Raw genomic sequence first — 57671 nt, forward strand, 5'->3', positions numbered from 1 at the left:
TTCTTTTTTCATCATTTAGTTTTTATTGAGTTCAGATAATCCTGTAATATTCTCTTCCCTAAAATCAGTCGAGTTATACGAGTTATTATTCTAAAACCTGCTCTATCATTATGTTTTTGCAAAATTAAATCTTATACAAAATCATAAAAGCGATAGTAAAATCATATTGAAAAAATGATTGAAACATATATACACTCCTGAATATTAATTTTTTAACCCAATCATTTTATGAATATGATTAATTATGTTTTTTCTGAAGATTATCAAAACAGTCTGTAATAAAAATTTAATTTGAATGTTTGCTTTGTATAAAAAAATTTAGAGACTATATTTGCCGCTTCTAAATCATGAATAAAAGCTGAAGGCCTGCTGCGATGAGAATTACTCAATATTACAATAACAGAATACATTCGTTAAAAAAGCAGCTTATTGAAACTTATTTAGTCATTCTAGCTGTCTTCCATATTGTTTCTATTTATATCTATCTGTTCTGGTTAAAAAATACTTTTCCTCTTTATTACTTTGCAGGTGCATTAGTATTTTATATTTATTCATATATACTTATCAGGAGAAATTTTAATATATCCAGAATTGTTAATGCTTATCTTCATTTCAGTTCTCTATATATTTCTGTCATCATCTTAAACTTTATTGATGATTCCCTTGTAGGATTTATCTGGTTAATCCCGATGCCAGTGTGTGCCTATGTTTTTTTAAAAAGGAAGATGGTTATCTATTACATGTTTTACACAATTATATTGATGCTGCTCATTATGCTGTATGCTAAATACTTTGACCATCATTTTTATGAATACGACAAAAAATATCTCCGTCCAACTAATGCAGCAACGGTGTTGGCTAACTTTTCTCTCATCTGTTTATTTATATATTACAAAATCAAAATAAGCCATTTAGAATTTAAGGCTTTTGGATACAGGATTAAAAGCAAGATGAGGGAAAAACATATACACAAAGCGAAAATGCTTTCAAAAGAACCCCATTATATTATAGAATTATCCTCTAAGCATAAAAGTGATATAACAATAGATCACCACAAACTGGAAAATTTATTTTTGGAATTGGATAAGTACATGCGATACAATAATTACTTTACCAATCCTTCTATTAAACTATCCGGATTATGCTCAGAATTAAAAACAAATATAAACTACCTGTCAAGAGCTATTGATTATAAGGGCTATAAGAACTTCAATCAATATCTCAATTCATTAAGAATCAATTACGTAAAAAACCTCATTGAAAAATCGGATTTAACCAAGGTTACCCTGATGTACATTTATACAGGCGCCGGTTTTACAAGTCAGGCAACCTTCAACAGAGTATTTAAACAATTCGAGGGCATCACTCCAAGTGAATACATAACTCAGCTTTTGCCTACTGACAGTAAATTATCTTCTGTTGATTCATAATAATCAAATACTAATTTTATATAACTTTACCAGGATGATATAAAATACTCAAGTACTGTAAGATGAAATCCCTAACTTCATTAAAATCATATCCATATCCGAAGTCTGAATCCTTCACAGAAATTCTTCTATCTTCTATAGGAGCCGGGGTCACAGTATATCTTTTTCTGATCATTTTTCAGCCATTTGGAACAGAAAACTTTCATCATCCTTACAAATACCTTCTTCTTTTTCCTTATACTATCATTTTTGGAACTGTATTTTTCATTTCAAGCCTTTGTACCTTCAGGTTCAATCATTGGAATATTGTATCAGAGTTATTAAAAATTTTTGTAGTTCTCTTGCTGGGTTCTGTCCTTTCTTATTTTTATAATTCACTATTCATAAGCCACGTATCGCTAAGTTTTGAAAACTATGTTTATATGTTCCTCTATTCCATGGCAATAGGAATACCCATTTCTGCTATTTATATTCTGTCAAGGTATATTTATTTAAAAACGATCCATGAAAACACAGCCAAGAATATTTCACAGCATCTATCCCATAAAACAGAGCATATTCCTAGCAAACTTCTTACTATTTCAACAAATAATATAACGCTAACACTTTCTGAGCATGATCTTATTTGTGCACAGTCTATGGAAAATTATTGTACTTTATATTTTTCTGAAAATAGTTCGGTAAAAAAAGTGTTGCTCAGAATAAGTTTATCAGGACTTTTAAAACAAAGTGAAACAAACACAATCCAAAAGTGTCATCGTTCGTATATTGTTAATTTAGATAAAGTAGAAAGCCTTAGAGGAAATGCACAGGGATATAAACTTATCATCCCAGAAATAGATTTCGAAATTCCGGTTTCCAGAAGTTTCATTCCACAGATTATCCCACAATTGCAACGATAGAAAGGCTAAGTTTGTCATTGGTCACTATTTCTTGTCATTCATCACTTTACATTGATTCACTTTCCGAAAAGCTTCATTTTTGCTCAAAAATATTCAATATGAGTAAAAACATCCGCTTTATTTTAATCTTTATTCTGGGATTCACAGCCTACTATTTTTTGGATCTTATTTGTTTTAAATCGATTCAGTCTTATTCGAAAGATCTGTTTCATAATAAGGCTATAGCCCATGTTATTGCCTATACAATTACATTAATTCCATTAATGATCACGGCAAAGATCTTATTTCCTGAAAAAAATATTCCCTACGTATTTTCTTTGGACCAATCTATTAGCAAGGGTTTTATCTTCTCTTTTATGGGAACACTGCCCATGCTTATAGGATATATTGTTCATTTCAATATGACCCACACCATCCATTACCAGTCTCTATTCATTAACACGATCTCTTCAGCCTTCTTTGAAGAAATTATTTTCAGGGCATTTCTTATTGGAATTTTATTCAGATTTACAAAACTGGGATTTTTATCTTCCATACTCCTGGGATCATTATTGTTTGCCCAGGTACACTTATATCAAAGCCAGGAAACGGTAGAACTGATGGAAATTTTTGCCATTACATTTCTTGGTTCTGTTTTCTTTTCATGGGTTTATTTTGAACATACATTCAATCTTTGGGTGGCCATATTCCTTCATTTTTTCATGAATCTGTATTGGGAACTCTTTAATGTATCAGAAAATGTTTCCGGAAATGTATATGGCAACTTTTATAAAATTATTTCTATTGTACTGGTTGTAGCACTTACAATTGTTCACAAAAGAAGAAGCCGCCAACCATTTCAGGTGACATGGAAAAGCCTTTTTCTAAAATCGAAAGAAGTTCAATCATAAATTTTGCATAATTTTGCGGAATGTTGATAGAAAGTTTTCAAAACGATAAAATAAAAAACATCACTAAACTTCTTAGTGATAACAGATTTCGAAAAAAATCAAATGTTTTTGTAGTAGAAGGACAACAGGAAAATGAAAGAGCTATACAATATAATTTTGAGCCTGTAGAATTCTTTATAAGTGAAAATATCTTCAAAGGAAAGCTTCCTGAGGGGAAAATTCATTTTGTAAGCGATAAAGTATATGAAAAAATAGCGTATAGAGGAAGCTCAGAAGGAATCATTGGGATATACAGATCCAAAGAAACCCCACTTTCCTCTTATGTTCCGAAGGATAATTCTACTATTATCATCGTTGAAGGGGTAGAAAAGCCTGGGAATTTAGGAGCTATCCTGAGAAGTTGTGAAGCTTTTGGTATTGATGCCCTTATTGTTGCTGATGGAAAAACCGATTTTTATAATCCAAATGTGATCAGATCTAGTGTGGGCTGTCTTTTCGGAATGGAAGTTTACCAGGCTGAAAACGAAGAAACACTTGAATTTCTTCAGAAAAACAGTTTCAATATTTACACAACATTGATGGACGAAACGGCTGAAGATCTTTATAAAAGAGATTTCACACAGCGTTCTGCTGTATTATTCGGGACTGAACACTCGGGGTTAAGTGATTTCTGGATCGGAAAAGGAAAGAATACATTGATTCCTATGGCTGGCAGTATTGATTCTTTGAATCTGAGTAATGCAGTAGCCATCACCTGCTATGAATCTTTAAAACAAAAGAAAGGATAAAATACTATTGGGGTACAGTTTGGCGATTGTCAGGCAGATCAATATTGTTATATTATCCTATAATGAGATTGCTTCATCTCCAATTCAGAATGACAGGCTAAGGGAAGAGACCCTATATAAGCATAAAAAAACCGTTTCACTGGGAAACGGTTCTTTTATTTTTAAGCTTAAGCTAAAATTATTTCTTAGCAGCATCTTTAGCAGCATCAGCAGCTCCTTTAGCAGCATCAGCAGCACCTTTAGCAGCGTCAGCAGCACCTTTAGCAGCATCTTTAGCAACTTCAGCTCCAGCAGCAGTAGTAGCAGCAGCAGCATCTTTAGTAGCTTCTACAGCAGTAGTTGCAGCAGAATCAACAACTTTAGCAGCAGAATCAGTTACAGTAGCAGCAGAATCAGCAACAGTAGCAGCAGCAGAATCAGTAGTACCTTCAGTAGCTGTAGCGTCAGTTTTTTTACAAGCAACTAGAGAGATTGCAGCGATAGCAGCTACGAATAATGACTTTTTCATAATAAATTAAATTTAATTTTGTTAATATTGTTTTATAAAATTTTCTTCTGTTCTGTTATTTGAACAAGACAAAGGTATAGCAGTTAGAAAGTTTGTTTATGAAAAATAATTGTAATACCTTTGTAAAATAGTTTTACAAAAAAAGACAACTGATAATCAACAATTTAATCATTTTTAAAAAAATTGACAGATTTAGATCTATTACACTTTGAACAGCTAAAAAAGGATGTCCAAGGTCAATATTTAAAAGAATACACCCCTTCACAGGATGACATATCCAAGTGGAAGGGTATAGATATCATATATTTTCAGGAAGACCTGCGCAAAAAAGCCAAAGGTAACATCAGTGAAAAGTCATTTTATACCTATTTCAAAAATTCACCAGTCACTAAATTACCAAGGATAGACATGCTTAATTTATTGAGTATTTATGCAGGTTACGACTCATGGTATGAATTCAAAAAACAGCATCTTTTTGCCGGGGAACTGCTTCAGGAAAACGAAAATCTTGAGGAAGATGAGATCAATGAACTGGAAGAAACAGTTTCTACAGCCCCAGACCTTCCAAAAACTGAAATTCAACCTAAAAAAACTGAGTTACAGCCTCAAGAAAACACTGATTTACAAAAAACAAATACTGAAAGCCAACAAGTTAACAAAAAACACTCTCATCAAAACGAAGTTGAAATTTTAACAGCTCCTGTCAAGAAAAATTTCTTAAAAAAGAATGCCTGGGCTCTTATTACTTCCGTTTTAATTGCAATAACCGGTTTATTGGGATTCAAAGATGTTCTTTTTTCAAAAACATATACGTATTGTTTTATTGATAAAGACAGAGGAGTTTCTGTTATCAACACCTTAGATATAATGGTTATCAAGGAAAATGAATCTCCTTTGATGTATAAAATAAAACCTGGAGAATGTTTTTCTTATTCAACCAAAGATAAAATTCTGAAAATGAAGATCAGCGCCGCTTTTTATGAGCCACTTGATGTAAACAGAAATCTTGAAAATGCTCCCGAAGAAGAAAAAATTGAGCTTAAACCGGATGATTACAAAATGGCAGCTTATTATTTCTCAAGAAAAGATATTACAGGAAATTCTGAAGAACAGGTAGCCCTTATTAAACAGAAAAGAAACCAGCTGGAAAACCTTATCAGTAATAATGCTGTGATCTATCAGGTATATGATAATAACACCTATGGTATCGAAAGATTAGACAAACAAAAGTATATCACCCTCGTTACAACCCCTACTACATCTCTAAAAAACCTGAATGTAATAGAAATGAAAAAAGACAACGGTAAGATCGTATCCATTAAATTCAAAATTGCGACTACAGATGAAAAGAATTAATAATTTTTTACTCCTCATTATACTTCTGACTTTATTTGTTGCCTGTAATAAAAAAACAGAAGCCAGTGACCTGGATAAACTACGAAACAGTAACAACACAAAAAGCTATCCGGCTGTACAAATGGATAGCATGCAGGCTATCAATTCTATAACAAAGCAGAAGGTTCAGGAGCTTCTTGATCTATCTACTCTGTATGTCAGTGGCAATAGAAATACTGAAGTTGACAGTTTTATTTATTCCCAAATGGAAAGCTATTTCCACAAACCCGATTCTCTGACTTTCAAAAGAATGTTTAAGGAGCTGGATAGCATGAAAGTAAAAGCAGCAAAAGTAAACTCACTTAATGTTTATAAAGAATTTTATAAAAAAGACACACTGGATTACGCCAAATTCAATGTGGAATATTTTGATGACAAGAATAAATCTTTAGGAAGTTTTGAAAAGAATGCACAGTATATCTTGTTATCAACTTCCAAGCTGAAAAAAGAGTTTAAATTTTACTTTTTAGATTTTTATTCCAAACCGCTTAAAAAAGACAGTACCTCTGTAGCCGTAACCAAATAGTCAAGAGGAATATCATTTTCCCAGACATCATCGATACATTCATCGGGGTCAAAGTAATTGACTCCGATTTTTTTGGTCTCAGCAGAGATATTTTGGAAAAGTCTGTCATAGAAACCTTTCCCATATCCTATCCTATTCCCTTTCCGGTCGCAATATAAAAGCGGAGTAATCACATAGTGAAAATCTTTCTCTCCGGAATCCTCATTGGAAATTGGTTCTGAAATTCCCCAATGGTTTGTTTCAAATACAGTATCCTTGAAAATTTCAATAGCAATCAGTTGATCGTCTACAATTTTAGGTACATAAACACGGATATTTTGCGCTAAAAAATAATCAATGAAGATTTGAGTATCAATCTCATTAAACTTCTCAATCGGAACAAAAATATGGACCTTTTCCTCAGACTGAGGTTTAAAGTAAGTAATGAAATTCTGAAAAATCTTTTCAGATAACAAGAAAGCCTCATCACGAGACAAGGCTTTTCTTTTTTGCATATATTGTTTTCTAAGCTCAGCTTTCAACATACCAGTTACATTATTTTTACTGAACAGCTTCTTTATACTTTATGCGTTTTCAGAAGGTTCAAGAATTTTATACAGTTTGTCTGATAAACGAACTCTAAACGGAATTTCAAAAGTGATCTGATCTCCCTGTTTTGCTGTTTCGCAAGGACCTCCATTAGCATAAATCTGAGTAATTGTGAGTTCCTGTTCACCTGTTGTAGGTCCGGAAACCAACACTCTATCTCCTACTGAAAGTTCTTTGTTTTCAATTAAAAACTGCCCGATTTTTGATTTTGAGAAATAATGTTCTGCTTTTCCAACCAAAACTTTTTTAACAGATATTTTCTGGCGGATATTCTTGGTTTCCGCCTTCGCTAAAGGTGCTTTAGGCAGATCTCCTGAATTTTTAAACTTCAGGGCATCAGATTTTCCTTTTCTGAATACTTTATTTCCAACCTGCAATCCTTTTCTTAGCTTCAATTGTTCTTCCCAAGGCAAATGGATGGTATCCAGACATTCTGTTGAACAGCAGTTTTCCATTGCGGCTTTACATTCATCACACTGGATAAATAACAGGTGACAGGCATCATTGGCACAATTGGTATGATTGTCACAAGGTTTTCCACATTGGTGACACTGAGAAATAATGTCATCGGTAATTCTTTCACCTAAACGGTGGTCGAATACAAAATTTTTACCAATGAATTTACTTTCTATTCCCTCTTCTTTGATCTGTCGCGTATATTCAATGATTCCTCCTTCCAGCTGGAACACATTTTTAAACCCCTGATGTTTGAAGTAGGCACTCGCTTTTTCACAACGGATACCACCGGTACAATACATCAACAGATTTTTATCTTCTTTAAAATCCTGTAGTTGTTCATTGATGATCGGCAAACTTTCTCTGAAGTTTTCCACATCAGGAGTAATAGCTCCTTCAAAATGTCCTACTTCACTTTCATAGTGATTTCTAAAATCCACTACAATGGTGTTTGGATCATCAAGCATATTATTAAATTCCTGGGCCTTTAAATGAACTCCTTTATTGGTTACATCAAAAGTTTCATCATTCAGACCATCAGCAACAATTTTATGTCTTACTTTAATGGTCAGTTTTAAAAAGGAATGATTGTCTTGTTCTACCGCTACATTCAAACGGATTCCTTTCATAAAGTCGTACACTTCTAATGCATTGCGGAAAGCCTCAAATTGTTCTGCAGGAATACTCATCTGAGCATTAATTCCTTCATGGGCAACATAAATACGGCCAAGCGCATCAAGGGCATTCCAGGCTATGAATAAGTCGTCACGAAATTTTTTGGGATCTTCAATTTTAGCGTACGCATAGAAAGATAAAGTAAGACGTTCCTTACCAGCTTCATCAATAAGTCTAGCTCTTTCTTCTGCGCTTAAGGTGTTATACAGTTGCATGCTATAAACGTTTTAAGTGAGAAAAATATTTTTGCAAAGATAGGCATTTTCAAATTAACTACTTTTCCTAGACTCAATGATAATTGACAGCTACCTATCATGAATAATGATAATGAGTAATGAAAGTAACTTTTTACATTGGTATTTTATGCAACATTCTGTCACATTTTGTTTAATATTTTTTTAATTTTTGTTAACTCTGGCCTTAACAATTATGACATAATGCATAAAATGATATAATAGCCGTTAAATTTTAGTTAAAATTGAAACATAGCATACTAATTGCTTACTTATTTAACATTAAATTTGTTTACTCAAAAACAAAAAAAGGAAATTAATTAATAAACAAGAAAGATATACAATGAAGAGTACTTTAAAAAAACTATTACCATTTGCAGTAGTTGGAGTTATTTCCGGAGCTACTACCGTTGGAGCTATACAATATTTCGGACACGGTTCCACTAACGGAGATCAATCATTTTTCACTACATCCGCACCTAACACATCATTCGCAGGAATGAATACGGGAGCTGTAGGCGATGACTTTGTAAAAGCAGCGAAAACAACTGTTCCGGCTGTAGTTACTATTAAAAATTATCAAAGCAGAACAGCAAGCAGAGCTACTGAACAGGATCTGTTCGATTATTTCTTTGGTGATCCATTCGGAGGAAGAGGCCAACAAAGGCAAAAGCAACAGCAGGTTCCGGACAACATGCCTTCAGGGATGGGTTCCGGAGTAATTATTTCTCCTGACGGTTATATCATCTCAAACAACCACGTTGTAGCAGGTGCTAATAAACTGGAAGTTGTACTGAGCAACAAAAAATCATATATAGCTACTTTAGTGGGAACTGACCCTAACACGGACATCTCTTTATTAAAGATTGAAGAAAAAGGCCTTCCTTACCTAAACTTTGCTAACTCAGACAATATTGACGTTGGGCAATGGGTACTTGCAGTAGGAAATCCACTGGGGTTAAATTCCACTGTAACAGCAGGTATTGTTTCTGCTAAAGGAAGAGGAATCGGTATTTTAGGAAGCCAGGGGAAAGCAAGTAACCCAATTGAAAGTTTTATTCAGACGGATGCTGCCATCAACCCGGGAAATTCTGGAGGTGCTTTGGTAAATACCAATGGTGAACTTATTGGAATTAACTCTGCGATTCAGTCTACAACAGGATATTATCAGGGATACGGATTTGCTGTTCCAGCTAACTTAGCAAGAAAAATTGTTGAGGATATCAAGAAATTCGGTATCGTACAAAGAGGGTTCTTAGGAGTTTCATCATTAGATCTTTCAAATGACCAACAAGTTGCAGCTTATAATAAACAATTCAAAACAAACATTAAGTCTGGTTCTGGAGTATATGTAACAGGGTTTGGTGATAATAGCGGTGCAGAAGATGCAGGTCTGAAAAAAGGTGATATCATTACCAAAATAGACAGCTATGACATCTCCGACTTTGCTGACCTATCCATGTCAATCGGAAGTAAGCGTCCTGGTGATAAAGTTCAGGTAACCTATTCTAGAAATGGTAAAGAAGCGACAACAAACGTAACTTTAAGAGACCAGAAAGGAGGTACTTCTACCAGAACGAAAGCAGATCTTAGTGTAACTGAAAAAATCGGTGCTGAGTTTGATCCTCTTACTGAAAGATTCAAAACTGAATATGGGCTGAATAGCGGTGTAGTTACTAAAAATGTATCTGAAGGTGGCGAAATGGCTAAGATCGGAATCGTAGATAATTACATTATCATCGAGATCAATGGTAAGCCGGTAAATTCACAAAAAGACATCGAAAGCATACTGAATAAATACCAGGGGAATGTACAGGTGAAATTTGTAGATGACTATGGAAGAATGTACACGAAAGGATTTAAAATGCCTTAATCAATAACTGAACAATAGTTATTTTCATATCAAAAGAAAAACGCTGCAAAGATTTTGCAGCGTTTTTTATTTATTTGGATTTATTCATTTTCTCAGCGATTCTTTTCTTCTTGTTCCTCTCGTAAATCACTTCTACAATCTTACCCCCAATCCATGAAAACGGGAAAAAGGTAAGAAAGATGGAGATCTTATAAAAGGTAGGATGATAAGGAAATATAATTACATCCAGCATCGCTATGAAAAGCATGATAAAACCGATTAGAATAGCATAAGCTACTTTAGCGTATTTAACGATGATTGCCGTTGCTACTCCACCAATGGTAGTTCCTAGTCCGGAAATAAACAAAAGAAAGCCAAAAAAGGCTTTATCGTCTTTCATACTGAAAAGAAATCTCTGCCAATGCTCAAATGGAGCAAAAGCTTCGAAAGTAACCCATTGCGGGAAAACCCTTATACCAAGAGTAATAATAAGCCCTGCTATGCCAAGACCGATCAATACCGCAAATGTATTTCTTATAAAGTTCATTAATCCTGATGTGCGATCATAGAAATTTCAATATCCACATTTTTAGGCAAACAAGAAACCTGTACTGTTTCACGTGCCGGATAGCTTTCTGCATCTAAGTAAGAAGCATAAATATCATTCATTACTGCAAAATCATCCATGCTCTTAAGGAAGATTGTTGCTTTTACAACATTTTTAAAAGTCATCCCAGCTTCAGTAAGGATCGCCTCAAGATTTTTCATAACCTGATGAGTTTCCTTTTCAATTCCTTCTACCAATTTACCAGTTGCAGGATCTACAGGGATCTGACCGGAGATGTATAATACTCCGTTTGCCATATTTGCTTGCGAATATGGGCCGATAGCTGCAGGCGCATTAACTGTGTTGATTATTTGTTTCATATACGGATATTTATTTTTTTATAAAATCATCTTTCATTGCCAACGATAAGTTAAGCAATTTCATGATCATTTCGTTAGATTTATTTGGTTGCAAATATAAAATTTATATTGGCAAATGCCAATCTGATGTTAGAAAGGTGAATTTGGCTGTGTAAAACTTCTGTCTTTATACTTCAATGCATCGCTTAAGATATTGGCTTTGATCCCGATAAAAAAGTCATACACTTTATACTGTCCGAATGGCACCCAGTTAAAATTAATGGTAAAACTTCGCTGATCTCTTGAAAAACCAATTCTTGTATAGGCCAATTCTTTAGTCACCAAGTCATAGTGTGTACTTCCGGTAACATTCCAATAAGGAGTAAGCTTAATACTTCCATCAAGACCTACAGAAGCAATTTTACTACCAATTCTGCTGGTTCCTCTTGAATAGGCATAGTTGGCATTAACGTTCAATGTCCAGCTTTGATCAAAACGCGAGTAATTGTCATCATCAAAATAATAGTTTTCATTTCGGACTTCACCTTTTGAAGCATATTTTTTCGCATAATCTGTTTTTTCTCCAAAGATTTCACTGCTTAAAGGATAAGATACCTGAACATTGAATCCTTGTACCCCGAAAGCTCCAAACTTTTCTGTTCTGATCCCCTGATCCTGTCCCGGAATGAATTCAATTTTATAAGGATCAAGAGAAAGACTGGTATCAACGGTAAGTTTATTATTAAAGAAAGAAGACTGCCCATTGATACTGAAAATAGACCAAGGGTGATCTTTTGCGGCAAAATTATAGCTTCCTGTAAGGTTTAAAGATTCAAAAATCTTCACTTTCTTTACCCCGGTAGAATCACTTTTAGATTTCACCTTCATTTCAATATTGTTTCCTATACTGAAACCTAATGCACCCACCAGACTATTTGACGGGCTTCCAATAATTCCTTTTTCAAAGATGGAATAAGGCGTAAGTGCTCCGGTTGCATTGTAATAGTTCTTGTAATATCCAAAACCTGGACTTGAAAAATCCGGAGAGTAAGTAAAGCCAATACTCGGAATTACCATGTGTCTCACTGCTTCTACAATAGATCCTTTTTTAAACTTCATCATCCCATACAATGTTGTCTGAAGACTGGCAGTAGTAGAGAATGAAGAATATCCCGCAAAATTTTTATTGATTTCATCTACGGTCACATTCTTTATAGGATCATAATATCTGTTTAAAGTTTTTGTGGTTAAAGCATTATCAATATTAGCACTTAAACTGAATGTAAAATATTTAGCCAGAGTAGTATTGGTGGCTAATGCAATATTATTCTTAAGCCCTGTCTGCATTTTATCCCACATCTCTTTTTTGAACAACTCATTTTCCTGAGTGTTGACAAAATTTGTCAGGTTAAAACCTGTATTTACCGTAATATTTTCAATAAGCCCCTGTCTTACTCCGGATTTTGATTTAAACAGATAAAATTGATTGACCGCTACGTTCATCTGCGGAAGACGAAGATCTGAAAATCCTGTAGCAAAATTCTGTGAATAAGATGCCGTTCCTGTAATGGTTACCGGAAGCTTCAGAAATCTTTTGGTAAGAGTTACCGTTGAATTCTGGCTGGTATTCAATACATTTTGATTGAATATATAATTGTTGTTTAGCGGATTATTATAGAACTTTGTACTTACCATATCCACTTGCGCACTGAAGGTAAGGAAAGGATTAGCCTTGGAATCCTGAGAATGCGACCAGCTGATCCTGTACGTACTGTTTTTAGTATAATCATCCAACCCTTTGATCCCTCTTATGACAGTTCCTATGTCTGCATTGAAAGACCCCGAATAGCGGTATTTTTTCTGATAATTCATTTGTGGACGCAAGTTCCAGCTTCCTTTGGTATAGATATCAGCAAGCACTTTAAGATCAAAATGTTCACCAATCGGCTGATAATATCCAATTCCGTTCAGGAAAAATCCTACATCTTCCCTTTCTCCAAAACTTGGGATCAAAATACCGGCTGCTCTTTTATCCGAAAATGGTAAAATGGCAAAAGGCATAATCAGTGGTGTAGGAACCTGTTCTATATACATTTGAATAGGTCCCGTAACAATCTGAGATTTATTTTTTGATTTTATCAGCTTGATATTCGAAGCTCTCATGAAATAATCTGCCGCCGTATCTTTTTTCTTTACAAAATATTCATCGGTAGTATAATCTGCTCTTCTCATGGCAAATACCGAATCGTTATATTTTTTTGTTTTCTGAGCTATAATTACGCCTTCACTTTCCTCTGTTCTAGCATTGAAAGCGATAGCCTGTTTAGTCTTTGTATTATAGCTAAACTCGTTGGTTTCGTATTTCTTTCCGGCTTGTGTAGTAACTACGGGCTCTATGATCTTTCCTAAAGAATCCAGTTTTCCTCTGGCATAAATCAGGTTTTTATTATCATCAATGGAAATATAATCTGCATCAATCTGCATATCCTGATATTTTACCTGGGCATTCTTATTAAGGAATGTCATTTTTTTAGGAATATCTCTTCGCTGATCATCTGCTTTTGTGTGAAGTACATCATCTAAAGCTTCTTTTTTCGCAACAATGGTATCCTTTTTGGAAATAGTATCATTAACCACATTTTTAGGCAATTTTTCAGGGGTTTTCTGTGCTAAAAAATTGTTAAAAATTAGGATAATTAAAATTTGTAATATATTTTTGAGGACGGTTTTGGCCAATTTTATTCTATATAATTAAGGCCCAAAATTAATATAATTTTTATAACTGTAAGATGCACAAACAAAATTTTAAAATAATTTTATCATTTCTCCTTCTCTTAATCAGCAACTTTGTTTTCTCTCAAAAGAAGTTTACACTAGTTCTAGATGCGGGACACGGAGGAAGTGATCATGGAGCCAATAGGACCTATTCAGACATTGGAAGAATTGCAGAAAAAGACATTACTCTTGCTATCACCTTAAAAGTGGGGGCCATGCTTGAAAAAAACAGGGATTTCAAAGTAATCTATACCAGAAAGATTGATGAATACCCTTCTCTATCTGACAGAACCAATCTTGCTAACAGAAGCAAGGCAGATTTATTTGTGTCCATCCACTGTAATTCTTCTGCAAGACCTACCGCTTATGGTACAGAGACTTATGTACAGGGACCTAACCAGAACAATGAAAACCTTGAGGTTGCTAAAAGAGAGAATGATGTAATCTTTCTGGATGAAAAAGATAAGCAGACCTTCGGATCTTATAATCCTGATTCTCCGGAATCTTTAATTGCATTAAAACTACAACAAAGTAAATATCTTGAGTCCAGTCTCCTTTTAGGCGGATTGGTAGAAGATAACTTTGTGAATAAAGATAAAAGATCTTCAAGAGGAGTTTTTCAGAAGAACCTTCACGTTCTCCGTATGAATGCCATGCCTTCTGTTCTGATTGAAACAGGTTTCATCAACCATCCTGAAGAAAGCCATTATATTGCTTCAGAAAAGGGTCAGGAGGAAATTGCAGAAAGTATCTATAACGCCATCATTGATTATAAAAAAGCGATTGACAGGAAAACCGGCGGATCTTTTACTACGAAAAAGCAAGAACCTGAAAAACCGGCAGAAGTTCCGTTGAAAAATGATTTCAGAATATTATTGATGAGTTCTCCTACTAAATACAACGAGAATGACCCTGCATTGAAAGGACTGAACTATATTCTTACGCTCAAAGAAAACGGACAATACAAATACTATTATGCGGTAACCAATATGGCTTCAGTGAAGGACATTAATCTTAAAACAGCTAAAGATGCCGGATTCAGAAATGCTTTTGCGGTAGGATTCATGCCTAATCAGAGAATAAGTATGGGATATTACACGCTGGAAGTGTACACAGGTGAGAAACTGAACGGAAATTCATATATCCTTCAGAACCTTAAAGATGTGGAAAGAGAGAAAGACAGTGGTGTTTTCTATTATACTTATGGAAAGGTTTATACTTTGGAGGATGCTGTAAAATTACAGAAAGAGGTTGAGGCCAAAGGAATTAAAAATACCGTGATTCAAAAAGTTTATAAATAACTAAAAAATAATTTTGAAGTTAAAAAAGGTTTTTCTACTTTTGCAACCTCAAAATTTGGCCTATTCGTCTAGTGGTCAGGACTCAAGATTTTCATTCTTGCAACAGGGGTTCGATTCCCCTATAGGCTACAAAAAAGGAGAAATGATACGTATCATTTCTCCTTTTTTATTTTAACCGGTTAGATATTAATTCCATTCTCAGCGTTTAACATTTCCAAATTTCTCAGTAAAAACGAACCGATTGATTTTATTTTTAATTCTACTTCGCAGATTAAAGAAAATATTCTTCTGTTGGTAAGTTCACTATAAATACAATATATTTTTTTCAATTCCTGTTGGAATTTATCCATTCATTTTACAACAGAAATAAAAAATGGTTTTATAGGATGCTGGTACACTGAACTTTATTATTATCCAGATAAAAATATCAGTGATTTTCTTTTAAAAAAGAATGATATTTACATTATATCTCACAAAAGCCTTATATTTGCAAAAATTTTTTAATAAATTTAACCATAATTGTCAGACAAATATGGTGACACTGATGAAAATTATTATTGATAACCCCCTGTCTGTAGTTTTCTACAGACTATCAAATTTTATATCATGCCGGATTTAAAAATACAAGAAGCAAAGTTGCTTTTTAAGAAAATCCACTCTAACCCAAAAAGTTACGATTTACAAATCAATGAAGACGGGATTACAGGCAGAGATGATAAAATCAGTTTCAGACTTTACAGGACTGGAGAAAGGGTTGCTTTTGAAGTAACAATAGATGCACTCACTTTCACCAATACCACTGGAGAATGGAATAACGCACTGATCATGCTAGGGAATACGATCAAAAAAATAGAAAAAGAACAAGAAAATTTAAAAATAGAACAGGCAATAGATAAGCTTAGAAAGTACCTTTCAGAAGAAAATTAAAATTTTTCAAATTTAATTTGGTAGTTTAAAAAAAAGTTTATAGTTTTGCACTCACATTTGAACGATATGGCAAATCATAAATCAGCATTAAAGAGAATCAGACAGAACGAAACTAGAAGACTTCGTAATAGATATTATCACAAGACTGCTAGAACAGCATTGAAAGCCTTAAGAAATGAGGAAAACAAAGCTACTGCAACAGAGCAACTGCCAAAAGTTATCGCTTTATTGGATAAATTAGCTAAGAAAAATATTATCCACAAAAACAAAGCAGCTAACTTAAAAAGCAAATTAACAAAGCACGTTAATAAATTAGCGTAAAAGTATAGCGGCCCGTTCGTCTATCGGTTAGGACCTCAGATTTTCATTCTGGTAAGAGGGGTTCGATTCCCCTACGGGCTACTTAATTTTTAAAAACCACTGAGTTTTTACAGTGGTTTTTAAAACAAAGTAGAAAGCTATTACTTAAACAATCTAACCGGCCCGTTCGTCTATCGGTTAGGACCTCAGATTTTCATTCTGGTAAGAGGGGTTCGATTCCCCTACGGGCTACAAATTAAGAGTTGATACTTATAAAAACAAAAAACTAACACACTATTTCGGTAGTAGAAGATAGAGGGCCCGTTCGTCTATCGGTTAGGACCTCAGATTTTCATTCTGGTAAGAGGGGTTCGATTCCCCTACGGGCTACCAAAGAAGGACTTTTTCGAAAGTCCTTCTTTTTTGTTTCTATACAACTCTCCCCTCCTCCTCTCTATCAGGATCTATTTATTATCTCAAAATCTTTAACACCCTCCTTATAAGATACAGCTCTCAAGCTTAATTATACTGAGCTATATTAAATTTTATTAAAAATATCACCAAAAAAGGAAATATTATTTTTTGCTTCTTCTTTTAATCCTTAAATTTGACTAAAACTATTCATCTAAAAATTAATAATATGAAATTTAATTTACTTTTGAGAAATAAATTCTCTTTTCAAGGTGCCTTAATGGTGTTATGTTTATTCTCAGCCCAATTTTCATTTGCTCAGAATAGAATTTATGCTCACGCACAAAGTTCTGGTGTATTTGGTGTAGCATGCTTAGGATGTCGTGTAGATAATCCAATGAATGCTGTAGGAGGCAATGAAGATGATTATTCCACAATGATATTAGGAACTGCATTGCTAGGAGGAATCCAGCAAACATTAATCTTCCCGGATCTTAGAGCCGACACAAGACTTGTTGTAGGAATCGGAACAGATAATATTCCTTTATCCGTACAGCTATTAAGCGGTGTAACCCTTGAAACCATGAATGGGGGAACTTCTAATGAAGACCGCAGAACCATTGACATAAGCCTTCTAAAACTGGGAGCTACGCCTAACAGAGGTACGATAGAATTTAAGCCGGCAAAACCTTATGACGGAATAAGAATTGGTTTAACGGGAGGGGTACTCAGTCTTGGTGGAGGTTTTAGAATTTACTACGCTTACCAGGATCCATTAATACAACTAATGGCCCATAGCCAAAGCGGGCAGGTTACCTTAAGTGGTAATGTTATTGTAGAAGGTTCTGAAGTTGCATTAACCAATACTTCAGGAAAAGAAGTTTACCGCTCAAAGCTTAAAGGCAATACATTTGACTCTAATCAGCCCGGAGGAGTTTACATTATGACTCTTCAAACTCAAGAAGGAAAAACATATTCTAAGAAAATCATTATTAAATAAATGATGAATCACAAACGGCAGTCTTTAAAAGGGCTGTCGTTTTTTTATGAATCAAGAAAATTAAATGTTATTATTTTATAATTAAAAAAAACAGATTATAAAAAGTGATTTATAACTACATCACAAAAAAATGAAATAAAATAATTAACATAATCATTTTATTTATAAATTTACACAAAACTAAAAAATCAAAATTTTTAATATATGAAAACTAATTTATTATTGAGTCCACGCAGTATTAAGACTGTCGTTTTTGCTTCTTTATTGTTTCTGGCAAGCAACCTGTCATTTGCTCAAATTGTAAAATATTATGCAAATGCTCAAAACAATCAGGTATATGGAGTATGTATAGGCTGTGGAGTCCTAAACCCTCTGAATGCCATTGGTCCTAATGAAAATGATTATTCTGTTCTACAGGTATCCATCGGTTTGCTGGCACGCACCGAACAAACATTGATTTTCCCTAACAGTACTTATACGAATAAATTGGTTATTGGTATTGGTTCTAACGGAACTCCTCTAAGTGCACAGGTATTGGGAGGGGTATCTATTGAGACATTCAATGGAGATGTTTCCAACAATGATTATCAAAACCTAAACAATGACATTTTAATACTTGGGGGAACAGATCCAAGCAAAGGGGAAATTGAACTTACGATGAACAAGCCTTATGATCGTATCAAGATCAATGTAAATGGAGGATTACTTAGTTTAGGAGGAGAGCTTAGGGTATATTATGGATACCAGTATAGAGATCCTTTCATCAGCTTTATGGCTCATGGTGAAAACGGACAGGTAACTCTGGATAAAAATTTAAAAGTAGAAGGTTCCGAGGTTACTCTTATCAACACTTCCGGAAAAGAGGTATTCCGTACTAAATTAAATTCAAATACATTTGAAACCAACCAACCTGAAGGACTTTATATTATAAAACTTCAGACTAAGGATGGGAAAACGCATTCAAGTAAGGTTTTACTTAAATAAACAATTAAACATTGCCAAAAAACGGCAGGCTTTTCCAAGCCTGCCGTTTTATTTTATATCTATTCTTAAAATTATCAATTAAATTTTGATGAATACCCCCATATGAATAAGAATAGAAGTCTTTGATTTTCTATTTACTGCATCATCCAAGCCACTGCATTGGCATACAAAATACTGTTATAAACTATAGATGAAGCAGAAGTTCCAGTACCAAAATTATTTTTGGGGATGGGTTTACCGGATGCATCTACCCCAGCCGGATATGATACTGTAGAAGTATTATCGGCTAAGCCAAGAGGAAATCCACCATCACCCCAGAAGAACAGCTTGTATGTTTTATGAACAAAACCAACTACCTGGCCATTGTTTGTAGATAAAATATCTACATTAGAACTGTTAATATTAGCATTGGTATAAGAGCTAGAGTCATCATTGTCATCTCCTACGAGTTTTCCTCTCGCATCCCCAAATGGGCCATTAAGAATAGGATGGCTAAAATTAGCAATGGATTTAACAAGACCAGTTCCTGTAGCAGCATTATTAGAGGTTGTACCTCCGTATATCTGGTTTAGTAGTTGATTAGGCTGTGCCTGTTGCAGGAAAATCATCGCTCGACCTCCTTTGTCAAGATAATTTTTCAGCGCAACAGCATCTGCAGCATTGGAAGTATAATCCCAGGTGAAAATAATCATATATGGATTGTAAGTTGCAAGATTAGTCGCAAGATTTCCCTGTGCTGTGCCTACAGATTTAATATCAAACCCTTGGGATTGAACGGTTCCCGTAGGGCCAAAGTTGGCTAATGACTGTAATATTGATGTAGGTGCTGTGGTATTCCCGGATTGGGGGTATACATTCCTCCTCCTAAGGATAAGATCATTCTCTTGGGAATCACTCCAGCGCTTACATTCACAGAAAAACTATAGGATTGGCCTGCAATATTGATGGTAAATAATGCCGTTCCTGATGTAGAGGGGTTTCCTGTTATGTTGAGAGAAATGTTTCCACTTCCATTGACCAGGGTTCCAGCATTCGCTGAAGCTGTAAGGCCTGAAACTCCTGACGAAGCAGCAGATATTGCAGCATAGGCTTGTCCTGTAGCGTTGGTATAATTAATTATTTTTGTCCCATTTGCCTGAGTCCCTGCTGTGAAAGTTCCACTAAGGGAGCCACTGGAACAATCTAAAGCAAAAGTGGGTCCGGGTGTAGGTCCACATTGGTCACAAAGACAATTGGACCATCCTGTAGTTTTGAATACTCTTACACAACTTAATGTGGAATCGTACATAATTGTTCCTATAGCAACATCACCACCTTTAGGATTAATCATGTTTTTAGGATCTGCATTGGTAGGAAGAACCAACCCCATATTATTGGTGGTTTCTTTATTGATGTCTAACGCACCCCTGGGGTTGGCCGTGCCTATACCTACCTGAGAGAATAAAATATTCACGAAGAATATCAAGGGTAATAAATAATTTTTCCTGTTTTTCATTTGGTTTGATTTTGAGGCAAAAGTATATTTCCACTCCCCCAACCTCCAAAAATACACCTACGCCTTAGATACAACAGTTGTAATATCCATCGTACTCCAGACACTCTACATGCATTCTACAACCTCAATAACTGAAAGGATACAAGCATTATATCTTTATAGCAAATTCTCAATGAGTTTTTTTAAAAAAAATTAAAAACCATTGTTTGAACAAGTAAATTTTTTTTTTGCAAAACAGTTAAAATTAAAAAACTGCTCCAATCTTGTGAAGCAGTTTGCAATATTCAACAAATTCAATTGAATTATTTATGAATTTTTATGAAAGATTTAATTAAACTATTCTTTTAAAGTAGCTACTATAATAAATGAGAAATAGTCTTCAGAGATAAATCCTAAATCATTGTTCCAAACATTGGACAGCCCTTCAAAACAAATTTCTTTTTCATCCATTAGTTTTTCTTTGATCAGATTAATTTCATTAGGCGAAAAACCTGCAATATCTTTCAATTTGGGTAATTCGATATTTAACCATTTATTTTTTAGATCCAAAATATCTAACGAATTATATTGGGATACATAGGTACCTCCTTTATAATCTACTATTATTGTATACAATCTTTCCATTAATTACTTCCTTTTGCTTTTTGTGAATGATTCTCTCCTGTTTCATCAGCTTTCTTTTTCCAATGATTCTTCTGATTCTCAGCCTTTTTAAGATCTTTTTTGTCTTGTGGTGTTTTATTAGGTTTACTTTTCAAACGGTTATATTCACCAAGAGCTTGTTCATATTCTTGCTCTGCACTTTGTTTGGCTTTTTGATTTTTATGTTGTCCATTTTTACCACCACCTTTTCTTTCCTGAGGAACATCCTCTCCATTTACATCTTTATTATCTCCTGTGTCTGATTCAGAATTCATTGTTGAGGAAGAATGCATCATCGGATCAATTTGTATCCCTTGATAAATAGGCATTGCTACTTTATCAATGAGAATCCAAGCAGCTATAGCTGCAAAAATAGCCTCCCCTATTCCAATTTCAGATGTTGCTACACCAGCAGCTAACCATGGAGCATATTTTGACCCAGTAAGCCCAATATCATCTATGTCTGTAAATCTTCCCCCTCCTTCTGTAAGATATACTGTAGCTCCATCAATTCTGTAATGCCCTGTTTTTCCAACATAGCTCCATCCATCAGGAGTATTTCCTGGACCAGTCACATTTGGATCCCATTTGTAATTTCCATTTCCATCTTTAATCCAATCTGACAATTCGCCTATCATCCCAGTTGGGTCTGCAAACGACAACGGGTTGTTCCATACATAGCTATAGGCTTCATGAGTATATTGGCTTCTTGGATCTATAACACCCCATCTTCCCAGATCAGGCATATAAAGCCTTGCACCAAAATCATACGTTCCATCTTCCTGAAGCTCTTTTCCTCCAAATTTATACTGATAGTTTGGATTTCCTAGAGCAAGATCATTATATCCTTTGTGCTTTAGTCCAAAAGGATAATAATTATTCATTTCAAGAACTTTTAAAGACCCATCTGCTTCCTTTTGGTAGCTTAATCTTACATTTCCTAAATAATCTTCATAATTGTAAACATAGTTAAACGTATTCCCGTTATTTACATTAACATATCCTTTAGCTGTTGGAAAAAACTGCAATACATTATTTTTATACTGAAAACCATCAAGATATAAAGTCTCAGAAACGTTATTTCCTTCAATAACTTTCTTACTTATCTTCATACCATCCGCATCATAGCTATAAATTACCTTTTTGGTAGTATTCCAAACAACTTCTGAAGGTAAATTTAAATAATTATAAATAATTTTTGTAATTCCTTTATTAAGATCCTTAGTAAGGTTTCCGTCATCATCATAGTCATAATCATCACCAGTATTAGTTCGATCCGAAAACCCTCCTGATTGATTACTTTCATCTATAACTTTTAATAGCTTATTTGAATTAGGCTTATATACATAAGTTAGATCATCAATTAAATTCACATTTTTAACTTCATAATCTCCTGTCCTAATAATACCTGTAATATTTCCATTTTTATCATAATCTTTTATCTGTTCATTATAAGCATGATTAAAACCAAATGAAAGATTAAAAGAAATTGCATCTCTTAGACGGTTAATGTTATCATATTCATACATATAACCTCTCATAATGTTGTCATTTGAAAACCTCCAAACTGTAGATGCTACATTCCCATTATAATGATTTGTACCATATCCATCCTTATTATACATTAATTTGTAAGAAAACAAATCTTCATAAAGACTGCCTCCGGAATTTCCGTCATCAATATTATTAACACCAGAGAGCCACCCTCTGATATTATAGCTATACTTAACTCTCTGAAGTGGTTGTGGAAGAGAATTACCAACTTGGTCTTCAGATAAACGTCCTAATGCATCATACTTTTTACGAACTAAATATTCTTTCGGATTATTATTAATCTGATGAGTATGTTCTATAAGTCTTTCATAGTGATCGTATGTAAATTTTTCATTGATAATAATCTCCGTATCCGAATTATTTTTTTTATGCTTTGTAATAACATAATTTGCTTTCCCCTTAAAGTCAAGCTTTGTATCAATCATTGTATATCCTCCCAACGTATTCAAATCATAATCACGAATAGGAAGAAATCTTTTATTATGATAAAAAATATGTTTAAACTTAAAATTGGAAGTTCCAATTTCTCTTATCATACTTTGGGTAAGAAAGTCTTTAAGTGTATTTCCTGAAGCCACTCCTTGCTGTTGAATATCGGTAGGAATTCCCCCTGGAACAGTAAGTGGATAATCATCATAATAATTAGCAGATACAACAGAACCTTCTCCTCCAAAACCATTGGAGGTGTAATAAATTTTAACATTGTCCTGAGTGTATCCTATATCAGATCGCTCAACATTATTACTACCCATATTGGATATTTCGGATTGCACAACGGATCTTGAACCTCCGTTTGTTATAATTCCTTTGATGACAGCCCGTCCATATTTGTCGTACTTAGTAAAAAGCCATTGCTGATTAATACGAAGCTTATTATTCTGCACTCCTACCACACGGTCTTGATTATCGTAAACAGTACATTCCCAATCTTTTCCTGGTATCCTTTTTTCAACAAGCCTATTTTTACTGTCATATTTATATTGATAACCGAGCTCATTCATACTTTCAATAAGTAAGGCTTGATTCTCTGCTATTTCTGATAGTTTAGGTGGCAAAACATAAGTTAGATTTCCATATATATCATAGATATAATATGTATCATAACTCATACCTTCTGAAATTTTTCGTTTTAAAATAAGCTTCCCTTCTTTATCTTTAAAATCATAACTTATTTTATTATCTTCATCTGTTACAGAGGTTTTATACAATGTATTAGCCTCATAAAAACTGGCTCCATTGTAATTATTAATTAATGAAGGTTCATATATTTTAGTGGCTGAAGTATATTGTGTAGTCACTTTAAACATTCTCACTTCATTGGCCGCATTAGCATCATATTTATATTTTACTTCATGTCCGCTTCCTAATTTCCAGTCATCTCCCGGAGCTGCTTTTAAAAGAAGTCTATTTAAAGGGGAACTTTCCAGCTTGTTTTCATAGTAGGTAAAATTTTCAGGATAAATTGTATAATCTACCGCTGTTGGCAAATTAGCTCCTGTGCCTACTATTCCCGGTAAATGTGTCTTGAATGGTCTTCCAAAAGCATCCAATTCAAATTTTGTAGCTAAACTCTGATTGGGGGTGCTCCCTCCACCAATAAGTACAGATGCTTTTTGATTTCCTAAGGCATCATAATACATGATGCTTTCTTTTTTTTGGTCACAATCTTCGGTAAGACATTCTGTGGTTTTTATATAGTTTTCAGTATTTGTTTGTGCTGATAGGTACGTTATCCCTGATAGATAAACAGCAAAACAGATGGGTGTTTTATAGATATTTTTCATAACATTCAGAGATTAATTTTTATAGTTATACTTAAAATTTTTAAGTAATTCTGCGTTGTTATTAAATATATTGACTAATCGGTTTGCTTTATCATATTCATACGTCTTAACTGTACCATTAGGTTCAATCACGCTTGTTACTCCAGCTAAATAGTCATAAGTAAATCCCGTTATTCTAAACTGTTTCAAAGAAGGTTTATTGGGCATTCCTTTTAAATCATCTACCAACATTTTGTGATATTGAGGATGATAAACTTTTGCCAACTCATTTGATATAATAAGAGAACTTTCTACCCAGTCTTTAACCTGTTCATAGGTAGCTCCTTCAATTTTCATAATAGGATGAACTTTATTATATCCCCAAATTACTGTAATAGGTAATCCATACTCGCTTTCTCTGTATTGAACAATATTCCCCTTATTATCATATAAATCAATAAAAGCTTTATCACTCACAACATTATTCTTATCGAAATAATGAATCTCTTTTGGAAGCAACAGGTTATTGGTAGATTCGTCTTTACCATAGATAACTTCGTGCTTATAAGTTAACTGATTATCTTTTTTTGTTTCCTGTACCAAAGGAATTTTAATCATATTGTTATCGATCATAGCCTGGTTATTCTGATCAACAGCATATTTATAATCTGTAGAAACTTCACCTGTATTAGTCTCCTGTTTTGTAGACATTAAGTTATTTGGATAGTTTGGACTATAAGTATATGTTTTCTTTGTGGAGACACTTTTATCGTTTTCGAAATAATTTATCTCATTCTCTTCTCCTAATAAATATTTATAATTATATCCTTTATAAAACCCACCTAAAAGAAAGGTTTGAAAAGCCATCCATTCATTCTCCTGCCCCCTTGTATCGGATGTTCTAAAAAGCGCGAACTGTTTAGTATAAGAGTCTCCAATTTTTTTGTATCTATAATTATTTTCCTTCAAAAGCTCTCCATTACTATTGTATACCTTCCTTTCAAGTAGTTTTCCTCTTTGAATCTGGTTCGAAGTGATTGGATTATAGTAACTGTCATTTTTCCTTCCAAAAGATTCACGAAGAGGTGTATCTGGGTGATATGAAGTATTAAGTATTCCTATTGCAAGTTCATCTATATGTGATTCCCCCCATCTATCAAAATCATAATTTGAAAACTGCAACTGGGTGTACCCCATATTTTCACCATTTACACTTTCATCAACTTCATATACTTTAGAATAAAGTACATAATTTCCATTAGTATTTGAGCCTTGATGAAGGCCATTTGAAGTAAATATACTTAGGGGAGCATTGTAATATTGAGTTTTAACAATATCTGTCAGCTTTAAATCTTCATAATATCGAGGTAAGGAAGACATAATTCCAGAACTAAGGTAATTGGGATAATCCTTACTGTAAAATTTTTGATATTTTAAGCTTTTTTTCTTAATAAATATATCATTATCATAGTAAGAAATACTTTTAAGCCTAAATCCTCCCGGATTAGAATAAGCAATGGGGGAATTTGGGTGTATTCCACCACCTAATGCTATGGTATGGGATACCGAATGAGGTTCATATTCGTATTTTGTAACCTCACCATTAGGATATTTTACAGAAGTCAGTAATTCTGCATATAAAAATTCACCTGTTGTATCTGGCGCTCTTGATGTTTCATAAATACTTGCAGCTTCTGAGACAGACCTATTGATTAAAATATTGTTTGAAAATACAAAATTATAGCTTTTACCATTATTATACCCCAAATGATCTCCATGCCCATCCCAGTATTCTGGAAGTAACTTAGAATTATATGCTAATGTATAGTTCTCATCTTTTACAGCTATATTTTGAGAGGATGAATTATATTTTTTTGTGATGCCAAGAAGTTTTAATCTTTCATTCAGATTATTAGTATAATTAAATATATAATCAATTTTTAATGGCTGAATAGTTATCTTATCCAACTGATTCCATTTAATATCATCATAAGAGTTAATTAAAAACCAAGTTTTCCATTCGTAGTTTCTTAAATTCATTTTGGATAGATCTGCCCAAGGATATCCTTCAGGAAAATTAGGAATAACAGAGTCCCAATATTTTTTCTGAACAGAATTTTTATAATAAAAAGAGACTAATTCAATATTATTCTTTTTTATGCTATTTATATAAGTAGGATATGCAACAGATACATTAGAAAACCAAGGAATTGCTTTTTTATGATACTTAGAAAGATATTCAAAAATAATGTTTATCTTAAGTTGTGGATCAGTTCTTTTATAATTAAAATCTATTATATTCCCGTCTGGAAATTTAATTTGTGTTAAGTACCATTTTGTTGCTGAAACTGGAAAACCAAGTGGTTCTCGAACACTATTATTGGCAATATAATCTATAGAAGACTGATCCCCTCCAAAAATAAAAACAGTTCCGTCCGCTGCGGTTAATTTAAATCTTGTTAATGTATCATAATTTCCTAAGTCATTAAAAAGGGGTAAATTTTGAAATTTATCAACAACATGTTCAATCTTAAAATCTGAATCTGATGTTACATTCCATTTTCCGTTTTCGTCGATCATAAAAGATCCACTGTATCCTAGAAAATTAAAATGAAAAATATCCGGAGATTCCCAAGCATCATGAACCCCCCACCTATATGCCGTTACCTCCGACCCCCAAGCGCCTTGGCCAGAAGTAAAAAACGGTCCGCGACGAAAGAAACCTCCATAATGTCCTGATCCACTAGGAAGTTTAACATATATTTCATCAACCATAAGTTTTTGCTCCCGGACAATGGCCCCTCCTGCAATTAAATTCCAGCCAAGACCAGTTTCTGTAGGATGTTCATTAGGCTTAACTATAGATGGACTATATGCCAAGGATATTCCGATTTTTTCATCTATACTATAAATCGGGATATTCAAATTAAAACTTCCAAACGCGTGATTAATAGAGCTCTCTCCTTTAGATTTAATAAACCCTGAAATATTCGCATTATTAATTACCGTATTATTCCATGGCATATTTCTTAAATCGTTGGTTTTCCCCCAATAAGCCTGACCATCTATCTTTAAACTAATTAATATAGATATAATAAAAATATATAACTTGAGTTTCATTGTTATTTTTTAAATATTTTAATAGAATGTTGAGTTTCATCAACCTGTAGTGTTATAATATAGATTCCTGTAGGATAGTTTTTCAAATCTACTGGAGTAGTGCGATATGGAACAGGAAATTCTTTTACCAGCTGTCCTGCCATATTAATTACCTTTCCACTTGCTTTTTTAAAGTCAGCATTTACTACTATATTAACAAAATCAGTAGTAGGATTCGGATAGGCCTCAATGAAAACTTTAGGTGTGCTTCCTTCTTTTCTGCCTAATTTAATAACCCAATAATCCTGTTGCCCATAAGCTTTTGCTTTTTTATCACCTTGGGCATCCGAATTTGAGTTACCCACTAATACTACAGATCCGTCTCTGGTTTCAAGTGCAGTCTGCAGATAACTGAAATAATCTGTTTTCAGTTCTTTTTCCCACTTCATTTCTCCTTTACGATCAATAATCATCGTCTGATAATTGGAAACAGATCTTTGATTTGAATGTCTGTCCTTTACATTTTTTAATTCACTACCTGCCAATAAATATTCCTGCTCCCGGGTAAAGATTAAGTGATTGATATCCTGATTTTGGCTAAGCTCTTTTTTAAGGGTAGAGATCGTATTCAAATCTTTGTCTACTTGTAATACAATGAGTTCTTTTTTTCGAATATTTTGGGAAATAACCGCTAAATGAAAAACCTGATTTCTAGCATCAAAATAAGCTGAACTTAGAAGCGTTGTTTCATTTTCTCCGAAACGGAAGGATTTTTCTACATCACCTTTTTTATTAAGCTTTAATATTTCAGCTTCAAAACCTTTAATGTTACCATTTGTACCAGGAGAATTGGAATGTCCCAGAATAAAATAATTTTGCTCTGTCTCAACAATAGATTTTAAAACCTCGGTTTTGCTCCCTCCAAATGTTTTATCCCAACTTATTTCTCCTTTGGAATCCAGTTTAAGCAGCCAATAGTCTTTTCCGCCTTTGTTTTCAGAGGTTTTATTTCCAGATTTTCCAGAATCAGAGATTCCAGCAACCAAATATCCTCCATCTTTTGTCTGAATAATAGAGGTAAGCTCTTCACTTCCTTCTCCCCCCAGTGTTTTCTGCCATTCGATAGTTCCTTCTGCATTAATTTTAAGAATCCAATAATCTGCAAGTCCAAATCCTGATTCTTTTTTATCTCCTGATAAAGAAGAATAAGAAAATCCACCTAAAATGTACCCTCCATCTTTTGTTAATGCTCCGGAAGTCAGAAAATCATTTTTATCACCACCAAAACGCTGCTTCCATTCTTCGGTACCATTTTCATTGAGTTTTGAAATGAAAAAATCCAGATCTCCCTGAGTTGTTTTTTGATCTCCGTTTACTTTATCAGAAGCAGAGCTTCCCAGTAATAAAAATCCATAATCCGGAGTAGCAATAGCATTGTACAGATACTCGGACTGTTTTCCTCCCATACTTTTTTCCCACAAAACATCCTTATAAGGATAGGTTTGTGCATGAAAAAAATTAACAAAAGGAAAAAGAAGTAAAATTCTTTTTACCATATTATAATTTATTTATGTTCTAAGTTTCTTTAGATACAGATGCAACAGGAAGGGATAGAAAATATGTATAACTATAAAAATACATCAAGAACAAATGACATAAAAATTTTTATAGTATCCAGATGACTAAAGGCTTCAAATCGCGAAAGCATCGTCAATTCAGAATAGGCAGGTCTCCTGGCTTGTAACAATTTTCATCATCCTTCCCGCTTTGTGCAGTGGATATACTGAGGACAAAAATCTATATGTTACTTACAGTTGCGCGACAGCTCGTGATTTCAACACGATTCCCTATTAATTTACATTATGTAAAACCTGTTCTGCTTGATAAAGAGTAAGATTATATTAAAGAACTATTTATTTAAGGCAAAGATAAGTATTTAAGCAGGCGTATATGTTATAAAATCTACATTTTAGCCTGTGTTATTATATGATAAATTCCCATAATTACTCGATTTTTTTTAATAAAAAACCCAGCCAAATACTGGCCGGGTCAGAGTGAAACAAAAATTAGCTATGCTAAAATTAATTTTTAATCAGTTTTTGCTGGTAGACAGCTTTATCAGTTGTTGCTTTTAGAATGTATATTCCTTTTGGTAACATGTTCACATTTACTTGTCCCTTATTAAACTGAGTATTGATAAACTTACCTGAAGCATCATAAATAGAAACATTTATCACTTTTTCCTGAGTTTTAATATAAACTACATCCGTAGCCGGGTTTGGATAAATACCAAAATTTAATTTCTGAACTTCTGAAGTTGCTAAGGTAGCTCCCTGGCTAGTAATTGTAATTGTCTTCTCCACAACTTTACCGTTTGAATTGAAGCTGATTACAACATCTGCAGTTCCTGTTCCAAGAGCTTTTAATATCAGCTCATCATCAGCATTAATCACAGCTGAAACCACAGAGGAATTGCTGTTTGATTTGATTGCCTTTACAATAGCAGCATTAAAATTATCTCCATCAGAAACTACTGTTTTCAAATCAATTGTAGTAGTACCTGTAACAGTAACTTGTGATGGCAAAGTATTATTTACAACAGGAGCTGTATTATCCGGGAATACCGTTAATGCAGGGAACCAGTAGTAATCAATCAATGTTTTCGTATTAGTAAGATTACCATTTGCATCATAAATATGCACCCAGTTCTTTTGATAATGACCTCCTGTTTCTGTAGTGTTTACAATAAGTTCTCCCGTTACTGGGTTTACACGTAATGCCGCACCATAAGGAGTCTGCTTATAAGTTTCTGTTTGCTGTGGAATCGTAATAAAGGATTCATTAAAAGTTTTGGTAGTGACATCAAATTTAACAATCTGACTTCCTAATCCCCACATTGCTCCTGCTTTGAACCAATACAATGTATTTTCTGTGTTGCTCGCAGCAAAGCTACCTGCATTCCAGGCCCCCCAAGAATCAGCATAAGTTGAAGTTGGAATACTGTAAGATTGAGTCGTAAATGTTTTAGGATTAATATTTACAAGAGCATTTGTCTGAACTGCCCAGATACTCCCATCCCTAGCCTGTACTATTGACTGAAAATCCCCAGAAATAGTATTGATTACAGTATCTGTATTAGGATCAATCACAAGAATCCCAACTTGCTGCTTCAGAGCAAAAACATGCTTTGAAGTACGGATCATGTTTCCGATCTGTTCACTATAAAGGTTAGCACCTTCAGTTCCTGGTATTACATTACCTACTGTTAAATTATCAATATTAAATAAATAGATACCATTAGAAGCACCAATGTATCCTTTATGTTCATTCACTCCGATAAATGATCTTCCATCACCGCCACCAATATTATCAAACGATTCTATTTTTTGCATTGTCTGTGCATTAGCCACAACAAGTCTTCCTCCTGGAATATATTGGGTATCTCCTCCATCAGCTTCCTGCTTTGAAACAAAATAGAATTTATCTCCATAAATAGTCCCATATTGAGTAGTTGCCCCAAAAGCATGATTATTATTAGCATTGCTGTATACTCTATAATCGATCGAACCGTTATTGTCAATAAAATTTACAGATCCGTTGGTATGCCCGAACCATTCTTCATTCACAATAAAGAATCCGTTGGTGTAGTTCCCTACTGTATTTACAGTCTTCATATTTGCCAAACCTGTCAAAGCCACAGATGAAACATAAGGAGTAACAGGTGTCATTGTTGAAGAAACCGGAACCGTATTGAATGAAGGATTAAAATTCCATACATCCCATGATCCATTTTTCAATACACGGGAAGTAGAACCTACGCTTGAGTATCCAAAATTAGCATTTGCAGGATCTTTAATCCAATAAGACCAGTAACCGTTAGTCATCCATCCGGACTGCCAGTGGTCATTAGCATCTACTGCATTATAAGCATCAAAGTTATAAGCTGTAGTGTTTACGATTCCATTTACCGGAAGAAGCGGTGTGGATGTATTTCCGTTATAATACAAAGCCGCAAGATTCTGCCCATCAAGATCAAAACCAAATCCTCCCACTGCCATTCCTTGAGGTGTGCCCTGATAAAGCAATGTAAAGAATCTCTGATCTGCTTTAGCAATTGCTTTAATCATATCTGCTCCTGTAGCGGTTCCGTTCCATCGGAATCCCCAAACTAAAGCATCCGGATTTTTACTATCATTCCATTGTACAACAAAGGCTGCCTCGTTTGTGCCTGTACCTACCCAATACTTGATATCAGAAAAGCTGATTGATGGGGCAGCTGCCACTTTCAGTTGATTTGCTGACTTTCCCGGAATATCATTCCTAAGAACTCCCTGTACTTTTACCTGTGCATTTGTGAAAAATGCGAACAGAAAAAGCAAGGTAAAAAGATAAAACTTTTTCATTTTTATTAATTTATAGTTGATTGAATTTTAATTAAAATGTAAATCATAAGCACCGGAAACTTCTGTTGAAACCTCTCCAATTCTGCCTGCCTCCTGATTGATTCCTGTATAGACTTTCACAAAATCAATACCTGGGAGTTTTACGTATTTGCCATTTCTGTCAACTGCCCAGGAAATATCTATATTAGAGGCCTCGTCTTTATTTGGAGCATTATCTGCATATCCATACTCATATGATTTTCCTACCCAATAAGATCCGTTTCCACTTTGGTCGTAATAATTATCTTTAAGTTTGGTTCCGGTAAAAGTATAAGAACCATCCGAAATCCACAGAGGATAATAGCTTTGCAAATGGAACATGTTTTTTGTCTTAAACCCGGTATTCCCCAGGTTATCCTTCCATTTGATATATTCTACATCAATATCCCAGCCTAGATTCCCAGGAACAGGAGTTTTATTTTCATCAGGTTTGAAATAGGTAATACTGTAATCTTTAACAGTTGTATTTTTAAAATATTCGCTTCCGGCAATTTCATACCATTCGTTATCATCTGGTTTTCCGTTTTTATTCCTATCATAAGCAACCATAATAATTCCGGGTTCACATGAGCCTGAACGAGGGTCAATAGCAGCATTTCCAAAAAATGCATTCCCAAGTATTTTAAAGTCTCTTCCTTCCAGATTTGGGATGGTATGATCAAAGCCAAAAACAACATAACCTCCAAATCCGCCAAGAGTTATTTCAGACGAATTAGGACCAATCAGAGATTTTTTTGCCTTCTCAAGCATATCATTAGCCGTATTTCCTGATAGATATTCAGGTATGTCATGTACAAATTGTCCTACAGCAGGACGATACTCTAAAACTTTTGAAATATATCCGGTATAGGTTGCTGTTTCTTTTTCTACTATTATTTTTGAATGATATGTATTTACTTTTCCGTTATTTTTTATGGTAAGAGTCAATGGATAAGTACCAACAGTAGGACTGATAAATTCAAGCTCCGAACTTTGTGAAATAACAACATCATTGATACTCCAAGTAATATTTCCAGAAATATTGACTGGAATATTTAATACTTCAAAACGTTCTATGGTATAGGAATCAACCAAACCATTAAAGGCTGTATTCTCTTCATCATCATGTTTACAAGCAGCTAAACCTATAACAGCCAGTGATAATACTCCTTTTTTCAAATAATTTACAATATGTTTATTCATGTTACTCAGTTTTATTATTTATATAAAAAAGCAAAATGGGCAGGAATATTTCCACCTTCAGTTTTCCATTTAAAGTGTCCGTTTTTATCAAAGCAATACACGAATCCCATTGATACATAGTTTCGTGCATCTGTAATGTAAATATCTTCTGTAATAGGGTTTACAGTAATACCGTAAGGCGTTTTAATTGCGTTTACATATTCCTGATCAAAAATTTTATTGGAAATGATCTGCTCTGTTTTCACATCAATAATTCCAAATGTTTTTTGGGAAGTATGGGTATTATAATTAAATTCGTTACCATAATAATATAGCTTATCATTAACAATCGTCATTTCACTTACAGCAATGTGAAAATTCTTTTTCACTAATCCTGTAGTAGCATCTAATAGATATAAACTTGATGGTACTTCATAATAATTTCCACGTGAACTGACATATAGATCTCCATAATTATCTTTTTTAAGACGATGGAGGTTGATTGCAACATCTAGTTTCTTTATCTCTTCGAATGTAGTAAGGTCTATTACTGATACGGTTCTATCATAGTTTGGATCCATATACCCTCCTGAATTAGCAACAAACAGCTGATTTCCTATAATTTCCATTTCTTCAGGCTGATATCCTACTGTCGCCTGACGCTGTATGGAAAGAGAGGTGGTATCAATCTCCACAACTTTTCCTTTCGGAGCATTGGGATTAATATCTATGGGCCCGGCATAACTGCTTGCGTAGGCCTTATCTCCTTTAAAAGTCAGATATCTGCAATTTTGCAACGGAATTGACTTGATACGCTTAGCTGTTCTAGCATCTAAAACCTCTATTTTATTGGAAGCATTTACAATAATATAAAGTTTACTTCCATAGATCTTAATATCATTTCCCACATCTCCTAGCTCTTTAACAACGTTTGGATTAATTTCTGCGTAGATATTTCGGTAGTAGTTTCCTTTTGTATAATCGAAGAAGTCCAGGGTACATTTATTACTTCCCATATTTCCTTCATTCAAAATATAAAATCCTTTTATAGCTGTGTTTTCTGGCTGAGATATTCCCTCTACCACTTCCTGGCGAACAATAATATCATCAGTACGGCAGGAAACAAGAAAAACCAATACAAAAAGTAGCACACAAAAATTTAGTTTTCTCATAAAGTAAAATTTAAAATGAGTTTAAAATTTCTTCCTGGCATTGGATAATTAAGAACTACATCATAATATTGATTGAAAATATTATTCATTTCAAGACCTACCTTAAACTGATGCCCCACCATATTAATTTTTTTCTGAACAGATAAATCATGAGTATACCAAGGTTGAACATAGTTATACTGAATATTATCCTGTTGACCATCATATCGCTCACCTACATAGATCATACTGTAATTGAAACTCCAGCTTTTATAATCGGCCATCATGCTCAAAGAACCGCTATGCCATGGTGTATAAGGGATCTGATTTCCATAAAAAGTATCTCTGGGTTCAATATCATTTCCTGGATTACTAATATCCCTTGCACGCTGATAGGTATAAGTAAGCTGTGGACGGAGTTTCAAGCTTCCAAGCATCATTTCTGCCTGTAGATTAACATCTGTTCCTATGATTTCAACCACTCCAAGATTCATCATCATCCAACGGAACATATCCTGAGTGGGAACTGCAACAATTTTATCTTCTACTCTATTATAATACCCATCTGCTTTAACATAAAAAGCCTTTAAAAAAGAATTGGTAATTTTTTTCTGGTAGGTAAAACCTACATTATACTGATGGGTAAACTCTGGTTTCAAATACGTATTTCCAAGACGGGTATAGTACAAATCATTGAAAGTAGGAAGTCTGAATACTTTTTTGTAAAAAGCTCTGAAAGTAAGCTCCGGAATTTTAACAGGTTGATAGCTTATAAACAGCGCAGGGGTCCATTCGCTCCTGTCATCAGGTCTTTTATTCTTTCTTACCTCTTCAAATGTAAAAGTTCCAAGAAGACTCCCCATAAATTTGAATCTGTTCCACTGATAGGTTGTGGCCAATGCAACCATCGATGTATAACGTGTAGGGTAAGAAAAATTCCGAAGATCTGCATTCAGAGTGTTATACTGAAAATCCCCACTTAGATTAACATCCCAATTGGAATTGATTGAATATAAATTGGAGGAAGAAAGATAAGCTTCCTTCTGTATATAGGTATTCTCTGCATATTTGATATATTCGGAACGGACTGTATCAGCAAAATAAGTATAATCATAAGCAAATTTTGCTTTAAGTTGCGTTTCAAATTTTGGGAATATTTTTTTCCTGAAATTAGCCTGTACAAAGTAGTTTTCGTCACTCATTCTTGCTCCTCTGGCACCAAAACGTCCATTAACAATAGGAGCAGGAATACCTCTGTTTGAAATATAACCATACCCGCGTACATTCCAGCTTCCGTTATTTAAAGTTCCATTGATAGATGTTTCAAAACGTTTTGCATGAATATCAGAATCCTGTCTTTTAGCAATTGTATCGTAAGCCTGTTGTCCATCAGGAAATTTTTTAGCGTAACGATATTTATAAATTCCATCACTCTGGAGAAACTCTGCACTAAAACTTGCTGAAATTCTTTTGGAAATCTTTTGTTCTAAACGGAATGAAGGATTAAATAAATCAATGGAAGCACTTTTTGCCCTGATCAGAAGATTGGTTTTCTTACCGCCGGTGAATGTTGGTGTTTTGGGTTGTAAATAAATAGATCCCGATGACCCGAAATCTTTGGCAGGCTGGAAAATTTCACTTTTCTGACCGTTGTACAATGAGATTTCTTCAAGATCATCCAAAGAATATCTTCCTAAGTCTACCAATCCGTTCTGAGCATTACCTAATTGGATTCCATCATAGAAAACACCTACATGCTGACTTCCCATACTTCGGATATTGACCGTCTTCAAACCACCCATTCCGCCATAATCTTTAATCTGAACTCCGGCAAAATATCTCAGTGCATCAGCAACAGAATGACTGTTGAGCCGTTCAAGCTCTTCGCCTTGTAAGACCTGAGCAGGAATGATTTCTTTAAAATTCTTTTTGTAAATATTGACAGTCTTTATAGCTTCTCCTTTAATACTGTCTTTTTTATGAGTCTGAGAAAACAGGAATTGTGAAGTTAACACGAATGCCGTGAAAACAATTTTATGGAATTGAAATGTAGTTAGTTTTGCTATCATTAGCTCATTCATGGGTCATGATGACGCTAATGGATATAAGAAAAGCAACGACAAAGCACAGCTGTCACTGCACAGAATCATTGTTGTCCTAAGCTTTATTCCACGAAAGCGTCAAACGTTTATTATTTCTGGCAGGTCTTCTGACTTACTCCGTTTTTGAAATCCTTCCCATTCCTAAAAACAGTGGATCTATTTTTCAAAAACTTTGGTGTGGAGCTTACAGCAGCGGGTCTGTTCCGGATTTTCACCGGATTCCCTTTTAAGAGCTTATTATGGCTCACCAAATTCCGCCAAAGATATAAAATTCTCTCCAGATACGATGGCATGCAGAATAAAATGATTATCAATGCATAAACATGAAAAATCCCGTTAGGTTTTAACGGGATTTATACTCAATTTAAACAATTAATCCATGTTGAATCTCTCTATTCTACTTAATGAGTATTGTTCACAAATTCACAATCGCTCAATGTTTTCATAAATAAGATAAGATTGATTTTCTCCTGTTCTGTGAGAGGAATTCTGTTTCCATTATTTTTAAAGGCAGGATCAAGATTATCAGCACCCAAAACTCCTTTATCAAAATAATCAAGCACTGCTCTCAAAGTCGGGAACTGTCCAAAACTTCCATAAGGCGCAGTATACTCTACATTTCGTAAAGAAGGAACCCGGAAACTCATATAATCTGTCGGAATACCGGTCACTCTTCCACGTCCAGCTTCATTGGTATCCGGATTTACAGGAAACCCGATATTTCTAAAGCTCTGATCGGTAAAAAGCTCTGTACTATGGCAACTTGCACATTTCTCCTGAAAAGTTTGGTACCCTTGCGCTTCATTTTCTGTAAAATTATCTTCTTTCCGTTTTACCTTATCATACTTACTATTGGCAGAAATCAAGGTATATTCATACTGTGCTATACTTTTATAAATTCTTTCTGCAGTAATAGTTTCGTCGCCAAATGTTTTTCGGAATAAATCTTTATATGCCAGATCATCTTTTATCTTTCCTATCACTTCCAGAATAGAAGACCCCATCTCTTCATGGGTTATAATAGGAACCAGCGGTTGCTTTTCCAATTCAAGAATATTACCATCCCAATTGTAAAATTTCATAAACAGCATATTCTGAATGGCAGGAACATTTCGTAGTCCTACTCTATTCTTAATCCCTACTCCCTGGGCATTATTGTCTGCAAAGGCATTCCCCTGAATATGACAACTCGAACAGGAAATTGTATTATCTGCACTGAACCTTTTCTCATGAAATAATTTTTCACCCAGCTCTACTCCATATTGAGTAGGCTTATTAGAATTGGTCGAACCATTTAGTTCTGGGAATCCAGGTGGAATATTGAATGGAATTTGTGGATTATCATAAGCAATAGGCTCATAATAATCATTATTACAAGAGATTAACAGAATGATAATGGCTAAAATGCATAATGATTTTTTCATTACTACAGAGAACAGCCTAGTTTTCAACACCACTCACTGAAAACATTCCAGAAATATCACTCGAACCGTTTCCTCCCAGGTTATCAACAAATTTTATCATTTGATTAGCGGTATGAATATTCGGGGTTGCATTACCATCTGATCCTGTTCCTGTAACTAATAGAATCGTATTAATTTTTCCTGTCAACAGCTTATCAAAATCAGCTTGAATAGTAATTTTAGGAGCTTTGTTGTCCACAATGGCATTGTTGGGAAGATTTAAAGTAACTTCTCTGTAAGCATCTACTCCCTGGGTAAAATTGCCTTCTGATCCTTTTATAGTGCTTCCGGTATGAATGGACATCTGTTTATTATCTGTTCCATAAAAGCCTTCAATTTTGGTGAACCGATACCCTGCTCCCCATTCCCACATCATTTGGGTATCATTGGCTCCTGCTGTTGCATAGAACTTTGGAAATTTCACCTGATCCAGTACATTCAATTCTCTTTTTACTCCTAATCCGAATTTGATCCTTTTATATTCTCCCGCGGGTATATTACTCAGTAAATAACGAAGGGTTTCCGGTTTTGACTGGTCAATTACCGTAGCTCCCTGATCCAGATCGTTAACTTTATAAGGAATTTCATTGCCATCTGCTTTTACCAGACGAATATTGCTTATCACATACTTCAATTCTGAAAAATGATGAACCTGTCCTTCTGCTGAAGTATTGGTAGTAGCTGTTACGGAAGTAGCATCACCAAGAACAATGGTTCTGTTTTTAAAGGTATTATTGAATTCAAGTGTTACATTATTGGCAACAGGGTTATCATCACTATTCTGACATGAAATGACTCCTAATGAAAAAGCTGATAATAGTAGATATTGTTTTAAGCTTTGCATTTTAAAAATTTTAAGTTGTTGTTTTAATTAAAGTTTTTATGATCCTTAAAAATTGAATTTTAAAGATGTGAAGATGTTACGCCCCATTCTTGGGATATTTCCCCAATCTGCATAGGTGCTGTAATATTTGTTCAGCAGGTTTTCGGCTCCTACCTGAAAAACCGTTTTAAGTTTTTTAATTTTGAAAGTATAATCCATGGAAAAATTCCAGACAGCGTAAGCTGGTGTTTGATCTTCTCCATATTCCGGGCTGTAATTAAGCTGGATACAATCTCCATGTACAGAAGTCTGAATTCCAAAATTACGATGGGTATAATGTAAAGAGGTCAGATAGCTCAAAGGGCGGATGAAAGGTAAGTTTTTTCCTTTATCATCTCTTCCTCTTGCATACGTCAGTGTTCCTTTCCAATGTAGATCAGGGATAATGCTATAGCTTGTATTCAGAGACACATTAAAAAGTGTTGCATGATCCAGGGAAGTATAGGCCTTCACTCCTACCGATTGATAATTCATAGGGCTTCCCAGACTTAAAATTTTCCCAATGATGTAATTCTGAATATAGAAGTAATTTACCTTAGCTTCAATACTCAATTTTTCATTTTTAAAACCTGCACTGGCATTGGTTTCATAAGAAATTTCATTTTTCAGATCAGGATTTCCAATGTAATCATAGCGATCAAAGCTGTTGTAGATATAATAACCATATCCTTCTGAAACGGAAGGTGCTCTATGCCCATAGCCTGTACCTACAGAAAAGCTAAAGTGATTCTCTGTAAATTGATACGCTGCATGTAAGCTAGGAAGAACTCTTGTTTTTTGTTGAGATGCTCCCGGATGAAAAATCCAGTTGAATTCTGCATATTTGGACTCATTATAGTTCAGTCCTAAGGATCCGCCGAAACTCAAAAGGCTTTTATCAGATATATCCCATTTATTATTCATCGAGAAACTGGCAAAACGGGTGGTAACCCAAGGCCAGCTATAGGCAAACATTGTTCTGTTCTTACGATCCTGCGGATACATGCGCATTTCTGCAATGGATACATTATTGTATGCATTAAGCTCTATGTCTGAGGTATACCGTTCTTTTTTAAGATTTACCGAAGAAACCAATCCATACGTAGTACTCCATCCCGGCATATCCATGTGAACAAGATTTTCAGGACGTTTTGTATCATCCATATAATGCTCTATGGTATTGAAATAGATTTTTGTATCCCAGGATTTAATCAACCCTTCTTTAAACAATTGCTTATAGGAAGCTGATGTAATCATCGCCCTGGAAAGCCATAAATCCATTGTTAATGCAGGGAATCCAACATTTTTTGCCATATCGAAAATGGCATCCACTCTCACTGAAGATAAGGGACTTGTCTTGTAAGCGATTCCAATTCCGGTATTGAACTTATTATATTGAGAGTGATTCACTTCAGCATCATTCCCGTCATAATAATTACCTGCTTTCCGAAAGGAGATATTTCCATCCACTACAAGCTTTTTCCCGGAATAAGATATATTTCCAAGATTGAAAACCTGTTTATTGTTGAACTCAAAGCCTGTCTGATAAGCCCCACTCCACTTCTTTTCAAGACCAAAAGGTGTACTTTTTCTTTTCAGGTCAATACTTCCGGCGACTGTTGCCCCATGAGAACTCCCTTCCTGACCTGATTTTATATCTATCGCTGAAAGCGTATTGCTTTCCAGATAGGAAGTAACCGGATCCATTTTATCGGTGCATGCCCCAAAAATGCGCATCCCATCAAGAGTAATCACAGATCTTTCCGTACTCATATTATTGAGTAAGGGCTCCCAAGCATATGCTCCGCGTTTTATAAAGCTTATTTTGTCAGAAGATGCTAGAAATTCATCTACTGAAACGGCCATTTTTATATCCGTTTCAATCTTCTTTTTATTGCTTTTTACTTTTACCTCAGCTAAATGAGCAATACTATCTTTTCGTACTTTTCTGTTTTGGGCATTGATAATAACTCCCAAAAAGATTAATATAATTCCAAACTGCTTCATGAAATTAGAATAAAGTATCAATAAAAAGTTCACTTTTAACGCCCGGAACACCCGGTGTAAAATCAGTAGAAACCTTAGTTCCTTTGATGATTTTGCCATTTTGGTTCAGCATGATAAAATTTAAGGTCCAGTTTCCTGTCATGGTATAATTGACAATACCGTGATACAATCCGTCATTCCCTTGTATTAAATCCCGATTATTGGGAGATGAATGATTTCCCATGGAAGGTTCCGGCATTCTTGGATCCAATTGCAGAGTATAGTCCTTCACTTCCGAATAGGAAAACTGTATAGGATCGGGAAAATTCCCTGTAGATACAGCAGGCTTATTGTATTTATAGATTCCTGCTATCAAGCTGTTTTCTGCAACTTTCGGTTTTTGAGGTGCAATAAGTGCAATACAATATTGTTCACCGTCATTTCCCGTAAAAGAAGTCATATTAAGGTTCTTATTCCCCTGTTCATTCACCGCGATATCTTTATTGATGGCATATGTCTTCTGGTTGACCGTGAAACTCAAATAAAGCTTCCAATTTGCCAGGGCATTGCTTTTATCCATAAATACGGAATACCCCAAATAGTACTCACCATCTGGCTTATAGTTCAGCATGTATTGATAGGGACATGAAGTTTTGCTTCCATCACCTTTCGTCATGATGGGTAAAAAAGTAACTTCCGAAGCATTGATATTTTCATTCGTCTGAGTATTGATGACCTTTACTCTGATTTCATTATATCCTTTATAAAATGTTCCGTTTAAAGTTTCAATACTTATTTTATAATTATCTTTATTTACAGCTGTTGCTTCTTTAAATTCATAGAGTTCCGGAACAGCTGTATTGGTTTCATTTTCGTAATCTGTTTTGTCGAGGGTGCAGGAAACAACCATCAACAGTGCACTCATTACAAAAAGTTGATACATTTTCATTGTTGATTTTTTTAGTTGATAATACAATAGAAATACTTTGAATGTTAAAACATCCTCTTTTACCACAAAAGACACAAAGATTATATAACACTTAAGTTATTTAAGAGGTATAAATGAATTGTTGAGAAATACACTTAGGCTTTATGAAAATCAAATATTTTCAAGTTTTATGAACTGTATAAGCATAAGATTCCAAGCCTATTTACAATCTGCTAAATAAACTTTGGTAACTTCTGTGGTTAATTTCTATAAGTGAATAGTTGAATCCTAAAAAACAGGTGGTTTGAAAATGTGTTTCAGAAACAGAAAAGAATAATCTGTTTCGTAGAGAAAATTGAAATTGGAAACAATAATTTTTCCGGTGATAGCAACTTCTACAATCTCAGGCAGCGTGTACATATCAAGAATTTTCTGTCCTGAATTCTTTGCTTTGTTGAAAGGAGTAGATTCCGTATCAGCAGTGGTTTTTGCCAGCTCTTTGCTTAAGTAGCATTTTCCGTTACAGTGAACTTCCGGTTTGCTTTTATTGACACAAAGCGTGTTGACAATATAATTATAATTTACAGCATACTCAACCAAAGGGATCAGAGGTCTGAACACCATATAGCCAATAAAGAGTATGCTGTAAATTATTTTCATTAATTATTTTTTGCTTAAAGCTTCATCATATCTTTTGCTGACTTCTTTCCAGTTCAGCACATTCCAGATTGCAGAAAGATAATCTGCTCTCTTGTTCTGATATTTCAGGTAATAAGCGTGTTCCCATACATCTATTCCCAGAATAGGAGTTCCTTTTTCTTCTACAATATCCATCAATGGATTGTCCTGATTAGGGGTAGAGGAAACAAAAAGTTTTCCGTTTTTATCCACGGCAAGCCATGCCCATCCTGATCCAAAACGGTCTGCACCAGCTTTACTCATCTTTTCTTTGAAAGCATCCAGACTTCCGAAAGTTTCGTTAATAGCCTTTGCTAATTTTGCAGAAGGTTGAGTATTTTTCTCCGGAGTAAGGATAGTCCAGAAAAGCTCGTGGTTATAATGTCCTCCCGCATTATTTCTTACCGCAGGACTTAACTTGGAAGTTTCAGAAAGAATTTTAAGTAAAGATTCTTTTTCCTGTGGAGTTCCGGCAATGGCTTTATTCAAGTTGGCAGCATATGCAGCACCATGCTTTGAATAATGAATTTCCATTGTCTGCGCATCTATTGATCCTTCTAATGCATTATAAGCATACGGTAAAGGAGTTTGCTTAAACTGAGCCAGTGTAAACTGAGCTGCTAATACAGCTCCTAAAGCAGCAATTTTCATAATCTTCATAATGTTTTGTTATATGGTTAAACAATATTTTACTTTTAGAATGGAAGCTTGAGGCCGGAAGATAGAAGTACTTGAAATTTAAAAAACAATTAAAGAATTGCTTAACGATCAATACTTCCAGCTACCTTTCTTCCCTCTAATTTAATAACTTCTTAATATCCTCAATCAGGATTTCTCTATCCGGATGATATTTTCCATTTAGCTTCGGATTTTTCCCTTCCGGATCCTCATAATTCAATCCTGAATAATAAAGAATCGGCATATTTTCTTTATTATACCTGCAACGAATGTTCCCTTTTTCATCTACCAGGGCAATCATTCCACTATGATTAAGACTTTCTGCATCATCTTCTTTGTCTCCGACATAGATATTGAACTGATCTGCTAATTTACCGATATATGTTCTGTCACCAGTCAGAAAATGCCAGTTAGGAGATGTAGCCCCAATCCTTTGAGCATGTTCTTTCAAAGCTTCAGGAGTATCATTTTCCGGATCTATACTGATAGAAATAATACCGAAATCAGGATTATTGATCTGGTTTTGAACGGCCTTCATATTCGTATTCATCACCGGGCATATCGTAGGACATTTACTGAAGAAAAACTCTACCAGATACACCTTTCCCAGCATATCTTTATTGGTTATTTTTTTACCATTCTGATCTGTCAGTTCAAAATCAGGAACCTTCATCACCGTATAAAGATTCTTTTTAAAGTAACTCATTCCCACTCCTATCCCTAAGAAAAGTAAAGCAAAAATGGCAATCGGAATAATAACCTTAGTCTTATTATTTTTTGGCATAGCTTTCAGGATTTTTTTTGAATTCATCTTTACAATACGAACTACAAAAACCATATACCTTAGCTTTATATACTGCAGTATCTTTTAAAGAGCCTGCCGTTTTCATGTGACAAATAGGATCTTCTTCATTCACTACATGGACATTTTTTATATTTTCCCCTGAAGTGCTCATATTCATTTTATGTTTGACCTGAGGTTCTTTTGTACACGACAACAGGACTATTGACAGCAAAGCCGTCAAAATAATTGGAAATTTCATTTTAATGATTAATTAAAATTAATACTATTGAGTAAAATTACGGAACTAAACAATACATTAAAACAACCATACGATTCGTTGAAATCGCATAAAAACCAATTAAAAAGGCCTTTAAGGTAAATCTATAATGAATTGTTTACAACCATTTTAGCTTTAAACTAAAATACTAGTTCAATATAAATATTAAACTAAAGGAGGGTGGAATATCCTTGAAAAATAGTCTGTAGAATAGGAATCAAAGTAATCTGAAGCCGGAGCTTTACCTAACGGTTCAGGATCTTTTTTATTCGGGAAAGAAAGGATTTCATTAGAGATAAAAACATCCAATCCTGCAATCTTTACCGTTTGTGAAGTATTGGACTGCTTTTCTGTTTTTGCCAGTTCTTTCTCCACATAACACTTTCCTTTACAGGTAGACTGAGGGATTCCTCTGTTTTCACAAAGGTTTTTCACAATATAATCATAATTCACGGCATAGTTTATCAGAGGCAGAACAGGACGTACTGCAACCGTAAAAATGATAAATATGGAAATGAATAATCTCAATTCTTCTGTTCTGTAGTTACAAATATACTACTTCAAAACTGTTTTACCTCTCATTTATGATGAATGTCATTAATGAATCTTTCCAAAGAGTTTTTAAAGATTATGCGGGTTATATCTGCAATAAAATTGAATCCTGTCTATTTAATCGCCACCAATACACAAATTATTTTACTTGCATAAGTCTAAGGATCTACGCGTTTAAAAAACTGTTACCTAATAAATCCATACAACTGTATCTGTTCTCATTGTGATATTATAACGACCTTTGGTTATTAGGCTTCAGAATCTATCTCATGATCCAAATCAGAACTGCTACCATAGAAGATGCACAACATATTGCACTACTGGGAAGAATAACCTTCACAGAAACATTTTCGGACTATTTCCGTGATCCAAAGGATCTATTTGATTATTTTGAACGAACCTTCAGTGTAGCTAAAATCAGGAATAGTATTCAGAATCCTAATAATAAATTCTGGATTGCGTTCTGGAACGAACTTCCGATTGGATATGCCAAACTAAAAGTTAATTCTCCAACAGCGTTTATTGATTCTACCGCTGTTTCTCAGTTACAGAAAATTTATGTACTGAAAGAGTTTTTGGATAAAAAAGCAGGAAAGGCATTGATGGATGAACTGATGGATTCTTTTGAAAGGTCTGAACAGCAATATATCTGGTTATCCGTTCTGAATTCTAACGAGAGAGCATTACATTTTTATGATAAAAACGGCTATTCCAGAATTGGCGAGCATCAGTTCAGTATAGGGAAAGAGGATTTCAATTTCTTTGCCTTATCAAAACAAAAAATTTAGTTCTTTATAAAAGTTTAATCTTGTTAAGCTCTGTTGTTTTTTTCGACAGGGCTTTTTCTTTGTTGCTATTTTTTTTGGAATACGCAAGGACGCGAAGAGTTTTTAAAATATTGTGTTTTAAGGCGCTAGGATTTTATCTGCGATAAAATTGAAAACTGCATATTTTGATGCCAAGTATACATGAATAATCTTACTTACGCACAAAGCCTATGCATCTATGTGGTTAAAAAAAATTAAACCTCATAGATACATAGAAAAGACTTTTTGAAAACAAAATCATTTTATTCTTGCATTAGTGGCAAATTAGGAAGTTTCTCTTACTGAAAATCTTTGATTTTCTTGCGCCTTAAATATGTATATTTAGGTAGAAACCTTTGCGTCCTTGCGTATTCCAACAAACATTTTATTAATATTCATAAAAAAAGACCCTGCTGTAGCCAGCAGAGCCTTCATTAATATAATATAGTTGTATGTTTTTGGGTCTTTAAAACTTCATTCTCTGAATTCTTACTGCATTTAAAATAGCCAGTAAAGCAACTCCTACATCAGCAAATACAGCCTCCCACATTGTTGCTAAACCTCCTGCACCAAGCACAAGAACTACTGCTTTCACAGCAAAGGCAAGGATAATATTCTGCCAAACGATCTTTTTCGTTTGTTTACCGATATTGATGGCCATCGGAATTTTACTTGGCTTATCATCCTGAATAACAACATCTGCAGTTTCAATAGTAGCATCACTTCCTAAACCTCCCATCGCAATTCCTACATCGCTTAAAGCCACTACCGGAGCATCATTCACTCCATCTCCTACGAAGGCTACAGTCTGATTTTTGGCTTTAATCTCTTTCACTTTATTCACTTTATCCTCTGGAAGAAGATCTCCGAATGCATTATCAATTCCCAGCTGATCGGCTACATATTTTACAACAGTCCCTTTATCACCACTCAACATGGTGGCTTTTACTCCCATTTTATGAAGATTATCCACGGTTTCTTTAGCATCTGCTTTAATGCTGTCTGCAATGGTAATATAACCTGCAAACTTTTTATCATACGCTACCGCAATAAGTGTGTATACAATATTAGCATGGTTAATATCATAGCTGATATTGAACTTATCCATTAATTTAAAATTCCCTACCAGAAGTTCTTTTCCATTGACAGTCGCTTTTAATCCATGCCCGGCAATTTCTTCTACATTTTCCATGGGAATGGAATAATTGATATCTCCTACATAATTGTGAATGGCTGTGGCTACAGGGTGTGTACTTTTACTTTCCAGCAGGTTAACCAGCTGCATGATTTCGTCTTTATTGAACGCAGCATTCATGCTTACTTCCTGAACTTTGAAAACACCTTCTGTCATGGTTCCGGTTTTATCCATCACCACATTCTGAATTTCTGCGATAGCATCCAGGAAATTACTTCCTTTAAACAGAATCCCATTTCGGCTGGCTGCTCCGATTCCACCAAAATAACCTAATGGAATAGAAATTACCAGGGCACAAGGACATGAAATTACAAGGAAGATCAACGCTCTGTACAACCAATCTCTAAATTGATAATCACCAACAAAGAAATAAGGTAAGAAAGTGATTCCTATGGCCAGAATTACAACAATTGGGGTATAAACTTTTGCAAATTTTCTGATGAATAATTCTGTAGGTGCTTTTTGAGCGGTTGCATTCTGAACCAACTCTAATATTTTACTTAATTTACTATCTTCATAAGCAGTAGTTACCTTTACAAGAGCAATACTGTTCATGTTAATCATTCCTGCCAATACTACTTCACCTTTATTTTTGGTATCCGGCTTACTTTCACCTGTTAAAGCAGCTGTATTGAATGATGCTGAATCAGAAAGCAGTTCTCCGTCGAGTGCAAGCTTTTCACCGGGTTTCAGTTGAATAACATCACCAATTTTTGTTTCTTTAGCTTTAATGGTTTTAGGCTGATTATTTTCCATGATCGTAACCTCATCTGGTCGTTGATCCAATAAAGCCTTGATATTTCCTTTGGCTCTGGTTACCGCCATTGATTGGAAAACCTCTCCTACTGCGTAAAAAAGCATTACCGCAACACCTTCAGGATATTCTCCAATGGCGAAGGCACCAATAGTAGCGATACTCATCAGAAAGAATTCTGAAAACACATCTCCTTTAATAATACTTTTAAAAGCATCTTTTAATACTGGAAATCCTACAGGGAGATAAGCTGCCAGGAACCATACTAAGCGCACCCATCCTGTAAACCAGGCGGGTTTTATATAGTTGTCAAAAGCGATTCCTAATAATAAAATTACAAAAGATATAATCGCCGGAAGAAACATCTGAAAGATGCTCTGATCTCCGGTGTCATGGGAGTGACCATGTCCGTCGTGGTCATGATTATGTCCATCTCCTTCTGAATGATTATGAGTATGTCCTTTTGGATCTTTTTTTTCCGGGGTTGTACTACAGCATTTTTCCATAACTGATATTTTTATACAAATTTAGGGGTGAGACTGATGCAATGCTATTGCAAACTTTCAAGACAATTTTCACAGATTCCTTTGGCAAAGAGCCTTATTTCATCAATCCGGAAATTGGTTTGTATGTTTTCCGGAAAGGAAATATCTTCTTTACAGGTTGTCTGCTTACATATTTTACAATAGAAATGGAGATGCCAGTCTTTATGTGTTTTTTCATCACAATCATCATCACACAATTTGTATTTTGTAGTCGTATTTTCCTGGATGCTGTGAACAATTCCTTTTTCTTCAAAGGTTTTTAATGTTCTGTAGATGGTAATTCGGTCTGCATTCTCAAAGTGATTTTCTATTTCAGACAAAGACAGGGCAGCGTCCTGCGAGCTTAAAAAATCATATACCAAAATCCTCATACTGGTTGGCTTGGTATTTTTATCAATGAGTTTGTTTTCTATATCTTTTTTCATTTTTAATCTTTTAAAATATTACAGATGTACTTCATTTTCTTCGTACCCTTCCTCCTCGATCTGAAAAGTTGTATGGTTTATTTTAAAATTTTCAACAGTGGTATCCGTCAATGTTTTTAATAATTGGTTCGGAGAGACTCCCTTATCTTTAACAACGTGAGCACTCATTGCATTCACACTTGAAGTGAGCGACCATACATGCAAATCGTGAACATTCTTCACTCCCTGAATCTGTTCCAATGATTTTCGTAATTCATGAATATCTACGTCCGTTGGTGTTCCTTCCAACAGTACATTGATAGCTTCTTTCAACAGCCTCCATGTTCTTGGAAATATCAATAATCCGATGGCTGCAGAAATCAATGGATCCGCATAATACCATCCTGTTGTCAGCATAATAATTCCTGCAATCATTACTCCAACAGAAGTGAGCATATCCGAGAGTACTTCAAAATACGCTCCTTTCATGTTCAGACTTCCTTCTGAATCTTTTCTAAGGATCATCATTCCGACAATATTTACCAATAATCCTATTCCTGCTACAATCAGCATGGATTTACTTTGTACTTCCGGTGGATTCTGAAACCTTCTATAGGCCTCAAATAATACATATATTGAAATTCCCAGCAAAACAACAGCATTAATAACCGCAGCTAATATTTCGGTACGGTAATATCCATAAGTTCTGGAGGGATCTGCTTTTTTTTCGCCAATTTTTATGGCAATAAATGCAAGCAATAGTCCTACAACATCGGTGAGCATGTGGGCGGCATCCGCTAGTAATGCAAGACTATTGGTAACAATTCCGCCTATGACCTCAGCAATAAGATAAGTTCCGCTAAGACATAGTACAATCAACAGATTTTTTTTATGTCTGCTTGCTGCGGAGGGAGTTTGTATTTGTGTTTTGGTATTTTCCATAGCTAATGACTTAATTACATTTCATAATAGGATGTATTTTCTTTTTTCAAAGGAACGTTTTGTTCACCAATCATTTGTCTGATATTGATTTCTATGGTTTGTGCCAGAGAAGTCATTGGGGTGTCCACCGGTCTGTTTTCAAATGGGTCCTGCATCATAATAGACGTTTTTTCTATGGTAATAAATACAATCGGAACCAGGAAAGTAACAAGAATTTCTACAATCAGCTGTGAGTCATCTAACCCAAATGGAAGGATTATCGCAAATACATAGATCAAAGTATGAACTAAAACACTATATGATCTTGGAAAAACGGTATTCTTTAATCTTTCACATTTTCCCATGCTGTCGCAAAGTCTTGTCACCATATCATTCAACTGCATCTGTTGGAAATCCGTCAATTTTGAATTTCCTATTTCCTTAAGCTGTCTGGAATGACCATCCAGAAGGGCATTGGGAATATTAACAGCACTGATCTGGTTTTCTTTCAAATAATTCTGAACTTTATCTGAAAAAGGCTGTTTTCTCAATGATTCTCCTAACGCATACGTCCAGATGATCTGCCTTTCTGCAAAATCTCTGACCGTTTTATGATCTTCCGCCGGCAAAAACTGAATAATCTGTCTAACAAATGTTCTGGAATCATTCACAATGGCTCCCCATACCGTTCTGGCTTCCCACCATCTTTCATAAGACTGAGAGGTTCTGAAAGCCAGCAGTAAAGACACCGCCGTCCCCAAAAGAGCAGGAATATTCAGAGGAAGTGAAATCTTCCGAAACCATGGCAACATATCCAGAAGTCCGATCGCTATCGCAAATATTCCGATGAACAGAATTTGTGATTTTATTTCACGAATGAAATACCAGACTGATATTTTTTTGTTTAATAACATAATTCAATTTTTTAATTGATTTTACCTTGTATTTTCCAGATAGAATGTTCTTGTTTTAATTATTTTAAGGACGATATAGATGAGCATGGTGACAATACAGCCAATCATAAAAATCATATTATAATGATCGTGCTCTTTTATCCATTCGCCAATTAAGTCAAAGACCATAAAAATTAAAAAAACAGCAAAAAGTCCATTTTTTTCTTTCTTAATTACCTTTTTGATACTGAATGATAACCTGTTGCTAGTAAACCTCCCTAATTTAGGAATAAAAACCGGTACTTTATCTGCCCAGGCTCTATAATTATTTCCAAATTTTCTTTCAAGAAACTGCTCTTCGGCATAAATGATTCTTTCGTAATAGATCCAATAGAAAAGGATAAAGGATATGATAAACCAAATATTTTCTGTCATAAGTGCAGGTCCCAGCCACATAAAAAAATTACCTAAATACAGAGGGTTTCTTACCATACTGTAGATTCCGGTAGTATTAAGGGTATCGGCAACCTGCCCTTCCGCAGTATTTCTTCCTGAGGTATTTTTGGGAGTATACCCCACAGTATATATTCTGATTGCTAAACCTACAAGGCTCACGAGTAGGAACAGAAATTCATAATAGATGATACAGTCCGATGTTTTCTCCTGCAAATTGGTTTGAATAAAAACAATTAATCCTACAAATAAAATTCCTATCGGAAGGAAACTCCGGTATTTAAATAACCAGTTCCCTTGTTTTTCAAGTTCTTCTTTTAAGGCCATTTTTTTAATTCTATTTTATTATTAATGTTCGTGCTCTCCTGAATTCACTAATTTGGCATTCACAAAAAAGGCAGATTTCACTACTATTTTAGCGTTATCCGGAATATTCCCAACTGGAGTAATAGCAGTATATCCCATATCCGAAGTTCCTTTCACTACTTCTATTTTTTCAAAGTTTAAAGTTTTAGAATGTGGTTTTCCTTTTTCGTCATGTTCTTCCTCCATTTTTTTATCAGTCTGAATAAAGACATAGAATTTCCCGTCTGCCTCTACGATGGCTTCGGTAGGAACAGCAGGTGTTGTGCTCTTATCAAGGCTTACAATCCCGGTAATATTCATTCCATCAATCAATCCGGCTTTATTTCCGATCACTTCGCAGTGCATTGAAATGGTTTTGCTCTCATTTTCAAAAGAAGAGCCAATGCTATAAATTTTTGCATCGTATTCTGTTTCGGGATTATTGGTCAGTTTGAAATGCACAATCTGTCCTACTCTCATCTTTGGAAGATCTTTCTCAAACACCTGAAGATCCAGGTGAATAGAACCGTTATCAATTACTGTAGCCACAGGAGATGAAATATCTACATAGCTTCCTATCTGTGCCGTTATCCCACTAATTGTACCACTGATTGGGGCGGTAATTACCAAACCGGACCTCATGTTACCATTGTTTACATTTCCCGGATTGATTCCCATCATTTGAAGTTGTTTCAAAAGGGACGCTCTTTTGGTTCTTAGGGTTTTCAGTTCTGCATCGGCATTTTGAAGATTCTTCTTAGCTCCGGCATCATTATCAAAAAGCTCTCTTTGTCTTCTGAATTCCTGCTCAGCATAAGTAATTCTGCTATTGGTGGTTAAATAATCTTCCTGCAGTTGAATATACTCAGGATTGGCGATTGTTGCAATCACTTGTCCTTTTTTCACAATGCTTCCTACCTGAATGTTTATTGTTTTAATAATACCTCCATACAGGGAAGTGATGGTTGCTTTATTACTGTTGGGTACACTCAGGAGACCATTGGCCTTAATTGTAGAGGTGAGTTCTTTCATTTCTACTGATCCTAAAACAACACCCACAGATTTCATTTGCTCCTCCGTTAAAGAAGCAATGGTTTGCGGTTCTTCTTCATGCGCAGGTGCTTTCTGTTCTGTTTTTTCAGGAGCTTTTTCTTCTGCAGCTTCTTTTTTTCCGCAGCTTACCGCCAACAGAGAGATGAGTACAAAGGCTATGATATTATATTTGAGTTTCATATTTGAATTTTTATTTATGCTAAGGTCGTATGCAATCGACTTCATATTATTTATTAATGATTGAATTAATAGTCACTACAGCCTGATTTACCTGCTGAATGGATTCCAGATATTTTAACTGAATATTGGTTGCTGTTTGCAAGGCAAAAAGGTATTCTACATAGGAGATTTCTCCAGTTTTATATCCTAACTGAGCTGCTTTTACAATTTTTTCAGCATTGGGCAACGCCTGATTGGTATAGTAATCATATTGCTGTATATCTTGCTGGTATTGATTAAAAGCATTTTCCAACCGGGCAGTAAGCTGCTTCTTTTGCATTCTTGCATTGGTTTCCGCTACCTGCTTATCATATTCCAGTGCCTGCATTCTTGCTTTTGTAGCTCCAAATGTCAGTGGAATTGCCACTCCTACCGTTGCCGACTGAAAACGTTTTCCTGAATCATAAAAATTCTCCTGTCCATTGATGGTATGAAAACCTATCAGTGACTGGTTGGTATATCCCAAACTAAAATCAGGCAACCCTGTTGCTTTCTCAACCTTTTTATTCTTCTCCGCAATTTCCATTTCCTGATAGAAAGCTTTTACTGTAGGATTATTCGCAACTACGCTACTATCCAAAACATTTTCAGCTTTCAGAGGTTCATAGTTTGTATTGAACGGAACTTCCAAATTTTCAGAAGTATTCAGAAGGGTTTTTAAATTTTTATATGCATTATTTAGGTACACTTCATTCTGTCTTAATAACAAATCGATTTCTCCTTTTTGGGTTTCTGCCGTATTGATTTCGATCTTCTTGATATCCCCTGCTTTGAATCTTACGGTTGCAATTCTGATAAATTCATCATAAAAACCGGCAAGATTGGTCAGTTTTTCTTTATTATACTGAAAATACTCAATCTGATAATAATAAGTACGAACGTCTTTAATCAGTTCGTTGATGGTAACTTCTTTATCAATCTGTCTACTCTTAATATTTTCATTGATGAGCTCTTTTCTGGCTTTAAATAACGTTGGAAAAGGGATACTCTGTGAAATGGCAAAAGACTGGTCAAACTTCGGACTGTTGTACTGCCCTAGCTGCGCATCAAAGCTTAATTTGGGAAGTTCTTTAGCCGTTGGGCGCAAAGCTTCTGCTGATTTAATGCTTAAATCCTTTGATTGTAAGGTTAAATTATTGTTGATCGCCATCTGAACTGCTTCTTCCGCAGAGATTGGTCTGGACTGCGCTTTAAACGTCTGTCCCAGCATCATTAGTCCCAATACTAGAATGATGGTAAATGATTGCATATTCTTATTCTTTCTCTTCAAGACCTTTGTGTTAAAAATAATGTACAGCATTGGCAGAACAAATAAAGTAAGGAAGGTAGCCGTTACCAAACCACCAATAACTACGGTTGCCAATGGTTTTTGTACTTCTGCTCCTGCTCCTGTTGAAATAGCCATCGGTAAAAATCCAAGTGAAGCTACTGTTGCAGTCATCAGAACAGGTCTTAGCCTTGTTTTCGTTCCTTCAAAAACGCGCTTTAAAATATCGGTTTCACCATCTTTTTCAAGTTGATTAAAGGTTCCGATCAGTACAATTCCATTAAGTACTGCAACTCCAAACAATGCAATGAATCCAATTCCGGCACTGATACTGAATGGCATATCTCTTACTAAAAGTGCAAAAACACCTCCAATCGCACTCATTGGAATAGCTGTAAAGATCAAAGCAGCTTGCTTGAATGATTTAAATGTAAAATACAACAACATAAAAATAAGCAGTAATGATACAGGAACTGCAATCATCAGACGCTTACTGGCCTCCTGAAGGTTTTCAAACTGTCCGCCATAGGTAAAGTAATATCCGGATGGTAATTTCACTTTATCCAGTTTGGTCTGAATATCTTTTACCACACTTTCCACATCTCGTCCTTTAACGTTAAAACCTATTACAATTCTACGTTTTCCCTGCTCACGGCTAATCTGTGCCGGGCCAAGTTTATAATTTACATTTGCAACCTGCGACAACGGAATCTGAGCTCCAGTAGCTGAGGTTATCATCAGGTTATTCACATCCGAAATATCGGTTCTGTGAAGACTGTCAAGGCGGACTACCAAATCAAAACGTCTTTCATTTTCAAAAACCTGCCCGGCAGCTTTCCCAGCAAAGGCAGTACTTACTGCATTGTTGATATCTTCTATATTCAATCCGTAATTGGCAATTCTGGTTCTGTCATATTGTACATTGATCTGCGGCAGACCACTTACTCTTTCAATCTGAGGTGCAGTAGCTCCATCCACCGTCTGAATAATCTTTCCAACCTTATCAGCATACACTGCTAACGAATCTAAGTTTTCACCAAATATTTTCACCGCAACATCCTGTCTGATCCCTGTCATCAATTCATTAAAACGCATCTGAATAGGCTGGTTTTTCTCAAAAAACACTCCGGGAATGGTTTCCAGTTTTTCACTGATCTCATCTGCCAGCTCATTGTAGGATTTTTTGGTCTTCCATTCGCTTTGTGGCTTTAAAACCACAATCATGTCGGTAGCTTCTGGCGGCATTGGGTCCGTAGGAACTTCAGCAGATCCGGTTTTTCCGACTACCATTTTCACCTCATCAAATTGTTTGATAATTCTTGAAGCCTGCATTGAAGTTTCTATACTCTGGCTAAGTGAACTTCCTTGTGGCAGGATACAATGGAATGCAAAATCTCCTTCCTGTAGCTGTGGAATAAATTCTCCCCCCATATTTTTAAAGATAAATGCTGCAATCACAAAAACGGCTACTGTTGCTGAAACAATAATGTATTTAGCTCTAATTGCTTTTTGTAACAATGGTTGATAAACCTTCTGTATTGCATTCATCATTTTATCTGAAAGCGTCTCTTTATGTGAGATTTTTTTAGATAAAAATAATGCACTCATCATCGGAATATAGGTAATGGATAATATCGTAGCTCCAATGATTGCAAAACCTACCGTTTTAGCCATTGGCGTAAACATTTTTCCTTCTACTCCTGCCAGTGTAAGAATCGGAACATAAACAATCAGAATGATAATCTGTCCGAAAATAGCACTGTTCATCATTTTAGAGGCCGCAGTCCCCACTTCCTGGTCCATTTGAACCTGGGTCAGCATCCCTTTATTTTTATTGTGAAGCAAATGCAAGGTTGCTTCAACGATAATAACAGCTCCATCCACAATAAGTCCAAAGTCTATTGCTCCTAAACTCATCAGATTGGCACTTACCCCAAAGACATTCATCATTCCCAATGCAAATAACAAGGAAAGCGGAATGGCTGAGGCTACAATAAGTCCTGCTCTTAGGTTCCCCAGGAAGACTACAAGAACAAAAATTACAATTAGGGCTCCTTCCATCAGATTTTTCTCAACAGTACTGATGGCTCTATCTACCAAATCTGTCCTATCCAAAAATGGTTCAATGACTACATCATCTGGAAGAGATTTCTGAATGGTAGGAATCTTTGCTTTAACATTCTCTACCACCTCGTTACTGTTGGCACCTTTCAGCATCATCACTACTCCTCCTACAGCATCTACTTTTCCGTTATACGTCAAAGCTCCGTATCGAACAGCACTTCCTAGACGAACATCTGCCACGTCTTTCACAAAGATAGGAACACTACCTGTTTCATTTTTTACGGCTATATTTTTAATATCCTCTAAAGAAGACACCAACCCTATCCCTCTGATAAAGTAAGCATTAGGCTTTTTATCAATATAAGCCCCTCCGGTATTTTGGTTATTTTTTTCTAACGCAGTAAATATTTCGGTAATACTTGTTCCCATCGCCTTCAGCCGGTTGGGATCAATGGCTACTTCGTATTGTTTTAATTCTCCTCCAAAGCTATTGATTTCAGCCACTCCGGGTGTTCCGTTAAGCTGTCTTCGAACAATCCAATCCTGCATGGTTCTAAGTTCCTTGGCATTGTATTTCTTTTCGCTTCCTTTTTTAGGGTGAAGAATATATTGATATATTTCCCCAAGCCCTGTACTTACAGGAGCCAATTCAGGAGTTCCTACTCCTTTGGGAATTTCCTCAACGGCATTTTTTAATTGTTCATTGATGAGCTGTCTGGCAAAGTAAACATCAACATTTTCCTTGAAAACTACTGTAATAACAGAGAGTCCAAATCTTGAAATACTTCTTGTTTCCTGAATATCCGGAACATTAGCAATACTCTGCTCAATGGGAAACGTTACCAATTGTTCCACCTCCTGTCCTGCCAATGTAGGACAAGCCGTAATAATTTGAACCTGATTATTGGTAATATCCGGTACGGCATCAATGGGTAACTTGGTAGCACTCCATGTTCCCCAAATAACCCATACCAAGGTCATTATCCCAATGACAGCCTTGTTCTTGATACTGAATTTTATGATTTTATCTAACACGATTTTTATTTAATTTTATTGAAAATATAGGCATACAGTATAGAATACTGCAGCAAAAATATCATGAAAACCTCTGCAATGGTATTGCAAAGTTTCAAGTAGGCTTAGAAAGCATAACTTTCTAACAATCAATAAAATTAAATTTTAGGAGGCTGCCAGATAGGATCGTATATCTGGTAAGCGAAGTCGTTTTTGTGAAATAAGATCTTCTTTGAAAAATAAGCAGGAATCTGCTCAGGGAGTTCCAATAAAGGATCCATTTTAAATGCAGAAACCGTCATCTGGCAACAGCTGCAAGCACACAATGGTGAGCAAATATCTCCTTGGTCTGTAGAATGAGTCTCAGAAATACTTAAAGAAATACTTTTGTTTCCTGAATTTAATGGATGAGACAAGTCTTCACATGGCATCAATGATAACGCCATGAAATAAATTGCCAGTATCCATCTTAACAGATTCATTGTTACAAAGGTAAAGATTTTTTATAAAACAGGTAATCCATAGAATTTTAAATATATGACAAAAATTAAAAAAAATTAATCTTTACCGTTTTTTTTAAAAACCATATTTATCATTCAATTGTTATTTATTTTCAAAATAAATGCCATACTTATTAACGGTCTCAATCAAAACAACCAAAAATTCTAAAAAAAAGCATAATACATAGAATAGATCTCAAATAAGCACTCATTATATTTGTAAGAAAAATAACCATGATCAAAAATGATGAAACAATTAATTTATCATACAAATATGGCTGGAAATTTTAATTTATTAAAAATGGATAAGAATTTAAAGTATATAGTGTTTTTTATTTTGTTAGTTCTCCTAACTTCTTGCAACAAGGAAACATCAGAAGATATTGGTCGTGATATAATAAATCAAAACTTACCTATTATATTAGATTCTATAGATAAATATTATACCTTAACTGATGAAATTTTGTTGAATAAAGAAAAACGCCAAAATACCATAAAAATTGAAAATTATGTTAGCTATGATAGTTTTTTCTTTGAAGAATGTGAATTTTGTCAGGGTATAATGAGAAATGATAGATTAAATGTTGACTCTATGTATTTCACCAAGTTCAAAATAAATAATATTCCGATAAAAAAAATTGACGGATATAATATTGTATTAGTAAAGCCTAATAAAGGATTTTATGGGATCAGAAAAACAATTGAGATCTCTTTAAATAATTTATATATCTACAAAAACCAAAAAAAAGCTTTCTTAGTTGTTGACAAAATAGC

The 57671-nt window shown here is 34.8% G+C and carries 48 protein-coding genes, 4 tRNA genes and 2 riboswitches (1 of these 54 running past the window's edge); of the genes, 18 read left to right on the top strand and 34 right to left on the bottom strand.

Annotation, left to right across the window (positions count from 1 at the left end; translation table 11 throughout):
- Window positions 1–374 precede the first annotated feature (374 nt).
- Window positions 375–1430: a helix-turn-helix transcriptional regulator gene (locus tag NBX25_RS11360; protein ID WP_250253678.1), complete on the top strand. Its 1056-nt coding sequence runs from the start codon at window positions 375–377 to the stop codon at window positions 1428–1430.
- Window positions 1431–1446: 16 nt separating this feature from the next.
- Here NBX25_RS11360 and NBX25_RS11365 read toward each other — a convergent pair whose 3' ends face one another.
- Window positions 1447–1605 (bottom strand): hypothetical protein, encoded by a 159-nt coding sequence (locus tag NBX25_RS11365; protein WP_250253679.1) that lies wholly within the window; start codon window positions 1603–1605, stop codon window positions 1447–1449.
- A 247-nt stretch (window positions 1606–1852) separates the two neighbouring features.
- On the opposite strand from NBX25_RS11365, the gene NBX25_RS11370 reads away from it, so the two are divergent.
- The 3 genes from NBX25_RS11370 to NBX25_RS11380 all read left to right on the top strand — a co-directional run bounded on the left by NBX25_RS11370 (window position 1853) and on the right by NBX25_RS11380 (window position 4010).
- The gene (locus tag NBX25_RS11370; RefSeq protein ID WP_250253680.1) at window positions 1853–2332 is read left to right on the top strand and encodes a LytTR family DNA-binding domain-containing protein; all 480 of its coding nucleotides are present in this window, start codon (window positions 1853–1855) and stop codon (window positions 2330–2332) included.
- Between the two features lie 98 nt (window positions 2333–2430).
- Window positions 2431–3222 carry a CPBP family intramembrane glutamic endopeptidase gene (locus NBX25_RS11375; RefSeq protein ID WP_250253681.1) on the top strand — a complete coding sequence of 264 codons (792 nt, stop codon included), beginning with the start codon at window positions 2431–2433 and terminating at the stop codon, window positions 3220–3222.
- A 20-nt stretch (window positions 3223–3242) separates the two neighbouring features.
- Window positions 3243–4010: a TrmH family RNA methyltransferase gene (locus tag NBX25_RS11380; protein ID WP_250253682.1), complete on the top strand. Its 768-nt coding sequence runs from the start codon at window positions 3243–3245 to the stop codon at window positions 4008–4010.
- A 178-nt stretch (window positions 4011–4188) separates the two neighbouring features.
- On the opposite strand, the gene NBX25_RS11385 is transcribed toward NBX25_RS11380, so the two are convergent.
- Window positions 4189–4518 carry a hypothetical protein gene (locus NBX25_RS11385; protein ID WP_065395887.1) on the bottom strand — a complete coding sequence of 110 codons (330 nt, stop codon included), beginning with the start codon at window positions 4516–4518 and terminating at the stop codon, window positions 4189–4191.
- A gap of 183 nt (window positions 4519–4701) precedes the next feature.
- Between NBX25_RS11385 and NBX25_RS11390 the strand changes: the two genes are divergently transcribed.
- On the top strand, window positions 4702–5874 hold the full coding sequence (locus NBX25_RS11390; protein WP_250253683.1) for a hypothetical protein: 1173 nt from the start codon (window positions 4702–4704) through the stop codon (window positions 5872–5874).
- Window positions 5861–6439 carry a hypothetical protein gene (locus tag NBX25_RS11395; RefSeq protein ID WP_123909189.1) on the top strand — a complete coding sequence of 193 codons (579 nt, stop codon included), beginning with the start codon at window positions 5861–5863 and terminating at the stop codon, window positions 6437–6439. The genes NBX25_RS11390 and NBX25_RS11395 overlap by 14 nt, the downstream gene beginning before the upstream one ends.
- Here NBX25_RS11395 and NBX25_RS11400 read toward each other — a convergent pair.
- Together NBX25_RS11400 and trhO are read right to left on the bottom strand one after the other, a co-directional pair.
- Window positions 6388–6963, bottom strand: coding sequence for a 5-formyltetrahydrofolate cyclo-ligase (locus tag NBX25_RS11400; RefSeq protein WP_250253684.1), 576 nt, complete (start codon window positions 6961–6963; stop codon window positions 6388–6390). The genes NBX25_RS11395 and NBX25_RS11400 overlap by 52 nt on opposite strands.
- 39 nt (window positions 6964–7002) lie before the next feature.
- A complete protein-coding gene (gene trhO, locus NBX25_RS11405) occupies window positions 7003–8373 on the bottom strand; it encodes an oxygen-dependent tRNA uridine(34) hydroxylase TrhO (protein WP_250253685.1) in 1371 nt (456 codons plus the stop codon).
- Between the two features lie 361 nt (window positions 8374–8734).
- Between trhO and NBX25_RS11410 the strand changes: the two genes are divergently transcribed.
- Window positions 8735–10264, top strand: a complete 1530-nt coding sequence (locus tag NBX25_RS11410) for a trypsin-like peptidase domain-containing protein (protein WP_250253686.1) — start codon at window positions 8735–8737, stop codon at window positions 10262–10264.
- Window positions 10265–10334: 70 nt separating this feature from the next.
- Here the strand turns inward: NBX25_RS11410 and NBX25_RS11415 are convergent, their stop codons facing one another.
- From NBX25_RS11415 to NBX25_RS11425, 3 genes are all read right to left on the bottom strand, one after another.
- A complete protein-coding gene (locus tag NBX25_RS11415; RefSeq protein WP_123909193.1) occupies window positions 10335–10790 on the bottom strand; it encodes a hypothetical protein in 456 nt (151 codons plus the stop codon).
- The gene (locus tag NBX25_RS11420; protein WP_045491236.1) at window positions 10790–11170 is read right to left on the bottom strand and encodes a RidA family protein; all 381 of its coding nucleotides are present in this window, start codon (window positions 11168–11170) and stop codon (window positions 10790–10792) included. The genes NBX25_RS11415 and NBX25_RS11420 overlap by 1 nt, the downstream gene beginning before the upstream one ends.
- A gap of 129 nt (window positions 11171–11299) precedes the next feature.
- Complete coding sequence (locus NBX25_RS11425; RefSeq protein ID WP_250253687.1) at window positions 11300–13885, bottom strand: putative LPS assembly protein LptD; 2586 nt, start codon at window positions 13883–13885, stop codon at window positions 11300–11302.
- 53 nt (window positions 13886–13938) lie between these two features.
- Here NBX25_RS11425 and NBX25_RS11430 point away from each other — a divergent pair, with 53 nt between their 5' ends.
- The 9 genes from NBX25_RS11430 to NBX25_RS11470 all read left to right on the top strand — a co-directional run bounded on the left by NBX25_RS11430 (window position 13939) and on the right by NBX25_RS11470 (window position 18847).
- Entirely contained in the window at window positions 13939–15225 is a 1287-nt protein-coding gene (locus tag NBX25_RS11430; protein WP_250253688.1) for an N-acetylmuramoyl-L-alanine amidase family protein, read from the top strand.
- Window positions 15226–15282: 57 nt separating this feature from the next.
- Window positions 15283–15354, top strand: a tRNA-Glu gene (locus tag NBX25_RS11435).
- 477 nt (window positions 15355–15831) lie between these two features.
- Complete coding sequence (locus tag NBX25_RS11440; protein WP_123909196.1) at window positions 15832–16152, top strand: hypothetical protein; 321 nt, start codon at window positions 15832–15834, stop codon at window positions 16150–16152.
- 66 nt (window positions 16153–16218) lie between these two features.
- Window positions 16219–16473 carry a 30S ribosomal protein S20 gene (gene rpsT / locus NBX25_RS11445; RefSeq protein WP_123909197.1) on the top strand — a complete coding sequence of 85 codons (255 nt, stop codon included), beginning with the start codon at window positions 16219–16221 and terminating at the stop codon, window positions 16471–16473.
- 9 nt (window positions 16474–16482) lie between these two features.
- A tRNA-Glu gene (locus NBX25_RS11450) sits at window positions 16483–16554 on the top strand.
- A gap of 78 nt (window positions 16555–16632) precedes the next feature.
- A tRNA-Glu gene (locus NBX25_RS11455) sits at window positions 16633–16704 on the top strand.
- Window positions 16705–16770: 66 nt separating this feature from the next.
- Window positions 16771–16845: transfer RNA gene (locus tag NBX25_RS11460), tRNA-Glu, on the top strand.
- Window positions 16846–17092: 247 nt separating this feature from the next.
- Window positions 17093–17863 (top strand): T9SS type A sorting domain-containing protein, encoded by a 771-nt coding sequence (locus NBX25_RS11465; RefSeq protein WP_250253689.1) that lies wholly within the window; start codon window positions 17093–17095, stop codon window positions 17861–17863.
- Window positions 17864–18067: 204 nt separating this feature from the next.
- Window positions 18068–18847, top strand: coding sequence for a T9SS type A sorting domain-containing protein (locus NBX25_RS11470; protein WP_250253690.1), 780 nt, complete (start codon window positions 18068–18070; stop codon window positions 18845–18847).
- A 134-nt stretch (window positions 18848–18981) separates the two neighbouring features.
- Here the strand turns inward: NBX25_RS11470 and NBX25_RS11475 are convergent, their stop codons facing one another.
- The 19 genes from NBX25_RS11475 to NBX25_RS11565 form a co-directional block, all read right to left on the bottom strand.
- Entirely contained in the window at window positions 18982–19539 is a 558-nt protein-coding gene (locus tag NBX25_RS11475) for a hypothetical protein (RefSeq protein WP_250253691.1), read from the bottom strand.
- 107 nt (window positions 19540–19646) lie between these two features.
- Window positions 19647–20342 carry a hypothetical protein gene (locus NBX25_RS11480; RefSeq protein WP_250253692.1) on the bottom strand — a complete coding sequence of 232 codons (696 nt, stop codon included), beginning with the start codon at window positions 20340–20342 and terminating at the stop codon, window positions 19647–19649.
- 336 nt (window positions 20343–20678) lie between these two features.
- The gene (locus tag NBX25_RS11485; RefSeq protein ID WP_250253693.1) at window positions 20679–20966 is read right to left on the bottom strand and encodes a hypothetical protein; all 288 of its coding nucleotides are present in this window, start codon (window positions 20964–20966) and stop codon (window positions 20679–20681) included.
- The gene (locus NBX25_RS11490; protein ID WP_250253694.1) at window positions 20966–24322 is read right to left on the bottom strand and encodes a DUF6443 domain-containing protein; all 3357 of its coding nucleotides are present in this window, start codon (window positions 24320–24322) and stop codon (window positions 20966–20968) included. The genes NBX25_RS11485 and NBX25_RS11490 overlap by 1 nt, the downstream gene beginning before the upstream one ends.
- A gap of 12 nt (window positions 24323–24334) precedes the next feature.
- Complete coding sequence (locus tag NBX25_RS11495) at window positions 24335–27421, bottom strand: hypothetical protein (protein WP_250253695.1); 3087 nt, start codon at window positions 27419–27421, stop codon at window positions 24335–24337.
- Window positions 27422–27423: 2 nt separating this feature from the next.
- Window positions 27424–28956, bottom strand: coding sequence for a T9SS type A sorting domain-containing protein (locus NBX25_RS11500; RefSeq protein WP_250253696.1), 1533 nt, complete (start codon window positions 28954–28956; stop codon window positions 27424–27426).
- Between the two features lie 150 nt (window positions 28957–29106).
- Window positions 29107–29290, bottom strand: a riboswitch (cobalamin riboswitch).
- A 191-nt stretch (window positions 29291–29481) separates the two neighbouring features.
- Window positions 29482–31803 (bottom strand): DUF5074 domain-containing protein, encoded by a 2322-nt coding sequence (locus tag NBX25_RS11505; protein ID WP_250253697.1) that lies wholly within the window; start codon window positions 31801–31803, stop codon window positions 29482–29484.
- Between the two features lie 27 nt (window positions 31804–31830).
- The gene (locus NBX25_RS11510) at window positions 31831–33024 is read right to left on the bottom strand and encodes a cell surface protein (RefSeq protein WP_250253698.1); all 1194 of its coding nucleotides are present in this window, start codon (window positions 33022–33024) and stop codon (window positions 31831–31833) included.
- Between the two features lie 14 nt (window positions 33025–33038).
- The gene (locus NBX25_RS11515) at window positions 33039–34175 is read right to left on the bottom strand and encodes a YncE family protein (RefSeq protein ID WP_250253699.1); all 1137 of its coding nucleotides are present in this window, start codon (window positions 34173–34175) and stop codon (window positions 33039–33041) included.
- Window positions 34172–36223 carry a TonB-dependent receptor plug domain-containing protein gene (locus NBX25_RS11520; protein ID WP_250253700.1) on the bottom strand — a complete coding sequence of 684 codons (2052 nt, stop codon included), beginning with the start codon at window positions 36221–36223 and terminating at the stop codon, window positions 34172–34174. The genes NBX25_RS11515 and NBX25_RS11520 overlap by 4 nt, the downstream gene beginning before the upstream one ends.
- Window positions 36224–36336: 113 nt before the next feature.
- A riboswitch (cobalamin riboswitch) is annotated at window positions 36337–36523 on the bottom strand.
- A gap of 134 nt (window positions 36524–36657) precedes the next feature.
- Entirely contained in the window at window positions 36658–37680 is a 1023-nt protein-coding gene (locus NBX25_RS11525; protein WP_250253701.1) for a cytochrome-c peroxidase, read from the bottom strand.
- 16 nt (window positions 37681–37696) lie between these two features.
- A complete protein-coding gene (locus tag NBX25_RS11530; RefSeq protein ID WP_250253702.1) occupies window positions 37697–38563 on the bottom strand; it encodes an MbnP family protein in 867 nt (288 codons plus the stop codon).
- Window positions 38564–38608: 45 nt separating this feature from the next.
- Entirely contained in the window at window positions 38609–40588 is a 1980-nt protein-coding gene (locus tag NBX25_RS11535) for a TonB-dependent receptor plug domain-containing protein (protein ID WP_250253703.1), read from the bottom strand.
- Window positions 40589–40592: 4 nt separating this feature from the next.
- Window positions 40593–41516, bottom strand: a complete 924-nt coding sequence (locus tag NBX25_RS11540; protein WP_250253704.1) for a hypothetical protein — start codon at window positions 41514–41516, stop codon at window positions 40593–40595.
- A gap of 267 nt (window positions 41517–41783) precedes the next feature.
- Window positions 41784–42155, bottom strand: a complete 372-nt coding sequence (locus tag NBX25_RS11545) for a hypothetical protein (protein ID WP_250253705.1) — start codon at window positions 42153–42155, stop codon at window positions 41784–41786.
- A gap of 3 nt (window positions 42156–42158) precedes the next feature.
- Entirely contained in the window at window positions 42159–42833 is a 675-nt protein-coding gene (locus NBX25_RS11550; RefSeq protein ID WP_123909210.1) for a superoxide dismutase, read from the bottom strand.
- A 136-nt stretch (window positions 42834–42969) separates the two neighbouring features.
- Window positions 42970–43635 carry an SCO family protein gene (locus NBX25_RS11555; RefSeq protein ID WP_250253706.1) on the bottom strand — a complete coding sequence of 222 codons (666 nt, stop codon included), beginning with the start codon at window positions 43633–43635 and terminating at the stop codon, window positions 42970–42972.
- Entirely contained in the window at window positions 43622–43894 is a 273-nt protein-coding gene (locus tag NBX25_RS11560) for a YHS domain-containing protein (RefSeq protein WP_250253707.1), read from the bottom strand. Before NBX25_RS11560 ends, NBX25_RS11555 begins: the two co-directional genes overlap by 14 nt.
- Before the next feature lie 183 nt (window positions 43895–44077).
- Complete coding sequence (locus NBX25_RS11565; RefSeq protein ID WP_250253708.1) at window positions 44078–44440, bottom strand: hypothetical protein; 363 nt, start codon at window positions 44438–44440, stop codon at window positions 44078–44080.
- Between the two features lie 293 nt (window positions 44441–44733).
- On the opposite strand from NBX25_RS11565, the gene NBX25_RS11570 reads away from it, so the two are divergent.
- Window positions 44734–45252, top strand: a complete 519-nt coding sequence (locus NBX25_RS11570; protein WP_250253709.1) for a GNAT family N-acetyltransferase — start codon at window positions 44734–44736, stop codon at window positions 45250–45252.
- A gap of 484 nt (window positions 45253–45736) precedes the next feature.
- Here the strand turns inward: NBX25_RS11570 and NBX25_RS11575 are convergent, their stop codons facing one another.
- The 8 genes from NBX25_RS11575 to NBX25_RS11610 form a co-directional block, all read right to left on the bottom strand.
- The gene (locus tag NBX25_RS11575) at window positions 45737–47725 is read right to left on the bottom strand and encodes a heavy metal translocating P-type ATPase (protein WP_250253710.1); all 1989 of its coding nucleotides are present in this window, start codon (window positions 47723–47725) and stop codon (window positions 45737–45739) included.
- Between the two features lie 44 nt (window positions 47726–47769).
- Window positions 47770–48189, bottom strand: coding sequence for a Fur family transcriptional regulator (locus NBX25_RS11580; protein WP_123869652.1), 420 nt, complete (start codon window positions 48187–48189; stop codon window positions 47770–47772).
- An 18-nt stretch (window positions 48190–48207) separates the two neighbouring features.
- Window positions 48208–49110, bottom strand: a complete 903-nt coding sequence (locus tag NBX25_RS11585; RefSeq protein ID WP_250253711.1) for a cation diffusion facilitator family transporter — start codon at window positions 49108–49110, stop codon at window positions 48208–48210.
- A 14-nt stretch (window positions 49111–49124) separates the two neighbouring features.
- Entirely contained in the window at window positions 49125–50003 is an 879-nt protein-coding gene (locus tag NBX25_RS11590) for a bestrophin family protein (protein WP_250253712.1), read from the bottom strand.
- A gap of 21 nt (window positions 50004–50024) precedes the next feature.
- Entirely contained in the window at window positions 50025–50762 is a 738-nt protein-coding gene (locus tag NBX25_RS11595) for a methyltransferase family protein (RefSeq protein WP_123909218.1), read from the bottom strand.
- Window positions 50763–50783: 21 nt separating this feature from the next.
- Window positions 50784–52013 carry an efflux RND transporter periplasmic adaptor subunit gene (locus NBX25_RS11600; RefSeq protein ID WP_123909219.1) on the bottom strand — a complete coding sequence of 410 codons (1230 nt, stop codon included), beginning with the start codon at window positions 52011–52013 and terminating at the stop codon, window positions 50784–50786.
- Between the two features lie 46 nt (window positions 52014–52059).
- A complete protein-coding gene (locus NBX25_RS11605) occupies window positions 52060–56418 on the bottom strand; it encodes a CusA/CzcA family heavy metal efflux RND transporter (protein ID WP_250253713.1) in 4359 nt (1452 codons plus the stop codon).
- A gap of 137 nt (window positions 56419–56555) precedes the next feature.
- The gene (locus NBX25_RS11610; RefSeq protein WP_123909221.1) at window positions 56556–56879 is read right to left on the bottom strand and encodes a DUF6660 family protein; all 324 of its coding nucleotides are present in this window, start codon (window positions 56877–56879) and stop codon (window positions 56556–56558) included.
- Between the two features lie 262 nt (window positions 56880–57141).
- Between NBX25_RS11610 and NBX25_RS11615 the strand changes: the two genes are divergently transcribed.
- Window positions 57142–57671, top strand: the 5' portion of a protein-coding gene (locus NBX25_RS11615; protein ID WP_250253714.1) for a hypothetical protein. The gene runs 94 nt beyond the window's last position; the window shows 530 of its 624 coding nt (coding positions 1–530); its start codon is at window positions 57142–57144; its stop codon lies beyond the right edge, outside the window.

This window comes from Chryseobacterium sp. Marseille-Q3244, from assembly GCF_940807095.1.
In the GTDB taxonomy this organism is placed as follows: Bacteria; Bacteroidota; Bacteroidia; order Flavobacteriales; family Weeksellaceae; genus Chryseobacterium.

Excerpts from the sequence above, each read along its gene's own strand:
- NBX25_RS11495 (WP_250253695.1), bottom strand. The coding sequence starts at position 27,421 with ATGAAACTCAAGTTATATATTTTTATTATATCTATATTAATTAGTTTA.
- NBX25_RS11490 (WP_250253694.1), bottom strand. The coding sequence starts at position 24,322 with ATGAAAAATATCTATAAAACACCCATCTGTTTTGCTGTTTATCTATCA.
- NBX25_RS11380 (WP_250253682.1), top strand. The coding sequence starts at position 3,243 with ATGTTGATAGAAAGTTTTCAAAACGATAAAATAAAAAACATCACTAAA.
- NBX25_RS11580 (WP_123869652.1), bottom strand. The coding sequence starts at position 48,189 with ATGAAAAAAGATATAGAAAACAAACTCATTGATAAAAATACCAAGCCA.
- NBX25_RS11595 (WP_123909218.1), bottom strand. The coding sequence starts at position 50,762 with ATGGCCTTAAAAGAAGAACTTGAAAAACAAGGGAACTGGTTATTTAAA.
- NBX25_RS11480 (WP_250253692.1), bottom strand. The coding sequence starts at position 20,342 with ATGAAAAACAGGAAAAATTATTTATTACCCTTGATATTCTTCGTGAAT.
- NBX25_RS11560 (WP_250253707.1), bottom strand. The coding sequence starts at position 43,894 with ATGAAATTTCCAATTATTTTGACGGCTTTGCTGTCAATAGTCCTGTTG.
- NBX25_RS11360 (WP_250253678.1), top strand. The coding sequence starts at position 375 with ATGAGAATTACTCAATATTACAATAACAGAATACATTCGTTAAAAAAG.
- rpsT (WP_123909197.1), top strand. The coding sequence starts at position 16,219 with ATGGCAAATCATAAATCAGCATTAAAGAGAATCAGACAGAACGAAACT.
- NBX25_RS11600 (WP_123909219.1), bottom strand. The coding sequence starts at position 52,013 with ATGAAACTCAAATATAATATCATAGCCTTTGTACTCATCTCTCTGTTG.
- NBX25_RS11385 (WP_065395887.1), bottom strand. The coding sequence starts at position 4,518 with ATGAAAAAGTCATTATTCGTAGCTGCTATCGCTGCAATCTCTCTAGTT.
- trhO (WP_250253685.1), bottom strand. The coding sequence starts at position 8,373 with ATGCAACTGTATAACACCTTAAGCGCAGAAGAAAGAGCTAGACTTATT.
- NBX25_RS11410 (WP_250253686.1), top strand. The coding sequence starts at position 8,735 with ATGAAGAGTACTTTAAAAAAACTATTACCATTTGCAGTAGTTGGAGTT.
- NBX25_RS11520 (WP_250253700.1), bottom strand. The coding sequence starts at position 36,223 with ATGATAGCAAAACTAACTACATTTCAATTCCATAAAATTGTTTTCACG.
- NBX25_RS11575 (WP_250253710.1), bottom strand. The coding sequence starts at position 47,725 with ATGGAAAAATGCTGTAGTACAACCCCGGAAAAAAAAGATCCAAAAGGA.
- NBX25_RS11515 (WP_250253699.1), bottom strand. The coding sequence starts at position 34,175 with ATGAGAAAACTAAATTTTTGTGTGCTACTTTTTGTATTGGTTTTTCTT.
- NBX25_RS11485 (WP_250253693.1), bottom strand. The coding sequence starts at position 20,966 with ATGGAAAGATTGTATACAATAATAGTAGATTATAAAGGAGGTACCTAT.
- NBX25_RS11550 (WP_123909210.1), bottom strand. The coding sequence starts at position 42,833 with ATGAAGATTATGAAAATTGCTGCTTTAGGAGCTGTATTAGCAGCTCAG.
- NBX25_RS11440 (WP_123909196.1), top strand. The coding sequence starts at position 15,832 with ATGCCGGATTTAAAAATACAAGAAGCAAAGTTGCTTTTTAAGAAAATC.
- NBX25_RS11555 (WP_250253706.1), bottom strand. The coding sequence starts at position 43,635 with ATGCCAAAAAATAATAAGACTAAGGTTATTATTCCGATTGCCATTTTT.
- NBX25_RS11570 (WP_250253709.1), top strand. The coding sequence starts at position 44,734 with ATGATCCAAATCAGAACTGCTACCATAGAAGATGCACAACATATTGCA.
- NBX25_RS11525 (WP_250253701.1), bottom strand. The coding sequence starts at position 37,680 with ATGAAAAAATCATTATGCATTTTAGCCATTATCATTCTGTTAATCTCT.
- NBX25_RS11590 (WP_250253712.1), bottom strand. The coding sequence starts at position 50,003 with ATGTTATTAAACAAAAAAATATCAGTCTGGTATTTCATTCGTGAAATA.
- NBX25_RS11475 (WP_250253691.1), bottom strand. The coding sequence starts at position 19,539 with ATGATTATTTTCACCTGGGATTATACTTCCAATGCTGCAGATGCTGTT.
- NBX25_RS11375 (WP_250253681.1), top strand. The coding sequence starts at position 2,431 with ATGAGTAAAAACATCCGCTTTATTTTAATCTTTATTCTGGGATTCACA.
- NBX25_RS11430 (WP_250253688.1), top strand. The coding sequence starts at position 13,939 with ATGCACAAACAAAATTTTAAAATAATTTTATCATTTCTCCTTCTCTTA.
- NBX25_RS11370 (WP_250253680.1), top strand. The coding sequence starts at position 1,853 with ATGTTCCTCTATTCCATGGCAATAGGAATACCCATTTCTGCTATTTAT.
- NBX25_RS11535 (WP_250253703.1), bottom strand. The coding sequence starts at position 40,588 with ATGAAGCAGTTTGGAATTATATTAATCTTTTTGGGAGTTATTATCAAT.
- NBX25_RS11610 (WP_123909221.1), bottom strand. The coding sequence starts at position 56,879 with ATGAATCTGTTAAGATGGATACTGGCAATTTATTTCATGGCGTTATCA.
- NBX25_RS11540 (WP_250253704.1), bottom strand. The coding sequence starts at position 41,516 with ATGAAAATGTATCAACTTTTTGTAATGAGTGCACTGTTGATGGTTGTT.
- NBX25_RS11365 (WP_250253679.1), bottom strand. The coding sequence starts at position 1,605 with ATGATCAGAAAAAGATATACTGTGACCCCGGCTCCTATAGAAGATAGA.
- NBX25_RS11465 (WP_250253689.1), top strand. The coding sequence starts at position 17,093 with ATGAAATTTAATTTACTTTTGAGAAATAAATTCTCTTTTCAAGGTGCC.
- NBX25_RS11585 (WP_250253711.1), bottom strand. The coding sequence starts at position 49,110 with ATGGAAAATACCAAAACACAAATACAAACTCCCTCCGCAGCAAGCAGA.
- NBX25_RS11530 (WP_250253702.1), bottom strand. The coding sequence starts at position 38,563 with ATGCAAAGCTTAAAACAATATCTACTATTATCAGCTTTTTCATTAGGA.
- NBX25_RS11470 (WP_250253690.1), top strand. The coding sequence starts at position 18,068 with ATGAAAACTAATTTATTATTGAGTCCACGCAGTATTAAGACTGTCGTT.
- NBX25_RS11415 (WP_123909193.1), bottom strand. The coding sequence starts at position 10,790 with ATGAACTTTATAAGAAATACATTTGCGGTATTGATCGGTCTTGGCATA.
- NBX25_RS11400 (WP_250253684.1), bottom strand. The coding sequence starts at position 6,963 with ATGTTGAAAGCTGAGCTTAGAAAACAATATATGCAAAAAAGAAAAGCC.
- NBX25_RS11505 (WP_250253697.1), bottom strand. The coding sequence starts at position 31,803 with ATGAAAAAGTTTTATCTTTTTACCTTGCTTTTTCTGTTCGCATTTTTC.
- NBX25_RS11500 (WP_250253696.1), bottom strand. The coding sequence starts at position 28,956 with ATGGTAAAAAGAATTTTACTTCTTTTTCCTTTTGTTAATTTTTTTCAT.
- NBX25_RS11545 (WP_250253705.1), bottom strand. The coding sequence starts at position 42,155 with ATGAAAATAATTTACAGCATACTCTTTATTGGCTATATGGTGTTCAGA.
- NBX25_RS11395 (WP_123909189.1), top strand. The coding sequence starts at position 5,861 with ATGAAAAGAATTAATAATTTTTTACTCCTCATTATACTTCTGACTTTA.
- NBX25_RS11420 (WP_045491236.1), bottom strand. The coding sequence starts at position 11,170 with ATGAAACAAATAATCAACACAGTTAATGCGCCTGCAGCTATCGGCCCA.
- NBX25_RS11510 (WP_250253698.1), bottom strand. The coding sequence starts at position 33,024 with ATGAATAAACATATTGTAAATTATTTGAAAAAAGGAGTATTATCACTG.